The sequence below is a fragment of the Clostridium sp. MT-14 genome, from assembly GCF_042436595.1.
GTDB classification, from domain to species: domain Bacteria; phylum Bacillota; class Clostridia; order Clostridiales; family Clostridiaceae; genus Clostridium_B; species Clostridium_B aromativorans.
The window spans coordinates 1-57671 of sequence record NZ_JBHMIY010000012.1; the positions used below are offsets into that span (position 1 = coordinate 1).

Here is a 57671-nt window from a genome sequence, read left to right on the forward strand (position 1 = left end):
AAGTAAATAGTTGGAAAAGGGGGATATTTAAAATGAATACCTTGATCGTAGCTTGTCAAACTATTGAAGATGAATTGAATAAAGCAATAGGTGAGATTGGGTGTAATTATCCGGTATTATGGATAAAATCTGGTCTTCATCTACAACCTGATTCTCTAAAAGAGTGTCTTCAGTGTGAACTGGATCATATATCCAATGTGGAGCAGGTTATTTTGGCCTTTGGATACTGTGGAAATGCCATAATTGGGCTTAAACCTCCAACATACCGCATGATTTTTCCACGGGTGGACGATTGCATTACACTGCTTCTGGGATCCTGCAAAAGACGTAATGAGCTGTCTGGTGATGGCGGAACCTATTTTTTGACTAAAGGCTGGCTGGAATCTGAGAGGAATATATGGATTGAGTATCAAGAAGCGGTGAAGCGCTATGGAAGGGAAAAGGCAGAAAAAATTTACAGTATAGTTTTCAAGCATTACCAGAAATTAGGGGTTATAAAAACCGGAGCCTATGAACTTGAAAACTACCTGGAAAAAACGAAAAAGATAGCGAGTGAATTGAAATTACAATACGAAGTTTTACCGGGAACAATTGAATACATCAAGAAGCTTCTGACGGGACCATGGGATCCCAGGGAGTTCATAACTATAAATCCAGGTGAAACTGTTACAATGGAACATATTTATGATGTGGATGGGCAGCTTTCAAAGAATGCTCAGTGTACAATTGACAGTAAACTATAAGCAGCTGATAGTAGAAATACTGGCTGCTTAACTGCAGCCAGTAGTGGAACCACAGTCCAGACAAACCATGCAGGTTCCGTTTCTAACCATTCTGGTGCTGGAACAATTAGGACAGGTTGAACCATATATTCTTTCACCGTCTATTTTTTTTGTCTTGATTTCAGTGGTACTGATTTTACCGGAATTTAATTCAGTGGAGGAGCTGCCTAAAATCAAGCTGTCCTTATCATAATTTTCAGGTTTAACCTGGCATCGGGAAAAATCTCCAAGTTCTATATCTATTATTTTACTTATGAGATCTGATATAGAGGATACGTATTTTATATAAGGATGCTTTTGGACAAATCCATAGGGCTCATATTTTTGACCGCGCAGCATTCTGGATATATCCTGGGGTGGAACATGGTATTGGAGCATCACTGATATTGCCTTGGATAGGGAATTTAAAAGCCCCATTATTATAGTACCCTCTCTGTCTGTAGTTATATATATTTCAGATATATCTCCATTTGAGGATCTGTTTACGGTAGTGTATATTTTTACGTCATCTATTTGTGCAGGATGGGTGGTTCCCCTGCGGATTCCTATGAGTTTATCACGCTTTGAATATTTTACTCCTTTTTGTAGACTTTTGGCTCTGATTAAAAGCTGCTTATAAGTTAAATCTTCAAGTTTTATATTGTCTGAAGCAGATAAATTTGTATTCAGAGGCTGGGCTGCTTTAGAAGAATCCCTATATAGGGTAATGCCCTTGATGCCCAGTTTCCAGGAGGATAAAATTACATCCTTAAAATCCTGTATGGAGGCGCTTTTAGGTAAGTTCACAGTTTTCGACACTGAACCGGATATAAGTGGGGTTATAGAAGCCACCATCTTTACGTGTCCCATGGGATCGATATATCTTTCGCCGCTGCCGCATTTATTTGACGTGTCGAATATAGCAAGGTGTTCATCTTTTAAGTGTGGAGCTCCTTCTATTTTTCCATCTAGTATCTTTTCATAAGTGAAATCGTCTTTGGTTATAGTTTCCTTTTCAAGTACATAGGACAATATATCCTCTATCTGTTCTTTGGCATAACCCAGTTTTTTTAATGCTAGAGTTATTACCGGGTTTATAATTGTCATAAATCCGCCGCCGGATAATTTCTTGTAGACAATATGGCTGAAAAATGGCTCTATTGAAGTAGCACCGCAGTCCATGGCAAAGGATATAGTACCTGTAGGAGCTATGACTGTAACCTGGGCATTTCTGTAGCCAAATTTGTCTCCGCTTTTAAGAGCATTTATCCAGCAGTTTTTTAATGTATCCCCTATATATGATAAATTTTCTTTCTTTAAGAGTTCATGCTCTACTTTCAAGGGAGTATAATTTAATCCTTCAAATTCATTCGAAAAGTTGTATCCCATGCTTTTTGAAAGTGACTCCATGTTTATGGAAGCTGCCCGGGCATGATTCCTCATTACTCTCATCATATACGGTTTATTTATTTGAAACTTTTCAAAAGGGCCTATCTCTTTTGCTATTAGAGAGGATACATAATAGGATTGACCTGTAAGTATTCCTACCAGCGAGGCTGCCAATGTTCTAGCCTCATTTGAATCATAAGGATAACCCATGACCATGAATAATGATGCTATATTTGATATACCGAGGCCTGTAGTTCTGAAGAGGTGGGTTTTCCTAGCTATATCTGCGGTGGGAAACTGTCCCCAATGTATAGAGGATTCGAGAATCAGCTGGACTAAACCAATTATATGTAAATATCCTTTCAGGTCAAAGGTATTTTTATTTGCATTGTAAAATCTGTATATATTTATGGATGCCAAATTGCAGGAAGTATCATCCAAAAAGGCATACTCACCACAGGGATTCGTGGAATTAATCATATTATAGGCTGCATTTACCTTTCCGTCTTCTCCTGCAGGACATGTGTGCCAGGCGTTGAAAGTGTCACTGAATTGGGGAGCTGGATCTGCACATTTCCAGGCACAGGTATTAAAGGTGTCCCAGATTTCTTTTACTTTTACTGTTTTTGTAATTTTGGGATCAATTCTACCCGTGAGATTGATTATTTCATCAGGATTTACCTTTAATCTATCGACTTTGGACATAAAGCTGTTTGAAAATCTTACAGAATTATTGCTGTTTTGTCCTGAGACAGTTTCATAAGCCTCACCGTCTAAATCTGTATCATATCCCATTTTGCCGAGGGCTCTCACTTTATCTTCTTCCTTTGATTTCCAGGTTATAAAATCCATGATCTCAGGATGATTTACATCCAAACATACCATTTTGGCAGCTCTTCTTGTAGTACCTCCTGATTTGATAGCTCCTGCATTTCTGTCCAATGCCTTTAAGAAACTCATGAGCCCTGAGGAAGAACCGCCTCCGGATAATTTTTCACCCTTTGCCCTTATAGTAGAAAAATTGGTACCAGTTCCTGAACCGCCCTTAAATAGTTTTGTCTCTGTTACGAATTGATCTGATATGGAATGCGGACCTAAAAGTTTATCTTCGATAGATAGTATAAAACATGCAGAAGCCTGGGTTCTAGTATAGCTGTCTTCACATTCCATTACTTTGCCCAGCGTGTCATCGAAATAGTAACTTCCCTGTTTTACACCGCTTATACCATAGGACAGTTTAAGCCCCGTATTAAACCATTGAGGGGAGTTAGGGGCGTACATTTGATTTAAAAGTGCATATACACATTCATCATAAAAAATAGAACCTTCTTTTTCTGTCTTTATAAGCCCCTCGTCTTTTAAAGATTCACACCAGAAACTTACCATTCTATGGGCGACGGATTTCATACTGTTCTCATAACCTAGTTTTCCTGGAACGCCAGCTTTTCTAAAATATTTAGAAGCTATTATGTCACAGGCATTTTGAGAATACTGTTCTGGAAATTCTAGATTTTTCATGTCTACCAAAACTTTGTGGGTCTTATGATCTTTTAAAAATACATCTGTTTTTTTCCATTTGAATAGATCATATACGGTTTTATTACTGTCATTTTCAAGAGATTTTGTATAATATCTTTTAAACAAGTCCTTTATACTATCCAATTACAACCTACCTCCAATTTAATATATGAGCTCATTGTGTTAAAATTATATATCTTGTGTGTGTATTAAAAAAATAACTACTATATATAGTATTAATTAAGATAAATAAGTACTATATATAGTGCTTATTTATTATATTATATATTTCATAAAAGTTCAATTTATATTATATGTCATTTTCCACTGTGATTTTTAAATAGATTGTATTTTATGAGGTTATTTTAGTTTTATTATTATAAATAAACTTATGGATCATTTTAACGTTTAACTAAAAATAGTTTATAATTAATATCAGAATATAGTTTATACAAGACGAAGGAGATTAAGTCATATGATAAGAAAATTTAAAAATTACATGCCGGAAATAGGAAAAAACTGCTTTATAGCAGACAATGCAGAGATTATAGGAAAAGTTAAAATTTATGAAGATGCAAATATATGGTTTGGAGCTGTGCTAAGAGGTGATGTAAATTATATATATGTGGGAAAGGGAAGCAATGTACAGGATAATTGCACTTTTCATACTAGTGAGGGGATGAATCCTATAGAAATAGGAGAATATGTTACTGTAGGGCATAATGCGATAATACACGGAGGCAAAGTTGGAAAATACTCTTTAATTGGTATGGGTTCCATAATATTAGATAATGCAGAGATAGGTGAATATACTATTATAGGAGCAGGAAGCCTTGTAACTAAGAATAAAAAAATACCTTCTGGAGTGATGTGCATGGGTTCTCCCGCAAAAGTTGTGAGAGAGCTTACAGAAGAGGAGAAAGAATTCCTTAGAAATTCTGCAAAAGGCTATATCATAGAGGCCGAAAACTATAAGCAATATGTTATTAGGGAGTAAATTGCGTAAAATATATATCACTTATTTTATAAATAAAGTATAGAATATAGTGTCAATAATATTTGGAGAGTGTATAATGCCGAACTTCAAATTGGGTTCTAGAGGAAGCCAGGTAATGCAGATACAGGCAACTTTGAAAAAGATAGGCTACGATCCTGGACCTATAGATGGAATATATGGTATACAAACTGAACAGGCTGTCAGAAATTTTCAGAGAAATAATGGACTGATACAGGACGGAATAATAGGGCCGGACACTTATAGGGTACTGCATAGCTTTATATTGGGATATGACAATTATATTATTAAGCCAGGGGATACGTTATACGGCATAAGTAGAAAATATGGAACTCAGGTTTATAAAATAATAACGGCCAATCCACTCATAGAGCCCTTGGGCCTAATTCCGGGGAATACAATTAAAGTGCCCTACAGCACAGATGTGGTGGATACAAACATATATTATACTTATGATGTACTGGAGACAGATCTTATGGGGCTTAAAGGTAGATATCCCTTTATAACTGTAGGTAGTGCTGGTGAAAGTGTTCTTGGAAGGCAGCTGCATTATGTGAGACTTGGGGTAGGGGGTAATCAAGTATCTTATAATGGTTCCCACCATGCTTTGGAGTGGATAACAACACCTCTTTTAATGAAGTTTATAGAAAATTTTGCCAGAGCCTATTCGGAAGGGGAAAATATAAGAGGATATAATATAGGAGATATATGGAGCAGGAGCAGTATATATATAGTTCCTATGGTTAACCCTGATGGAGTAGATCTTGTTTTGAATGGATTAGCTAGAGATAACCCCTATTATTATGAGCTTATAAGGTGGAATAGAGGTAGTGCTGATTTTTCTAGAGATTGGGAAGCAAATAACAGGGGAGTTGATCTCAATCATAATTATAATGCAAACTGGCAGCTCTCAAAGGAATCCGAGCCTTCCTACGGTGTGTACGGTCCAGGACCTACCAGATATTCAGGGCCTTATGCTGAATCAGAGCCAGAAACCAGGACAATGGTCAATTTCACAAATAATCATGATTTTAGGTTGGTACTGGCGTATCACAGTCAGGGACAGGTTATTTACTGGCAATATAATGCTTTGACTCCTCCAGAGTCGAGGAGAATAGCAGAGTTGTTCTCTGAAGTGAGCGGATACAGGCTGGAAGAAACTACTGGTATAGCATCCTATTCGGGATACAAGGATTGGTTTATACAGGATCACGGAAAGCCTGGCTTTACTATAGAAGTGGGTAGAGGGATTAATCCTCTCCCTATAAATCAGTTTGATCAAATATACAATGAAAATGAAGAACTTCTTCTTCTAGCTTCAGTTATATAGCAATTTTATTAAATAGTAAAGAGTTAAGGGCAGTGGATGGTTTTAGATCTTCTGGTATTAATATAAAAAGATTATCTGAAGCTCTGAACTCTGGACTAGTGACTCTATTTATATATGTCTACCAGAAGGCCGCTTATGTCATCTATAGTAGCGGCCACATCCAGATTTGATTTTTGATCGTTTATAAGAGCCTCAGTGAGCTCTTCTAATTTCTTATCTATAGTATCCACTGTTATAAAGTACTGTGTCTGCCAAAAACTTATATCTTTTTTTACATTGTACATATATTTTAAAACGGATTCCAAATATTCTTTTATTATCTTTTTATAAATTTTAACATCTGAATAGCATTTTGTTATAGATAATCTGTTTCCTCTTTTTTTGATTTCATCAAACATATTTTTAAGCTGCTCTTCTGATTTTTTTTCCATCTGAGAGTTGAAGCTTTGGGAAAAATCTTTTTTTACTTTTATATTTTTGTTGTTTGAGGAAGGAGAAGAAGCTCTTCCAATTCTAGAAATTTCCATAAAGCACCTCCATATTTTTTATTTAAAAATTTAAAACTGAATATTGTCTCTCAACTTTATTATATATAATATCTTGGCAAAAATATAGTATAATTTTATCATAACTCACAGCTAAATATATAATTGACTATAGAATTTTTATATAACAGTGATAATGGCTATTTAATATGTATAAGATTACAGTGTTTTCAAAAAATAAAACTTGGGTAGGTGATTTTATGTGGTTTGAGAAAAGTTCAAATGAAATAATAAAAGAATTCAATACGGATAGGATAAATGGACTGAGTTCAAGGGAAGCTTTAATTAGAAAAGATAAATATGGTCCCAATAAATTGGCAGGGAAGAAAAAAAAATCTGTTTTAAGACTTTTGTTTGAACAGATAAATGACGTGTTGATATATATATTGCTGGCAGCGGCCGTAATTTCCGCTTTACTTGGAGAAGTAAGTGATGCAGTTATTATAGTAATTGTAGTTATATTAAATGCCATAATAGGATTGATTCAGGAATCAAGAGCTGAAAGAGCACTTGAATCCTTAAAAAAGCTTTCTTTTCCCAAAGCACTTGTGAAAAGAGATGGGAGTATTCAGGAAATAGCTTCCGAAGAGGTAGTAATAGGAGATATAGTGATTTTGGAGGCTGGCAAGTACGTCCCCTGCGATTTAAGGTTAATTGAAACTGCCAACCTTAAGATAGAGGAATCAGCTCTAACCGGTGAATCAGTACCTTCTGAAAAATATGCAGAGAATGTCTTAGAAGGTGAGAATATATCTCTTGGAGATCAGCAAAATATGGCTTTTATGTCAACTATGGTAACTTATGGAAGAGGTGTAGGTGTTGCTGTAGCCACAGGCATGAATACTGAGATAGGGAAGATAGCAAAAATGCTTGATGAGGATGAAAAAAATCTGACTCCTCTTCAGGTGAAACTTGCACAGCTTGGTAAGGCACTTGGTTTCGCAGTACTTATAATATGTGTTCTCATGTTTGGTGTGGCAGTGATTCAAAAAAGGGATTTATTTGAAATGTTTCTGACAGCCATAAGTCTGGCAGTGGCTGCTGTTCCGGAGGGATTACCTGCCATGGTTACCATAGTTCTTGCAGTGGGAGTCCAGAGAATGATAAAGAAGAATGCCATAGTCAGGAAATTACCTGCCATAGAAACCTTAGGCTCCGTAAATATAATATGTTCCGATAAAACTGGGACTTTAACACAGAATAAAATGACTGTAACGAAATTTTATGCTGATGGCATTTTGAATGATATTTCAGGTCTGGATGTGAAAAACAAAGTTCATTCCGCTCTTGTAAAAGATATGATGCTCTGTAATGATGCTACTTATTCTGCAGATTCCAAAACCGGAGATCCAACTGAAATTGCACTACTTGAATTAGGAGCTAAATTTGATTTATACAAGGAAGATGAAAATAAGTTACATCCCAGGGCAAATGAGATACCCTTTGATTCGGACAGAAAGCTTATGACTACTTTGAATAAATTCGGTGATAAGTACGATATAATTACAAAAGGGGCTGTGGATAATTTAATTAAGCTGTGTAACAGTATATATGTAAATGATAATATAGTTCCACTTACTGAAGAGCTGAAATCAAAAATAATGGATGCTTCTGACAGCATGTCGAAAGATGCCCTTAGGGTACTTGCGGCAGCTTTTAAAAGGGTGGATTCAACTGAAATTGAAATTGATTCTATGGAAAGAGGTTTGACTTTTGTCGGTCTGGTTGGAATGATAGATCCTCCAAGAGAAAATGTTGAAAATTCCATAGAAGAATGTAGAAAATCAGGTATAAGGACGGTTATGATTACTGGAGATCATAAGAATACAGCCTTTGCCATAGCAAAAGAGCTTGGAATAGCAAAGGATTCCTCTCAGGTCATACTGGGATATGAATTTGATAAATTATCTGAAGAGGATGCCGAAGACAAAATTGACCATTTGAGAGTTTTTGCCAGAGTATCACCTGAACACAAAGTGAAAATTGTAAAGACATTGAAGAAAAAGGGAAATATAGTTTCCATGACTGGAGATGGTGTGAATGATGCACCTTCGTTAAAAACTGCAGATATAGGTGTAGCTATGGGAATTACGGGAACTGATGTGGCTAAAGATGCCTCGGATATGATATTGACTGATGACAATTTTTCAACTATTGTGGAAGCGGTAAAAGAGGGAAGAAATATATACAATAATATAAGGAAATCCATAGTATTTCTTCTTTCCTGCAATATAGGAGAGATAATAGCTCTGTTTATTGGCATAGTTCTGGGGTGGCCTTCGATATTAAGACCCATTCACCTTTTATGGGTGAATCTTATAACAGACAGCCTTCCAGCACTGGCCCTGGGAGTGGATCCTGATGATCCGGATATAATGAAAGAAAAACCTCGTAATGCGAAAGAGGGACTATTTTCAGGAAAAAATGGGGCACTTTTAATAGGCAACGGTATTTTGATAGGTATAATCACGCTGAGTGCTTTTTATGTAGGTACCAGAATATATCCAAATTCTCTTATGCATGCCCAGACTATGTCTTTTGTGGTATTGAGTGTGTCTCAGCTTTTTTATACCTTGAGTATAAGGCATAGTGAAAAATCCATGTTCCAGGTTGGAATTTTTACCAATAAGTATTTGATTGGTGCGATAGTACTTGGAATAATACTTCAGAATATAGTGATCACAGTGCCATTTTTGGCATCTGTATTCAAAGTGTTTAGGCTCACCTTGAATGACTGGCTGTTTGTACTTTTGTTATCCATAATACCTCTTATTGTGAATGAAACTGTAAAAATACTCTGGAACAGGATAGTTAAAAGTTAATAGTGGGAAATGAATGTTAAATGGAGATTTTCGGACAAAAACGAAAATCTCCATTTAAATTGAATAAGCAATGGTAACCATCAGATAAAATGTGAGCTATTTTCACTGGGAAATAATTTTTTTAGTTTCCTATAAAGTGTCATTCTTGGAATTCCTAAAGTTTCCGCTGTTTTCGATTTGTTAAAATTATTTTTTATCAATGTATTCATTATCAATTTACTTTCAGTTTCATGGATGGAATTTTTTAGAAGTTTATCTTTATTATTTTCGTTGAGATCATTTTGATGGTTGTCTTCTAATAAAAATTCAGGTAAATCATCCATGGTTATAACTTTATTTTTGGAAGTTACCATTATCCTTCCCAATATATTTGTCAATTCTCTTATATTACCGGGCCAGTCATAGGAGGATAGAACTTTTAATATATTGTCGGGAAAATATTTTTTTATGTTGTATTTTTGGTAGAATCTATTTTGTATAGATTCTACCAAAATGTCTATATCCCCCTTACGCTCCCTGAGAGGAGGAATTTCAAGATTTAAAAAATTAAGCCTGTAAAACAAATCCTTTCTGAAAGTACCCTGAAGTACTTTTTTCTTCAAATCGCAGTTGGTGGCAGCTATTACCCTTACATCTATATTTATTATTTTATTACTGCCTATACGTTCTACTTCGTTTTCCTGTAAAACTCTAAGTAGTTTTGCTTGAAGAACTAATGGTATATCCCCTATTTCATCCAGAAATATAGTTCCGCCATTTGCCAGTTCAAATTTTCCGCATTTACCCTCTTTTGAAGCTCCGGTAAAAGAGCCGCTGTCATATCCAAACAATTCTGATTCTGCAAGATTTTCTGGTATTGCGGCACAATTTACTTTTACGAATGGATTAAGTCGTCTTTTGCTTTTATTATGAATAGCATGGGCAAACATTTCTTTACCAACACCGCTTTCACCGGTTATAAGTACAGTAAAATTAGAAAGAGCAAACTTTTCTGCCATTTTTTTACACTTTTTTCCGCTAGTGGAGTTTACTAAAATATCATTGAAATTATATTTTGCATGAAATGATGCATTTATACTATTGAATTTATTGGCCATATCTGTATTATCAAAGGACTCAGATGTAAATAAGCTCATTCCTCCTATTAATTGATTTCCGTATAAAAGAGGAATACTGTGAATGATAACTTTCGTTTTATCATTAAATTTATATATCTTCTCATTTTCAGGGATTCCTGTCTTAATTACATCTGGAAGTTTGGAATTGGGAATGATATTTTCTACTTGGGAATCCTCCAAATCTTTAAGTGTAATTTGAAAAAATTTTGTAAAAGCAGGATTTACATCTAATATATTGCATTTGGCATCTACAAATATAACTGGAAGTGAAATATTGTAAAATATCATGTGATTTATGTTACTTATATACTGTTTTAATTCTATTCTGGAAATTTTATCGTTCATAATTTAAAATGTCATCACCTTACCTTTTTTGAGTGTACAATAAATTTTGCTGTTGCAATTACAAAATGTATCAATATGTTACCCTAAAATTGTAACATATTGATGCACATGATTTCAATACGAAAGATCATAACACCGTGAAAAAGATCTTTTATACAAATATAATGTCGACTTTAAATGAATATTTAATATCTATATTTTTAAAATGTAAAGTAAAATAAATTATGAATCAGAAAATTAAAATTTTATGTGATGATTTTATCGAGGTTATATGTTTACAAGCAGGAGTTTATATAGTATTTTACTAAATGAAAATATTTAATGGAATGTATATATGAATACTATAGTTTAATATACTATTTATATGAATGATAAATTTCATAATTGCCAATAAGGTTTTTATTGGCATGGTAAATGCTACTAATAAAAATACTGAAATAATTTTCTGTAATTTAAAAAGGGGTGAAGTTAATGCAATTTACATCTGTTGAATGTTTCCTCGTAGTAATGGCATTTTTACTAATAGGGGAAGTTGTATCAGAAAAAACGAAGGCCTATGTTCCTTCAGTATTTATCTCGGCTGTTTTATTTTTAATAGCATTTTGGACATTTGCACCAAAGGATGTAGTTGTACGGGCATCTTTTGGTAAAGAGTTTATACAGATTGCTATGGGACTTCTTCTTGTACATCTAGGTACTCTTATGAGTTTGAGAAAACTGATAAGTCAGTGGAAGGCGGTAGTGGTTGCAGTCTGTGGAGTGTGTGGAATTATGGCTTTGACTATGACTGTAGGACTATTGCTGTTCGATTGGCACACAGTTGTGGCTGCAACACCACCTCTTACTGGGGGAATAGTGGCAGCATTACTTATGTCTGAGGGATTGAAGGCTCAAGGTATTACTGCTCTTGCAGTACTTCCAATAGCTATGTTTATAACCCACAGCTTTTTTGGATATCCTATTACCTCCTGGTGTTTAAAAAAAGAGGGAAAGAGAGTTATAAAGGACTTTAGAGAAAATGGTCCTGATCCAAAAGTTCTAAAAGAAGGAAGTATGTTTCAGGAAGAAAGTGAGAGGAAAAAGCTCATACCTGCACTTCCGAAAGCTTATCAGAGCTCTCCAATGATACTTTTTAAAGTAATACTGGTATCCATGCTTGCGGGATGGCTGTCTAATTTAACTGGCGGGGCAGTGAATCAGTATGTGATATGTCTCATACTTGGAGTTGTTTTTTGTGAACTGGGTTTTCTGGAAGAACAGTCTCTTGTCAAAGCAGGGGTTTTTAACTGGCTTATATTGGGACTTCTGGCCTATGTATTTTCGCAGCTGTCCAGTGTTACACCAGCACAGCTTTTAGGAATAATAGGACCGATAATTGTACTTATAATTTTGGGAATTCTGGGTATGTTTATAATGTCAATGCTCGTGGGTAGACCTCTTGGATTTTCAAAAGAAATGGCTTTTGCCTGTGCACTTACAGCACTTTTCGGCTTTCCGGCGGATTATGTTATAACTACGGAAGTCTGTAAATCTGTGGGCAGTACAGAGGAAGAAAAAAATTATCTGATAGACATATTGCTTCCTAGAATGCTGGTAGGTGGTTTTATGACAGTATCTATTGCATCTGTAGTCATAGCTAGTATATTCCTTAAGCTATTATAAATTATTTATTAAAATTAGGAGGCGCTTATTTATATGGGGAATGACGTGTTGGAGAGGGCAAAAAATATTAAAGATTGGTTGGTGGATTTAAGAAGAGATTTTCACAGACATCCTGAACAGTCGCTTAAAGAGTACAGGACATCCAAAATAATTACTAAAAATTTAATTGACATGGGGATTAAAGTGGATCATATTGGAGAAACAGGAATAGTTGGCATTCTAGAAGGAAGTTCAAAAGGTAAGGTTATTGCACTCAGGGCAGATATAGATGCATTATCTGTAACTGAAAAGACAGGTCTTCCGTTTTCATCGGAAAATATAGGTTATATGCATGCCTGTGGGCATGATTTCCATGCTTCTATGCTTTTAGGAGCAGCAAAACTATTGTCTGAGAAAAAGGATGAATTAAAGGGTACTGTTAAATTTTTATTTCAGCCTGCAGAAGAAATTGCGGAAGGAGCAAAGCAGATGGTGCAGGGGGGAGCCCTTAAAAATCCAGATGTGGACTATATTTTTGGTATGCATGTATGGTCTGATATATCCATAAATAAAGTGTCATTACAGGAAGGGCCAATTATGGCGAGTGCAGATATCTGGAAATTAAAAGTGCTTGGTAAATCTTGTCATGGTTCTTCTCCATGGCAGGGAGTGGATTCCATAACATGCGCTTCTGCAATAATTCAGGGTATACAGACTATAGTGAGCAGGGTGAATGATGTAAGAAGTCCAATAGTAATAAATATAGGAACTATAAGAGGCGGAGAGAGATTTAATGTAACTCCCGGTACCACTGAAATGGAAGGTATGAACAGAACTTTCAATGCTAATGTTAGAAAGGAACTTCCAAAATGGATGGAGAGAATAATTAAAAACACCTGTGAAGCATATGGATGTGATTATGAATTTAATTATACTTTTAAATGTGCTGTGACTGATAATGAACCCAAACACACTAGAGCGGCCATAAATTCCATAAAAAAGTTTATGGGTGAAGATGGAGTCATAAGTATAGACAGAATAATGGGCTCAGAGGATTTTTCTGAATATCTGGAGGAAATTCCGGGTTCATTGATGCTCCTTGGTGGAAGAAACGAGGAGAAGGGATGCAACTACTCTCATCATTCCAATTATTTTAATGTGGATGAAGATGCCCTTCCCATAGGGACAGCAGCTTATACTCAAGTAGCTCTTGATTTTCTTTCCTAGTTTGAAAAGCTGTATGCAATTCTGAAATGAATCGCATACAGCTTTTACTTAATGAGTTTTGTTCCATTTTCATCCTGAAAAATTAAATTTCTCTTCATAAGTCCTCCCAGGGCGTTTTTAAAATAATTTTTACTTTCATGAAATGTGGTTTTTATATCTTCAGGAGAACTTTTGTCATTATAGGGCATAAACCCGCCGTGTGATTTTAGGTAATCCAGTATTGTATCCTCCAGGGATAACCTCTCGTACTTTGGAGTTTTCCTGGGCGTAAGTCCCAGTTTACCATCTTCGTAAATCCTTTTTATTCTCAAATTGAGTTCATCGCCGATATTTAGCTTTGTAAAATATTCATTTCTTAATATAACACCCTTATATTTTTTATCAATTACCACCATGGCACTGTTGTTTGTCTGGAAACCATAGACAATGCCCTTTACCTCTGCACCTATATTGTATTTTTCATTTTCCTCCTCCACTTCTAAAAGATATCTGTCTATGTCTGTAGTTGCAGCTATTCTATTTGTCTTATCCAGATAGAGGTAAAAGGGATAGCATTTTCCCAGAATGAGTTTATACTTTTGTTCTGATATTGGAACCAGCACATCCCTTTCCAGGCCTATGCCTATGAAATAGCCGAAGCTGACTTGCGATACTGTTTTTAGCAGTGCAATTTCTCCTACCTGAGCCAGTGGTGATTTAAGAGTAGCAATTATTTTGTCTTTTGAATCCTTATATATAAAGGCATTTAGCTCATCCCCTATGGAAAGTTCTTTTCCCAGGGTATTTTTATTTGGAAGAAGTATGTCATCCCTGATACTGCCTGTTTTGGCATCCAGATAATATCCGAACTTGGTTTTCCGGGCTATTTTTAAGAGATTGAATTTCCCTAACGATACCATTTTATTTCACTCCTAGCTTTTTCAAAGTACAAAGTGCAAACTTAAACGATGCACAGTTTGCAATTTACAATATTGAACTTTGATATTTGAATATGATTTTTATTGTATTCAAAAATCATTATATACTATTATTCGCAATGATGCCAGAAAACTAACCTCCAAAATTTGTTTTAAGGGAAGAGCCTTCTATTGAAACGTGTACGTCCATTTTGAGCTGGCTTTTTTGAAATATGTTATCTGAATTTTCTCTAGGATATCTTCTTTGAAAGTCTTCCGTTATATGAAATATATCCAAATTTTTATCCTTATATTGTTTAAATATATCGTCACAGGCATAAATTATGTTCCTTTCCGCATTTGCCTCTATTGCTTTTATGGAGGCTTGATTTAAGTTGAGTTTATTTTGTGCTTCGGATATGCTTGCTTTTGTGTTTATTATTTTTTTTACTACTAATTTTTTACCATCGTAATACATTTTTGTTTTTGTGGTATTTTTTAGTATTTCCAGTCCTATATATTTGGAGGAAATATCCGGATTTGTGACTTCCATGGAGCCTCCGTTTATATTATTCAACATAAAATTATAGCCCAGTGCAGTTTCTCTTCTCAATGTGTCCACCATTTTGTAATTGGTGATTATGGCCCCGTCTCCTATTTCTATTCTATTTTCGGGTTGATCCTGTTTTATCTGTACCATGGGAATAACAGATGTCTTGGATTTAGTATGCATTTCATTTAAAAAATCATTTAAGCTGGTCATAACTTCTCTGGAGGATGAGGGTATGTTCTTTATTAGGTCATGAATAAAGACCCCCAGATATTCCTGACCCTTTAATTTCATATTGATAAAATTGTCCGGACACCCCTTTAGAATAGCTATATTTGCCCTTAGTACAAATTCCTGATCCCTTTCAAAAAAATCTATAAAATCTTTCATGCTGCGTTCTGCAGCTTTTTGAGTAAATATAATTCCCATATTCTGAGTGTAATTTAATTTGTAATTGGAAGATAGATTTATATCTCTTATGGTTTCAAACATAGTTTTTCTTGAACCTTTAAAGAGGATCCTCTGGTCGCTGTTAGAAGAACTGGTAACAGTTTTTTGAGGCTTGAAGGCTTCTACATAAATTATGGGATTGTCCTGGCTATCTACATCTATTATACAGGCTGTTGCAAATATGACCTTATCTATATCGTTGTAGTTAAAGCATCCAGTGAGGAAAGATGCACATATTATTAGAAAGCAGCAGAGAAATTTTTTCATATCTTATCATCCTTGTTAAAATTATTATTGGATATATTGGTCAATTTTCCTCTGAGGAAAATATCCCTGTACCTTAAATTCTTTCTGGTAAGTATAGGGGTAATGTATGGGTAGCCGCAGCTGTCCAGAGATGCTACATCCGATATCATTACGAACAATCCCATGAAGAATCCAAGCATACCAATTAGAGAACACAGGAGCAGTATTATAGAACTCCATACAAGTATGGGACCGTATAATTTAGGTGTTAAAAAGGAAGATATGGCAGATATGGCCACTATTATAACCGTACTTTGGGAAGTAAGGCCGGCGCTTACTGCTGTCTGGCCAAGTATGAGTGCTCCTACTATACTCATGGACTGCCCTATGGGCTGGGGAAGCCGTATTCCAGCTTCCCTTAGAAGCTGGAAGAAAAACAACATCAAATAAACTTCTATAACAGTGGGAATGGGCACGTCTGCTCTGGATGAAGAGAGCCTGAATACAAATATAAGAGGTATAAGTGAAAAATGATAGGTTGTAAGTGCTATATACAGTCCTGGCAGAAATACTGAAATCCCAAAAGCTGCAATTCTAATTAGTCTGACTATACTTGTGTAGTAAGTATTCAGATAATAATCATCCGCCATCTGAAAATTTTCTATAAAGAAATAAGGTGCGCTGAGGGCAAAGGGAGTACCGTCTACAAGAATAAGCACCCTGCCCTGTAGTATCTTGGATGCTGCAGTATCGGCTTTTTCAGTATAACCTATGGTATCAAAAATAGTTCCTGAATTTTTTAACTGTTCTTCTATATAATTTGTATCGAGAAGAAAATCTATGTTCATTTTTGAAAATTTATCATTGATGTATTTTATTACCTTTTGTGAAACCAGATCTTGGAGATACAAAAAAACTACAGTTGTATTGGAAATTTTACCTACAATCTTGTATTCTATTTTTAATTGTGGGCTTTTTATTCTTCTCCTTATAAGAGATATATTGTCCATTAAAGCTTCTGTTAAGCCTTCTCTTGGGCCCTTTATCACTGTTTCAGTTAAAGGGGTGTTTATAGTTCTCTTGTTGAATCCTTTGGCTTCACAGTATATGACATTGCCATAAAAATCAGATAATATTATAACGTCACCGGATAAAATGTGCAGTAGTGCATCATCTTTGGAATTTACATCACCTAGGGAGTTGCTGTAGAGAACCTGATCTTTTATCATTTCCACGTCAGTGATGGATTTGCTGTTTTTTATCAGAGGGGCTATTATATATTCGCTTATAAATTTTGAATCACACATGTCGTCTATAAATAACAGATATATGATTCCCCTACTGCATTTTATTTCACGGTGTTTTAAATCAGAGTTATTCTTTAATTTTTCGTTTATATAATTTAAATAATCATTCATATTTTCATCACCAGCTATATTATCTGTATTTTCTTGAATAACATTCATGGTTTAGCAGATAATATTCTTATGTAAAATTTAGTGTGAATGGAGATTATTTATGGGCAAATTCAGCTTTAAACATATATTTTTCATAGTGTCTGCCCTGTCAATATCCAGTTTGAAAACATATCCTCAAATTTTTATGAACATGTCCGGCAGAGACAGCTGGGTGGCTATTATAATAACTTGTATGATAATGTTGATTTATTTTGACTACCTGATAAATATATGTTTGAAAAACAATTGTTATAGTTTGCATGAAATATTTACTACTTCTTTTGGAAATTTATTTGGAAACCTGCTTTTAATCGTATTTGCATCGGCGGTTTTTTTATCTCTTATAGAGAGTGCCTCTGTAGAGGCAAATGTAGTACATACTAATTTTTTTATAGAAAGTCCTGTATGGTACATACTGCTATTTGTAGTAATACCGGGGTTCTATACCGTAAAAAGGGGTAGATATTCCGTAATGGCAGTTATCATGGTGTGTATAGCTATTTCCGTATTCAATGGAATAAACCTGGCTATTTTGACATCCAGATTTAAGGATTATGGTAGATTGTTCCCCATATTTGAACATGGAATAAATGCTGACTTTTTTTTATCCATTGTGAAATCGATAGGTATGTATTCTTCCATTGTTATAGCACTGCCCTATTTGAGTCAGCTGGATATTAAAAAGGGGCTTAGGACATATTCTTTTTTGGGTAATTTATTTGTAGCTCAGATGATAATTGTTGCTGTAGTGGGAGTACTTGCCACTTTCAATGTGGAGAGGGCAAATACCATTGTGTATCCTAAATTGGTCCAGACTCAGCTCATATCGTACTTTGGCTTTATAGCCAGCGGTGAATTCTATGTGATATTTCAGGTAATATCAGGCTGGTTTTCAAAATATGTAACTACATTTTTTGCCCTTGTATTGATATTTAGAGAATTTAAAATAAATAAAGTCGTAAATCCCAATATATTTTTGATTGTATTTACTGTTGTCATTTATGTGGTATCCTATATGACTTCAAAAAATTTACTTACACTTTTTAGTTTTCTGAATTTGTATGTATATGTGTGTGTAGCTGCACTGTTCCTACTGCCCCTAGTTGCTTTTACTGTGTTTAATTTAAAATCTTCGGGAAAATAATTTTCAATTCTATCCGAAAATTTTCATTAATTGTACATTATGAACTGTAAATTGTAAATTAAATGGAGGGTATGATAATGGGTAATATATTTAAAGGTATGGCTTCTTTGATTACATATAAACATAAAAAGGAAGTACAGGAATTTTATATACCTGAAATAAATGAAAACTCAGGAAATAAAGGCTATGATTATAATTCTTTAAATATAAAAAATGGCCTCAAGCAGAATAATGAAGACAAAATTTCATCGAATATTGATTCCAATGTAGAATTTATTCAGCAGGAATTTCACTATCCAGTCAACAAGGATATTATAGTGAGAAGAATTAGGATTGCAGGAAGATATAATGCATTTATAGCTTACTTGAATGGTGCCGTGGATAATAATATTGTAAATAATTTCATATTGAGGCCTCTTCTAAATTATAGAATTGAAAATGAGAGTGGGAATCAGGAAGATAAGGATTCGAATACAGATAAAAAACAAAAAGAGGTAAATTTCATTTTAAATAATGTAATTGAAATCAATTATATGAAAACTGTAAATAAACTTAAAGATGTCATATATCAGATAATTGTAGGTAATACAGTGCTGTATATAGATGGATGTGATTATTATGGCTCCTATGGCACGAAGGGGTTTGAAAAAAGAGAGGTAAATACGCCCCAGACGGAGGGATCTGTAAAGGGTTCTTATGAAGCTTTTACAGAAAATCTATCCACTAATGTAGCTCTTGTAAGAAAACTTATAAGAAATAAGGATCTGATTACAGAAAAGCTCAGGGTGGGGGACAGCAATAACAATGAATGTGCAATTATGTACATAGAGGGTATAGTAAACCCTGCAATAGTACAGGAAGTAAAGAGAAGAATAAGCAGCATAAAGACAGATTTTATATCTGGAACGGGAATGCTCGGAGAATATATTGGAGACAACACCTGGTCTCTGGTTCCCACAGTACTGTCTACGGAGAGAAGTGACAGAACATGCTATTATATTATGGAGGGAAGAGTGGCGCTGATTTCAAATGGCACCCCCTATGTTCTCATTCTGCCGATTACATTTTTCACATTGTTTCATACTTCGGAAGATTATATTTTAAAATGGCAGTATGGCTTTCTGCTGAGAGCTGTTAGAATATTTGGAATACTTGTATCACTGCTGCTTCCAGGGATGTATGTGGCACTGATAAACTATCATCAGGAGATGATCCCCTCTTCTCTTCTCATATCGATTGCCAGAACGAGAGAAGAAGTGCCCTTTCCCACTATTGTAGAAGTTATATTTATGGAGATTTCCTTTGAACTCATAAGAGAAGCCGGTATAAGGATACCGGGAATTTTGGGAAATACCATAGGTATAGTAGGTGCACTTATAATAGGTCAGGCAGCTGTGCAGGCAAGCATAATAAGCCCTATTTTAATCATAGTAATTTCCTTTACAGTACTTGGAAATTATTCCATACCTGATTTCAGCTTGACCTATGCTACCAGGATAATTAGATTGTCCTTTATCTTTTTTGGATATATACTGGGACTTTTGGGTGTATGCCTTGGAATAGTGGCTTATATAGCCATATTAGGCAATATAAAGTCCTTCGGAGTTCCTTTCCTCTCCAATTTTCCGCCTAAGACAAATAAAAGCAAGGATACTATTCTGAATTACCCTATCTGGAAGCAGGAATTCAGGCCCGATGAATTAAATACCATGGACTCAAAAAGACAGCCTGAGAATTCTAAAGGCTGGATGAATCAGGATGCCAATGTTGAAAAGAAGGATAAAAATATTTGAAGTAGGTGGAGATTTATGAATGAAGGTAACATAGGGCTGTTTCAAGCTGTATCCCTTGTAGTCTTGGCTATTATAAATAAAATATTTTATTCCAGTGCTGCTGCAATAGTTCAGAGAGTTGGAACTGCAGCCTGGTATTCAACCCTAGGCTCCTGCATCATAAGTCTGGTGTTTTTCTGTATTATATACATGCTTATGAAGAGATTTCCAGGAATGAATTTAATTCAGATATTTGATGAAGTTGTTGGCAAGTTTTTGGGGAAGATACTGGGAATGATACTCTGCGCATACTGTGTTTTTTATGCAGGATCTAATTTAAGGGAATTTGTTGATATGATAAAGATATACAACCTGCCACAGACTCCTCCCAGCTTTATAATGGGATGTATTCTACTGGTGTCAATGTTAATTACCTACTTTGGATTCAAAGGGCTTGGACAGTTGTGCGGCATTTGCCTTGTGCCCGTTATACTGGGCCTTGTCCTGGTGTTTTCCATGGCCTATCCAATATACAATTTTAATCATTTAAAGCCCTACCTTGGATATGGCATTATCAAAACTTTAAAGTCCGAATTTTTGAGAAGTTCTTCTTACAGCGAATTTATAATTTTATTTGTTGTGACAGACTCCCTCAGAGATTTAAAAGAAATAAAAAAAGCAGGTATTATAAGCATAATATTTTCTGGAATTGTATTCATGTTCTGCTTTATGTTCTACCTTGCCTCTTTCAACTATGCTTTTGGAGAAGAAAATATATCTGGTATTTTTGAACTCTCAAAGACAATTTATTTCAATAGATTTATTCAAAGAGTGGAGACAATATTTCTCATGACCTGGGTTATACCTTCCATGATAACTACAGCTATAGCATTTTATATATGTATAAGTATTTACTGTAAAATATACAATATAAAAGACCATAAACCCCTTTTGCTTCCCTTTGCCTTTCTGGTTTTTGTTGTGGCAATTATCCCCAAAAATATAATGGAGCTGATATCCATAAATTTAGCATTAATCCGTGAATACAGTATGTTTATAAATTATTTTATACCCACTGCTGTGCTTATCATAGCCATTCTATTAAAGAGAAAGGGTGGTAATTCAAATGTACAGAAAAATTAGTTTGCTTTTGATCTTCCTTATGCTTTTTACTGTACTTACAGGTTGCTATGATGCAGTGGAAATTGATGATGAAGTTTACCCTGTGATGCTGGGAGTGGATAAGGGAGCCAACAACAAATTTAGAATTACAATACAGTATTCTGTATATGGTGCAGCAAACAGAAATCAGGAAGGTACTCAACGTACGCAGTCCAATATAGCTGTTATAGAAGCTCCCAGTATTATAGAGTCCATGGAGATGTTTGGACAGGAAATATCCCGCAGAATCACATTGAAACATCTGAAAGTCATTGTATTTTCAGAAAAAATTGCAGTGGAGGGGATAGAAAAATATATTTTAGGAATACAGAGATACAGGGAGATGAGAAATACTGTGGCTATTACTGTGGTAAAAGGTGAAGCCCAAAATTTTGTCAGAGAAAATTTATCTATTATAGGAGAGAGCCTTCCCAAGATGGTTGAACTGTTTTTTTCCCAGCCTCTGCATAATTCCTATTCCGCTGAGGAACAATTTTTTGATTTTTACCAGAGTATTCTTTCATCGTATAAACAGCCTGTTGCATCCTATGGCGGTGTAAATGATTATAGCAATATAGGAGAAGGAGAGAATCAAAAAGATATTCCGCCTATTACAGGTAAAGGGTATCTACCCGGAGAAATTCCAAGAAAGGGATCAGCTAAGAGGGAGCTTTCAGGTACAGCTGTATTTAATGGGGATAAAATGGTAGGTTACCTGGATAGCTATGAAACCAGGTACTATCTTCTTGTAGAAGGTAAGTTTAGGGGTGCCACCATAACTATAAATGACAAGTACAAACCTAGTACTGTTATCGTGGCCTATATTAAATTGGCTAGAAAGCCTAAGGTAAAAGCACATTTCAGCGGTGGGAAGCCTGTAATCGATGTGAATTTGAAAGTGGAGGCAGATATAGTTTCCATTAACAATAAAACCCCCTATGAAAAATTATATATGATACAGGATTTAAATGCTCAGATAAAAGATTTTTTACTTAAGGGCATAAATAAAACCATTGAAAAAACCCAAAAAGAATATGAATCTGATATTTTCGGATTTGGGTACCATGTAGTGGACAATTTTAAAACCATTCAGGAGTGGGAGGATTACAACTGGCTGAGCCACTATAAGGATGCAGAGATCAATGTAAATTTAACTGTAAATGTAAGAAGAATGGGAGCGGGCTTTTATACGTCGGATATATGGGATTCTGGAGGAAGGGTGGAAAAATGAAATATATACTGTGTTTTTTGATATTGTGTTCTGGCTACTATACATTAAGTTATGGGATTTACATATGGGTAAGGGAAAACAATAGACTGGCGGCCTTTGGAGTATGGCTTCTGGCTCTGGTGTCTACTATAGTTCCCATTATAATGCTTATAATCAATGGATAATTTAGCTTATATTATTTATAATGTTATTATAGTATTAAATTGAAAAATTTTTAGCTCGGATATAAAAAGCCAATAGGAGGTAAAATATAATGAATTTCATACGGGTGTCATCGGCCTGCCCGCTGACGAATATAGGGGACATAGAGTTTAATTTGAAAAACATAGAGGATTGTATAGATAAAGCATCGGTGGAAAAATCAAAACTTGTGGTATTTCCTGAACTTTCCATAACTTCGTATACCTGTGCAGATCTCTTTGAGCAGCAGCTCCTTTTGAAAATGACGCTGGAAGCTTTGAAGGAGCTGTGTGATTATTCTAAAGGGAAAGATATTCTAATAGCAGTAGGAGCACCTATTGTATACAATAACTGCCTGTATAACTGTGCATGTATAGTATTTAAGGGAAATATTTTGGGGATTGTTCCTAAAAGCTATATCCCCAATTATGAGGAATTTTATGAAAAAAGATGGTTTACAGAGGGAATAGATGTCATAGACGAAAGCATTGATTTTTATTTTCAAAAGAATATACCCTTTGGTGTGAATTTAATATTTACCTGTGGAGATTTCAGGTTTGGTTTTGAAATATGCGAAGATCTCTGGGCAGTAATACCTCCAAGCAGTTATCTCTGTCTTATGGGGGCAAATATTTTGGGAAATTTATCTGCTTCAAATGAAGTTGTAAGCAAGTCTTCCTACAGGAGGAATCTCATATGTTCCCAAAGTGCCAGGGGTATGTGCTCTTACGTATATTCATCCTCGGGAGTATTTGAATCCTCTACGGATTTGGTTTTCAGCGGTGACTTGTGCATATCAGAAAATGGCGTTCTGCTGAACTCAAATAATAGATTTAAAAGAGAAAATGAGGTTATAACTGCAATCCTGGATGTAGACAAATTAAAAAGTCAGCGCCTGAAAAATGTGAGTTTTAGAGATAATGTAAAAAAATTTTCACACAAACCGGTAAACATAGAGTTTAGATTTGAAAATATGGATTATGGTGAGTTCAACAGAAGAGTTGAAAAACATCCTTTTGTACCTGACAATAAGAATGAAAGGGAGATAAGGTGCAGAGAAATATTCAACATACAGACTGCAGCTCTTGGAAAGAGAATAAGTCATACTAATTTGAAAAAAGCCGTGGTAGGTATATCTGGAGGTCTGGATTCTACACTGGCACTGCTGGTGACAGTCAAAACTTTTGATATCCTTCAAATTCCAAGAAAAAATGTAATAACTGTAACTATGCCGGGATTCGGGACTACTGATAGAACCTACAATAATGCGGTGAGCTTATGTAGAAATTTGGGTACGGAATTAAGGGAAATCAACATAGTAGATGCATGCACCCAGCATTTTAAGGATATTTCCCATGATAGGCGTATACATGATGTAACTTATGAAAATGTTCAGGCACGAGAGAGAACTCAAATTATAATGGATATAGCCAATAAAGAGGGAGGGCTTGTAATTGGCACGGGGGATCTATCAGAATTGGCTCTTGGATGGTGTACATATAACGGAGATCATATGTCCATGTATGGAGTAAACTGTTCTATACCTAAAACACTAGTGAGATACCTGGTAAGATATGTGGCAGACAGGGAAACTTCTCAAAACATATCGGATATTTTAATAGATGTACTAAGTACTCCAGTAAGCCCTGAACTTTTGCCCAAGGATAAAGAGGGACAAATATCCCAGAAGACAGAAGATATAGTAGGGCCTTACGAACTTCACGATTTCTTTTTATACTATTTTGTGAGATTGAATTATTCTCCGCAGAAGATACTGTTTTTAGCTAAACAGGCTTATAAAAATGATTACAGCAGTCAGGTTATTGAAAAATGGTTTGATGTATTTATAAAGAGGTTTTTTACCCAGCAGTTCAAGCGTTCTGCAATTCCCGACGGTCCTAAAGTGGGTACAGTTAGCTTGTCTCCACGAGGAGATTGGAGAATGCCTTCGGATGCAAGCTATAAATTGTGGGTGGACTCCATAATTAAGGACTAGAGAACTTTATACTTTGTTAATTGCATATAATGGTGTATCATTGTATTATAGAATGATAAAAGGAGGATTGTATGTTTAACCTTATTTTATGGATTGTAATTGGAGCAGCAGCATTGACAGTAGATATAGTGACCAGTGCATTTTTGTTTATATGGTTTACGATTGGAGCTATTGGGGCTATTATAGCACAAATATTGAATTATTCATTTTTAGTACAATTTATAGTCTTTGTGGTCGTAAGCACAGTACTTATGATAATATGCTATCCAATAGTGAAAAAAAATATAAAAAAATCTGTAAAACCTACACCGCTCAGAGAGAAAACCTATATTGGCAAAGATATTGTGGTAGATGAAGAAATGGTGAAAAATAATGGAGTAAAAGTTGATGGAGTTTACTGGAATATAAAAAACAGGGAATATGTACTTAAAAAAGGTGACAGAATAAAGATAGTGGGAATGGAAGGAAATAAGTTGATTATAAAAAAATTGTAAGTTTATTGTGGTTTAAAAATAAATATTATATGGATTGGAGATGTAATTATGATAGGTAAAATTCTTATTCTGGTTGTTCTCATAGCTATTTTAGCTGCTGTGATATCTTCTATTAAAATTGTAAATACGGGATATGTGACCATTATAGAAAGGTTTGGACAATTTCATAGAGTTCTGCAGCCTGGCTGGCATTTTATAATTCCATTTGCGGACTTTGTACGAAGGAAGGTTTCCACTAAACAGCAGATACTTGATATTGAGCCGCAGAGTGTCATAACCCAGGACAACGTAAAAATTTCCATAGATAATGTCATATTCTATAGAGTATTGAGTCCTAAAGATGCTATCTACAATATAGAAGATTACAGGGCAGGTATAATTTTTTCAACTATTACCAATATGAGAAATATTGTAGGCAATATGACTTTGGATGAGGTGCTCTCAGGAAGAGATAAGATAAACAGTGAACTTTTAAGGGTAGTGGATGATATTACGGATGCCTACGGAATAAAGATACTGTCTGTGGAGATTAAAAATATCATGCCTCCTGCTGAAATACAGCAGGCCATGGAAAAACAGATGAAGGCTGAAAGAGATAAAAGGGCTGTAATACTTCAGGCAGAAGGGCAAAAGCAAAGTGATATAGCCAGGGCAGAAGGAGAAAAACAGGCTAAGATACTGCAGGCTGAAGCTGAAAAAGAAGCAAATATAAGAAGGGCAGAGGGACTTAGACAATCTCAGATACTGGAAGCGGAAGGTAAGGCAAAGGCCATAGAATCCGTAGCAGCAGCAGATTCAAAAGCCATTGATCTTGTGAACAGGGCCATAATAGATTCAGGTACTGATGAGAGGGTAATAGCTTTGAAACAAGTAGAGGCCTTAAAGGAAATGGCTAAGAATCCAGCAAACAAGCTTATCCTTCCCAACGAAGCGGTGTCTTCTCTGGGAAATATGGCAGCAATAGCAGATATGCTTCAGAGAAAATAATTTAGACAATTCACGATATACAGTCTACAGTTCACAATTGATGAGGATTTTCGGCATATACTGGAAATCCTCTATGACATTTAAACTCAAGCCTTAAACTTTTGGAAAGCGGTGTAGCTTTATGAGCATTAGATTCATATATGGCAGGGCAGGCAGTGGAAAAAGCCACTACTGCTTGAGCAGTATAAAGAATAGGATATACGATGGAAGTGACAGGAAGCTTATAATTATAGTCCCCGAGCAGTTTTCCTTTCAGGCAGAAAAAAAATTAATAGAGGCAATTGGGGAAAGGGGTATGCTGAAAGCCCAGGTACTCAGTTTTAGAAGGATGGCGGAAAGGGTTCTTAGTGAAGTAGGAGGAGGGACTAGAAAAAATATAAATGATGCAGGCAGGAGTATACTTTTATATAAAATAATAGAGGAAAATAGAGACAGATTAAAAGTATTTGGCAAAGCTTCTAAAGAGAAGGGGTTCATAAATTTGATATCTGATTCCATAATTGAATTGAAAAGATACAAAATATCTCCTATGCTTTTAAAAGAAAGTGTAGATAAAGTGGAAAATGTGAATTTAGGAAACAAATTAGATGATATTGCCATAATTTTCTCTGAATTTGAGAATATACTCCATAAAAAATATCTGGATTTGGAAGATACCTTAAACATGCTCAGCGAAAAACTGGATGAATCCAAAATGTTTGACAATGCGGAAATATGGGTGGATGAATTTTTCAGCTTTACTCCCCAGGAATATGAGATCTTGAAAAAAATCATGCATAAGTCATATAGGATCAATATAACTCTATGTATGGAAGGAAGAGAAAAAAATCCTTCTGCCGAAAGCATGGATTTATTTTTGCCCACCAGGATTACAGAGAAAAAACTTTTACAGATTGCTAAAGATAACAATATAACCTATGATAGACCTATTGTTTTAAATTGCAGCCCCTGTCACAGGTTTAGAGAAAATCCTGAACTCCAGCATCTTCAAGATTATTTGTTTTCCTATCCCTATAGGATATACGATAGATCAGTTAAAGATATAGGTATATACAAAGCATTGAACCAATATACTGAAATAGAACATACCGCCAGAGATATTGTAAAGGCATGTAGAGATAAAGGCCTTAGATTTAGAGATATTGCAGTTGTAACTGGAGATTTAGATGGATATGAAAGTTTGATAAAAGCAGTGTTCAATGAATATGACATACCTTATTTTATAGATAAGAAGAGAGAAATTGTAAATAATCCTATTATAATTTTGATAGTTTCTGCTGTGGAAATATTGTCTAAAAACTGGTCCTATGAATCTGTATTTAGATATTTGAAAACAGGAATTTTGAATTTAGAATTTGATGAAATAGATATGCTGGAAAACTATGTCCTTGCAAATGGAATAAGAGGAAAAAGGTGGACTCAATCTGAACCCTGGGATTTTAGAATGAATTATGATGTTTCTGAAAAGGAGATATCTGAAGAGGAGGCAGAGTATTTAAATAGAATAAACTCCATAAGAGACAAGGTGAGAGAGCCCATACTCAAACTTTCAGCTGCTATAAAAGGTAAAAAAAAGGGAGTACAGATATGCCAGGGTCTTTATGATTTTCTCTGTGAATTGAAAATCCCTGAAAAAATAAAGGAACTTATAGAAGATTTTAAAGATAATTCCAAATTGGATAAAGCCAATGAGTACAGCCAGATATGGGATATAGTGGTGGATGTACTGGATCAAATAGTGGATTCCAGGGGAGATGAAGCTTTTGGAATGGAAGCTTTTAATGAGATGTTAATGAATAGCTTTTTACAGTATAGAATAGGAGTGATCCCGCCTTCGCTGGATCAGGTTTTAGTAAGCAGTGTAACCAGACTCAGGAGTCATGATATAAGGGCCCTTTATATTGTAGGGGTGAATGACGGCATTTTTCCCGCTGTTATACCTTCAGATGGAATTTTTACAGATGAAGACAGAGATCTGCTCAGGGAAAGGGGATTGGAATTGAAAGAAAATACCAGAAGCAGAGCTTTGGAGGAGCAGTTTCTAGTATACACTACACTGACTGCAGTGGATAAATATTTAAAATTGAGCTATTCCATGAGCGACGGAGAGGGGAAGACCAAAAGACCTTCTATTGTAATATCCATCATAAAAAAGCTTTTCCCAAAATTACAGGAAGAAAGTAATGTGATGGATGCTGCAGGAGATGAAGAGAGTATAGAAGCTGTAAATACACCTAAAGCTACTTTTAATGAGTTGATTTTGAATATAAGAAAAAATATAGGCCATAGTGATTCTATAAATCCTATTTGGATAGATGTGTACAGGTGGTATAGAAGAGATAATCGGTGGAATGAAAAATTAAAAGGCGTTTTAAATGGATTTTCCTATAATAATAAAGTGGAAATTATAGATACCGGTAAGGTGAGAAAACTTTATGGAGGGCATTTAACAGTGAGTGTTTCAAGGCTGGAAAAATATGCCCAGTGTCCATTTGCATATTTTGTACAATATGGACTCCAAGTTAAGGAAAGGAAAATGTATAATTTTAGTCCACCGGATCTTGGGAGTTTTATGCATGATATACTCCAAAAATTTTCTGTAGATTTAAAGGAGAAAAATCTGACATGGAAAGATATAGACGAAGAATGGTGCGAAGAAAATGTAAATTATATAGTAGATAAGGCCTTAAATGATAAACCCCGTTCTGTATTAAATAGCTCTAGAAGGTACAGACATCTTACGGATAGAATAAAAAGAATTCTTATAAGATCCCTGTGGCTTATAACACAGCATATGAAGAGGGGGGAATTTCAGCCCAAGGCATATGAACTATCCTTTGGATATAAAGGTGATTTTCCGCCTATTTCAATAAAACTTCATTCCGGTGAAGAAGTTAGTCTTGTGGGAAGAGCTGACAGAGTGGATACCATGGAAGAGGACAGCGTGACATATCTTAGAATAATAGATTATAAATCAGGTACTAAAGAGTTTAAGCTTTCCGATATATATTATGGCTTTCAAATGCAGCTTTTAATATATTTAGATGCCATACTTACAGAATTAGATGAAAGAGTTAATGTAGATGCCATTCCTGCAGGCATATTGTATTTTAAACTAGACGATCCTATAATAAGATCATCGAGTGATATATCAGAGGGTGAGATAGAAAAGAGAATAGTTAAGAGTTTGAGGATGAACGGACTGCTTCTGAGTGATCCGGATATTATCAAAAAGATGGATAAGGATATGGAAAGATCTTCAAATATTATACCTGCTTCTGTAAAAAAGGATGGCACTCTTTCAAAATCAAATTCGTCTCTGGCAACTGCTGAGCAATTTCAGCTTCTTAGAAAATATGTGAGGGGTACTATAGAAAAATTATGCGAGAAGATGCTGGAGGGAAATATAGAGATTACTCCATATAGGAACAAAAATAGAAGCGCCTGTAGTTACTGTATTTATTCGGCAATTTGTCAATTTGATATTTCTATAGAGGGTAATAGGTACAAAGTGATAAAGGATAAAAATGACGAAGAGATATGGAAGGACATTGAAAATGAAGTTCATAAATAGGAGGATAAGATATGAGATTATTACTCACTAACGATGATGGAATAGATGCTGAAGGTTTGCATATTCTAGCAAAATGTTTTGAAAAGGATAATGAAGTTATAGTTGCTGCTCCGAACATGCAGAGGAGTGGAAGCGGACATTCGATAACCACTGATAGATCTTTAACTGCAGAGGAAGTAAAAATTCCAGGGATTAACTCAAAAGCATATAGTATAAATGGAACTCCTGCAGATTGTGTGAGGGTGGGATTAAATAAAATAGAGGATAAAAAAATAGACATGGTAATCTCCGGAATAAACAATGGGTTTAATTTGGGTATAGATGTACTGTATTCCGGGACAGTTTCTGCAGCTATTGAGGCAGCTATCTGTAAGGTTCCTTCTATGGCGGTATCTTTGGATACCAAAGGCGGCAATTACGATTATAATATAGCAGCAAAGTATGCCTTGGAGGTATTTTCTACAATTAGGGGCAGATATAAAAAAGATGATGTGGTCTTGAATTTAAACGTTCCCCTCCTGCCAATAGAGAAAATAAAGGGTATAAAGGTCTGTAATATGGGATTTAAATATAAGAGGAAAGGTATGGATTCAAAGGAGTGTAATGAAACTACAGATGTGAAATATATAAATGATGGTTATGTGACTCTGACTCCACTGCATTATGACTTGACAAATTATAATATAGTGAAACAGGTTGCAGAACTGTTTTCTAAAATGTCTTAAAGAAGAGAGGAACTATGGAAAAGTTTAAAACAGCTGTGATACTGGCAGGAGGAAAGAGTTCACGAATGGGATTTGATAAACAATTTATAAAGATAAATGAAAAAAGACTGCTGGAAATCATGGTTGACAGATTGAAAAAAGAATTTGATGATATTATTATAGTTACGAATAAACCAGAACGGTATGCAGGCAGTTCATGCAGGATAGTTTGCGATGAAATAAAACAAAAAGGTCCGTTGAGTGGGATTCATATTGGACTCAAGAAGAGCAGCAGCAGGTATGTGTATTTCGTAGCTTGTGATATGCCGAATATAAACATTGATTATATAAGACATATGAAGGAAAAAATAAGGAACTTAGATGTAGATGCATGTATAACTAAAGTGGGAAATAGGCTGGAACATTTTAATGCTTTTTATTCTAGAAGTGTGATTAAAAATATAGAAAATCTCCTTTTAAAAAATTGCAGAGCTGTAGTTTGTTTAACTAGTAAAGTAAATACTTTCTATATAGAAGAGCAAGAAGCAAGAAGGTACAGCCCAGACTGGAATATGTTTCTAAACATAAATACTAAAAGGGATTTAGATAAATATATTAACTCATTAGATGATTAAAAATGCATTAGTCTATATATAATGGAGGAATAATATGATAGATTCGTATGGAAGAAACATAAATTATTTGAGGATATCTATTACAGATTTATGTAATCTCAGATGTAGGTATTGTATGCCTGAAAAAGGTATAACAAAAATACAACGTGATCAGATATTGAGGCTGGAGGAAATATATGAGCTGGCGAAAATTTTTGTGTCATTGGGAGTAAATAAGGTGAGAATAACAGGAGGAGAGCCCCTGATCAGAAAGGGCATCCTGAATTTAATTGAAAACGTAGGCAAGCTAAATGGAATTAAAGATTTTGCCATGACTACAAATGGAATACTTCTTAAAAAATATGCCGGGAATTTAAGGAGTGCAGGTCTCAACAGGGTAAATGTGAGTCTGGATACTTTAGATGAAAAAAAATACCATGATATAACTAGAGGAGGATGCCTGAAAGATGTTCTTGAGGGAATTGAAGAAGCCAGGAAAGTGGGACTTGCACCGATAAAATTAAACACGGTTTTGATCGGCGGGTTTAATGACAGTGAAATAGAAAGCTTTGTCAATCTAACAAAATATGAGAAAATAGATGTAAGATTTATTGAGCTTATGCCCATCGGACAGACAAAGGACTGGTCACTGAATAAATTTATATCCAATAAAACGGTTTTAGAGAAAGTTAAAGAATTAAAGGAGGTCACAAAGGAGGATGTTTCATCGCCGGCTAATTATTATAAATTACCCGGTGGAGAAGGGAGAGTGGGGCTCATAAGTCCTGTTTCCCATAAGTTCTGTAAAAATTGCAACAGAGTTAGATTGACAGCAGATGGTAAGGTTAAACGTTGTCTTCTTTCAAATGATGAGATAGATCTGAGATCAGCATTGAGAAATGAGGAAGACTTAAGGGAAATAATAGTTAACTTAATTAAGAACAAACCTAAAGAGCATGATCTGGAGAATGGAAAGTATATAAAGAGAAATATGACAGCTATAGGGGGGTAATGATAGAATTTATATGTTTCTGTGACAAATAGCTTTCTAGGATGATAGTTCAATAATTGATAGTGAGGTGAGTTGAGCAGTGACCAGAATGCATAATGTACCCAATATGATTTTGATTGGTTCAACTGCTAGAAATAGCGGGAAAACTACTCTTGCTAGTTTAATAATAAATAGATATAAATTAAATGGATCGGTAGTGGGTTTAAAAGTAACAACTATTCACGATAAAAATAGAAAATGTATACGTGGAGGAGAAGGCTGCGGGGCATGTTCAAGCTTAAAGGGGAATTTTCAAATAACGGAGGAATTGAATGCATCAAATAATAAGGATACATCTTTATTATTAGCTGCAGGAGCGGATAGAGTTTACTGGCTGAAGACACTGGAGGGTAATATATATGAAGGATTTGAGAACTTTATAGACCGTATACCTGAAAATGCCATTATAGTATGTGAATCAAATAGCTTGCGAACTGTTGTTAATCCCGGTGTTTTTATCATGATAAAAAATACTCGGTATTGTCAAATAAAAAAATCAGCAGGTAAAGTTATAGATCAGGCTGACATAATTATAGAAAACAATTTCAATGATGATTTTCAGGAAATAATAGAGAAAATAGGAAACATAATAAAAAATAAACCCAGTAAAGATGCGATGTTCTGATATTTCCTCGAGAATTGACATAATAAATTTATTAGTGTATAATTTATGTTAATAAATAGAATATAGTAAGGATTCTGAGATATACGCAGGCTTTAGTTTTGAACCTACATTAGAGAAACGGAAGTTCAAAATTTAGATGAGTACATGTACCCTAAGCAATTGGCTGTAGGAGGATGGAAACATCTGTGAGGACATCCACCTGTGGAAACATAGGTGTCAAAATAAAGTTAACGGTATTTTGGATGATGTAATCTATGAAATTATAAAGTTTAAGAGAGATGTTAAAATCTCTCTTTTTTATAATTTAAATTTATGAGTTTTGGATAAATTAAGAGTTTAAATGAAAATAAGCTTGACTTCAAATTCTGAATATTTTAAAATGAGAATATATTAAAAATTTGTTTATATAGAAATAAAATTATATAATAAACTTTTAATATATAAAGTTTGGGGGAATGGATATGGATAAAAAAATTTTAACAGTATGCCCCTATTGTGGTGCAGGATGTAACCTTTATTTATATGTAAGAGATAATAAAATAATTAAGGCGGAACCAGCTAATGGTAGGACGAATGATGGTTCACTGTGCCTAAAGGGATATTTTGGTTGGGACTTTTTGAATGATCCCAAGATTTTAACAGCTCGTTTAAATAAACCTATGATAAGAAAAAATAATAAGCTGGAAGAAGTGTCCTGGAAGGAAGCTATTGATTTTACGGCTTCAAAATTGTTGGACATAAAAGAAAAATATGGTCCCGATTCAATAATGGGCACAGGATGTGCCAGAGGTTCGGGAAATGAAGCAAACTATGTTATGCAAAAATTTATGAGAGCAGCAGTGGGAACCAATAATGTAGATCACTGTGCCAGAGTCTGACATGCTCCTTCTGTAGCCGGTCTGGCTCGTGTTTTAGGAAATGGTGCTATGTCAAATGGAATACATGAAATAGATGATACTGATTTACTGCTTATTTTTGGTTACAATGGGGCGTCTTCACATCCTATAGTTGCCAAAAGGATAGTTAATGCAAAGCAGAAGGGTGCAAAAGTTATAGTGGTGGATCCACGTATAACTGAATCAGGAAGAATAGCTGATCTTTGGCTGCCTATAAAGAATGGAACTAATATGGCTCTTGTAAATGGTTTTGCAAATGCACTTATAAATGAAAAATTATATGATGAAGAGTATGTTAAAGATCATACCAGCGGATTTAAAGAATACAGTGCAATAGTGGAAAAGTACACTCCTGAGTATGTAGAAAAAATCACCAATATAAATGCCAGGGATATAGTAAAAGCTATGGAAATGTATTCTAGTGCTAAAAATGCAATGATACTCTATGGAATGGGAGTTTGTCAGTTTGCACAAGCTGTAGATGTGGTCAAGGGATTGGCATCACTGGCACTTTTGACTGGAAATTTTGGAAGGGCTAATGTGGGAATAGGGCCGGTTAGAGGTCAGAACAATGTTCAGGGCGCCTGTGACATGGGAGTACTTCCCAATGTATATCCTGGGTATCAGAGTGTAACTGATGATAAAATCAAGAGTAAATTTGAAAAAGCCTGGAAGGTCAAGCTTTCAAATAAAATAGGGTGTCATTTGACAGAAGTTCCCCGCAGGACTCTTAAAGAAAATAAGTTAAAGGCGTATTATATAATGGGAGAGGATCTGGTTCAAAGTTATCCTGATTCCGAAGAGATGAGAAGGACATTGGAGAAATTGGAATTTGTCATAGTTCAGGATATTTTTATGAATAAAACCTGTCTTTATGCAGATGTGATTTTACCGGCTACTTCCTGGGGAGAGCATGAGGGTGTATTCACCTGTGCGGATAGAGGGTTTCAAAGGTTTAGAAAAGTAGTAGAACCTAAGGGAGATGTTAAGCCTGACTGGCAGATAATTTCCGAAATATCCTCTGCCATGGGGTATCCTATGCACTATGATAATACGGAGGAAATATGGGATGAACTCAGGAATCTATGTCCTAATTTTAAAGGGGTAACCTACGAAAGACTGGATAAACTGGGAGGAATTCAATGGCCATGTCCTTCAGAAGATCATCCAGGTACATCTTATCTATATGAAGGCAATAAATTCAATACGTCAACAGGCAGGGGAAATCTTTTTGCTGCGGAATGGAGGCCTCCTGTAGAATCTGTAGATGAAGAATATCCACTGGTTCTCTCCACTGTAAGGGAAGCAGGGCATTATTCTGTTAGAACCATGACCGGTAATTGTAGGGCACTTCAGCAGCTGGCAGATGAACCTGGATATGTGCAGATTAATTCTGAGGATGCAGATAGATTTAAGATAAAAGATGAACAGATTATGAGAATAAGCTCCAGAAGAGGTTCTGTTTTAGCCAGGGCGCTGGTGACAGAGAGGGTAAACAGAGGTGCAGTTTATATGACGTATCAGTGGTGGATAGGTGCGTGTAACGAGCTTACCTCTAATAATCTTGATCCTGTGTCGAAAACTCCAGAGTTAAAATATTGTGCCGTTAAAATAGAGGCTATAGAAGATCAAATAGAAGCGGAAAGATACGTAAAAGAAGAATATGATAAAATAAAGAGAAAGATGGGAGCAAAAGTACAATAGGGGGAATATATTTTGATAAAATTATGTAAAGCTTTAGATGTAGTATTAGATAATGCATCATTACTTGAAAGTGAAACGATTCCACTGAATGAAGCTTTGAACAGGGTACTGGCGGAAAATATAAATTCAAAAGATAATTTACCTCCATTTAATAAGTCATCTATGGATGGATATGCTTTAAAGAGCACTGATACTGGGGAAGGACAGTCAAAGTTTAAAATTGTTGGATCCATAAAAGCAGGAGATGTTCCTAGAACTGAGATAAAAAAGGGAGAAGCTATAAAGATAATGACAGGAGCTGCCGTACCAAAAGGTGCAGATGCAGTTATTCAGATTGAGAAAGTGAAGACCTGTAAAGATGAACTTGAAGTCTGTGGAAAAGTCTGTGAGGGAAAAAATGTATTGATGGAAGGGGAAGAAATAAAAAAAGGTGACTCTGTTTTTGAAAGGGGAACATTTTTAAGGCCTTCAGAAATAGGGATGCTGGCTTCTCTAGGATATGGCAGGGTTCAATGTTATAGAAAACCTAAAATTATAATTATAACCACTGGTGATGAACTTGTGGGTGTAGATGACAAGATAACTGAGGGAAAGGTTAGAAATTGTAATGAATATGCTCTCGTGGCTTTAAGTAAGAATTTAAATGTAAGTGTAAAATCCTATGGAATAGTTGAGGATCAAAAGGAAAAAATTCTAGGTGCAGTAAAAAATGCACTTGAAGAAGGGGATATAGTCATAACCTCAGGCGGTGTATCCGTAGGGGATTATGATTTTATAGAAGATGTTCTTCATGAAATAGGGGCGGATATAAAGTTTACATCTGTGGAAGTGAAACCTGGCAAGCCGGTTACTTTTGCCACTTTCAAAAATAAACTGTTTTTTGGACTCCCTGGAAATCCTCTATCTGTTATAAATACTTTTGAAATTTTTGCAGCACCAGCTGTAAAGAAAATGATGGGCAGAAAGGATGTAATAAATGATGAGTTTCCTGTGATTTTAGAGGATGATTTTAAGTCAAAAGGTGACAGAGATAATTATATATATGTGAACATAGAAAAAAAAGACGGAAAGTATTATGCACGTAATACTGGAATGCAGAGCTCAAATGCACTTTTTACATTGACCCGTTCAAATGGTGTGATAATTATTAAAAAGGGAATTAAGTCTGTAAGAGCTGGAGATATTTTAAATGGCAAATTCATATTTAAATAGGAAGCCCGTTGTTTCTATAATTTCAGCTGGTTCTAATTCGGGAAAAACTACGTTGATAGAAGGAGTAATAAAGAGTCTTAAAAAACGAGGATATAAAGCAGGTGTTATAAAATATGATGTGCATGAGTTTCAGATAGATCATCCGGGAAAAGACACTTATAGGTTTGCTGAAGCTGGAGCGGACAATGTTGTAATTGCTTCAGACAGTAAGGTGGCCATGATAAAAAAAACCAAAGAAAGGGAGAGCATAGAGAAACTTTTGGAGTTTTTTCGAGATGTGGATATTATAATAGTTGAAGGGTTTAAGAATAATACGTTTCCCAAGATAGAGGTTTATAGAAAGTCTGTAAATTCAACGCTGATCTATGGAAACTGCAGTGGTGATTTTACGAATTTTGCAGCTGTTGCCAGTGATGAAAATATGGAGCTGGATATACCTGTACTGGATTTGAATAACATAGAAGAAATAACGGATTTTATTGAAACAAATTTTATGGAGGGGTAAAGTATGGACAAGACATTTCAAATCAAGGTGAGCAAGTATGATGGGAAACACAGCAAAGTTGTGGATGAATTGGCCATATGTGAATATCCCCTAAATATATTTGTAAATGGAAGGCATCTAACTGTGCTTTTGTGTACACCGGAAAAACTTGAGGAATTGACTGTAGGATTTTTGATTTTTCATGGGATTATAAAATCCTATGACGAAGTTAAATCTGTAAAAATAGATGAGAAAATGGGAAGGGCAGAAGTACTTTTAAATTGTGAAGATATAGATACTTCCAACTACTTAAAACAAGTACTTCCCCATAATTTTAATGAGCAAGACAGCACTGAGTTTTTTTCACATATAATGAATTCTCTTAAAATAGGGAGAATACAAAACGAAAATGTCCATGTAAAGGGAGAAATAATCTATGATTTAATGAAAAAAAGTCTGTCTTACTCTGATGCTTTTAGAAATACCGGTGGAGTTCACTGTGCTGCTCTTTGTGATGGATACAATATAGTATCCATTTGTGAAGACATAGCCAGGCACAATGCTGTGGACAAATTATTGGGGAAAGCTTTTATGGAGGGTATTAATTTAAAGGATAAGATACTATTTGTAAGCAGCAGAGTTTCCTTTGAGATGGTGTTTAAAATTGCCAGATTTGGAGTTCCAATAGTGATATCAAAATCTGCACCTACGTATCTTTCAATAAAATTTGCTGAGGCCTTAAATGTCACCTTAGTAGGGTTTGTAAGGGAGAGGAGAATGAATGTATATACAAATCCCCAGCGAATAATATAACTGGCATAGGGACAATTTAGCGAATATTAAAATATTATTAAAGGAAGGTGAAATTTAAAATGGAGAATGTATTGAAACAAGGTTTAAAAAGCGGTGATCTATCTGCACGGGATGTAATTGAAAAATATCCTAAGGAGCAGCGGTATACCCTTGCAATACTTCAGGATATACAGAAAAAATATAAATATATACCCAGAGAAGCTCTGGAAAACCTGGCTGTATATCTGGAGACTCCTCTTAGTAGGTTATATGGTATGGCTACTTTTTATAAAGCTTTGAGTCTCACTCCAAAGGGAGAAAATATAATAACAGTATGTGATGGAACGGCCTGTCATGTTGCAGGATCCATGATTGTGATGGACGAACTTGAAAAAGCAATAGGAATTAAACCAGGGGAAACTACCAAAGACTTAAAATTTTCTATAAATACAGTCAACTGTATAGGCTGCTGTGCTATAGCACCTGTAATGATGATAAATGAAAAGTATTATGGAAATCTGACTCCAAAGTCGGTCCGTGAAATTCTCAGTGAGTATAGGGGTGGGAAATAATGGGTGATAAAAAGATTGTCAATGTGTGTTGTGGTACAGGTTGTTTAGCTAAGGGAAGTATGGAGGTATATAAAGAGCTTAAATCACAGATAGCCAAATTGAATGAAAATTCAAATATAGATGTTGTGCTTAAGGCTACGGGATGTGATGGATTATGTGAAAAAGGTCCTGTGCTTAAAATATATCCAGACGATATTGCGTATTTTAAAGTTAAAGTTGGGGATGTAGGAAATGTTGTTGAGAAAACTCTTGTCAATGGTGAGATTATAGATAAGCTGCTTTATTTTGAAACTTCCACTAAAAAAAGGCTCAGAAATCACAAGGAAAGTGAGTTTTGCAAAAGACAGAATAAAATTGCTCTTAGAAATGTGGGAGAAATAGATCCTACTAGTATTGAAGATTACGTTGAAAGAGGAGGTTATAGAGCTCTAAAGAAAGCTATCAATACCATGAAACCCGAACAGGTGCTTGAGGAGATATCAAAATCAGGACTTCGAGGAAGAGGAGGAGCGGGATTTCCCACAGGACGTAAATGGAAAACTGCCGCTGATATTGACACTACACCTAAATATGTAGTCTGTAACGGTGATGAAGGGGATCCAGGGGCTTTTATGGACAGAAGCATAATGGAAGGAGATCCAAACAGTGTAATAGAAGGTATGATTCTCTGTGCCTACGCAGTAGGGGGAACCAATGGATTTGCCTATATAAGAGATGAATATGGGCTTGCTGTAGAGAATATGCAGAAGGCCATAGATGCGGCGAGAAGAGAAAATTTGCTTGGTAAAGGTATACTTGGAAGTGATTTTTCCTTTGATATACAGATAGTAAGGGGTGGAGGAGCATTTGTATGCGGTGAGTCGACTGCTCTCATGTCGTCTATAGAGGGAAAAGTGGGTGAGCCCAGGGCCAAATATATACACACCACTGAAAAAGGCCTTTGGGGACAGCCAACTGTCTTAAATAATGTAGAAACCTGGGCAAATGTTCCTATAATAGTTGAAAAAGGTGGAGACTGGTATCATTCTATAGGTACTATGGAAAAGAGCAAGGGAACGAAGGTGTTTTCATTGGTTGGAAAAGTTAAAAATACCGGCCTTGTGGAAGTGCCTATGGGAACTACATTGAGAGAGATAATATTTGATATAGGCGGAGGAGTTTTAAATGACAGGAAGTTTAAAGCTGTCCAAATAGGGGGACCTTCTGGAGGGTGTCTGCCGGAAGAATACCTGGATCTAAAAGTTGACTATGATACTTTGGTGAAGGCAGATTCTATGATGGGTTCGGGTGGAATGATCGTAATGGATGACAGAACTTGTATGGTAGATGTAACCAGGTATTACCTGAGCTTTTTAGCAGAGGAATCCTGCGGGAAATGTGTACCCTGCAGAGAGGGAGTAAAGAGGATGCTGGAGATATTGACAGATATATGCGATGGCAAGGGCAAGGAAGGAGATATAGAGGAACTTCTTGAAATATCTTCTATGACCAGTCAGGCATCATTGTGCAGTCTCGGGAAAAGTGCACCTAACCCTGTAATAGCCTCTATTAGGTATTTCAGAGATGAATTTGAGGAACATATAAGAAATAAGAGATGTAGGGCAGGAGTTTGTAAAAAACTTACCACGTTTGGCATAGATGAAGATAAATGTGTAGGATGCGATGTCTGCAGGAAAAATTGTCCTGCTGAATGTATTACGGGAGAGGTGAAGAAAGTTCATAAAATAGATGCTGATAAATGTCTGAGATGCGGCAACTGTATTAATATGTGCAGATTTGACGCTGTCAAAGTTCTATAAGGAGGAGGCAAATATGAAGATTACGATAGATGGTAAAATATGCGAAGCTGAACCTGGAGAATTTATATTGGAAGTGGCCAGAAGAAATAATATATATATACCTACCTTATGTCACAGTGATGCACTTCCGGGACTTGCCAGTTGTAGGCTTTGTATAGTAGAGGTAATAGACAGAGGGCGTTCTAAAGTTGTAACTTCCTGTATATTTCCTATAAGTAAGGAAGTAGAGGTCGTGACTAATTCGTATAAGATAAGAAGGATGAGAAAAAATATAGTCATGCTGCTTCAGGCGAGGTGTCCTGCCAATAAAGAAGTGGCAGAACTTGCCAGGGCTTTTGAAGTTGAACAGAAAAGAGTGAAGAGGTTTAAACTGGACATGGAGGAAAATTGTATTTTATGCGGACTCTGTGCTAGAGCCTGCAAAGAACTTGGAGCCGGTGCCATATCCACAGTCAATCGAGGAATATATAAAAAAGTATCCACTCCTTATGGAGACCCCTCACCTGATTGTATAGGTTGTGCTTCCTGTGCAAATGTGTGTCCTACAAATGCAATAAAAGTGGTGGACTGGGATGGAGAGAGAAAAATATGGGGCAAGAAGTTTAAAATGGTAAAATGTGATCTGTGTGGAAAATATTTTGCAACAGAAGAACATGTAAAATATGCTTATAGCAGATTAAATATGAATCCGCCTGAAAAACTCTTATGCAGCACCTGTAAAAAGAAAATTGCCGCTAAGGATATAAAGGATATATTTGAAACGGTATAAAGTGTGGATTTGTCCTGCTAATAGCTTGTCTTTTATAATATATTTTAATTGTGAATGGTATTTTACACGTTAAGTTTTAAATGAATGAAAGGTGGGTGAAGTCAAATGAAACCAGATCTTAATTCCTTTGTAATAGTAGATCCTGATAAATGTATAGGATGTAGAGCCTGTGAAATTGCCTGTGCTGCAAAGCATAGAGAGAAAAATAATCAAGGACGTACTATTGGAACTATGAATGGTGTTGTAACTCCGAGAAGATTTCTAGTGCAGAATAAGGGAACGGTTATGCCGATACAGTGTAGGCATTGTGAGGATGCTCCCTGTGCAAATTCCTGTCCAGTAGGGGCTATAGTTGAAAAGAATGGGAGTATAATTGTAAACGGGAAAAAGTGTATAGGATGTAATACCTGTGCGTTGGTGTGCCCGGTGGGGGCGGTAAATTTACTGCCGAGAATTGAAAGCAAAATAGTTACAGGAGGAATTGGAGTTAAAATTAAAGTTGCAGCCTATAAATGTGATTTATGCAAAGAGGAAGGCGGAGAGCCAGCCTGTGTCAGAGAATGTCCTGAAGATGCTCTTAGAGTAGTGGATCCAAGGGAGAGTAAGAAGGACCGCAGTGTAAAGGCTGCATTGGAGCTGCTTGAAGTAAATGGAGATGTTTGATAGGTAGTTATTAAAATTTAGGGAAAGAAGGGAATGTTTTATATGCTCACAGGTATTCCTATTATAAATATAGATAAAGAATTGTGTACAGGTTGCAGAAGGTGTGCAGAGGTGTGTCCGGTGGATGCCATAGAGGGAGAGGAGGGTAAACCACAGTTCATAAACAAAGATAAATGCATAATGTGTGGACAATGCATTCAGATGTGCAAGGGTTATGAGTCCGTATATGATGAAGTTCCTACTCCTATGAGTAAAAGGTTATTTGACAGAGGGCTATTGGAAGATGTCAATGAACCGCTTTTTGCGGCATATAATGTAAGTCAAGTAAAAAGAATTAAGGATATATTGAAAAACAGGGACGTGTTCAAAATTGTAGAATGTGCTCCTTCAGTAAGAGTTGCTCTGGGAGAGGATTTTGGATTGCCTCTTGGATCTTTGACTCCTGGAAAGATGGCAGCCGCACTGAGAAAACTTGGATTTGATAGGGTATATGATACTAATTTTGGAGCAGATCTTACTATAATGGAAGAGGGCAGTGAACTTTTGCAGAGGATAACGGAAAGAGGTGTACTTCCTATGTTTACATCCTGTTGTCCTGCCTGGGTGAAGTATATGGAGCAGACTTATCCTGAACTCCTTCCTCATCTTTCAAGTTGTAAATCACCTCAACAGATGGCAGGAGCTATTTTTAAAACATATGGAGCAAAAGTTGACGATGTTAATCCTGCCAGGATTTATACGGTATCTGTAATGCCGTGCACCTGTAAGGAATTTGAGTGTGAAAGAGATGAGATGCAGGATAGTGGATATAGAGATGTGGATGTAGCAGTAACTACCAGAGAACTGGCATATTTGATAAAAGATGCCCATATTGACTTCAATGAGCTGCAGGAAGAAGAGTTTGATGCACCGCTTGGAGTATATACTGGAGCTGGAACTATATTTGGTTCTACAGGTGGGGTTATGGAGGCAGCACTTAGGACGGGATATGAACTCTACACTAAAAAACCTATACCTAAAATAGATCTGACTATGGTCAGAGGCGGTGAAGGATTCAGGGTAGCCCAGGTGGATTTAGGCGATTTTAAGCTGAAAGTGGCAGTTGTTTCCGGCTTAAAACATGTAAAAGAAGTGATGGAGAGTGTAAAAAATGGAAGATGTCATATCCATTTTATAGAAGTTATGACATGTCCTCAAGGATGTATAAGTGGAGGCGGCCAGCCTAAGGTAATATTTGAATCCGACAGGGAAAATGCTTATAATAAAAGAAAAGAAGGTTTGTATGTGCATGATTCAAAGCTAAAATTTAGAAAATCACATGAAAACCCTGCAATAAAGAAATTATATAAAGATTTTTTAGAGGAGCCTCTGGGTTATAGATCTCATGAATTGCTGCATACAGAATACAAGTCTAGAAAAAGGGAGAATTAAAAAAATGAAGAATTGCTTTGTAATGGCTGATCCAAATAAATGTATAGGATGCAGGACTTGCGAGGCTGCCTGTGCCATTGAACATTCGGGAGAAGATTTTTTTAATGTCAGTATTTCAAAGATAAATTTTAACCCGCGGTTGAATGTAATAAAAAATGCTAAGGTAAGTGTACCGGTACAGTGCAGACAGTGTGAGGACTCTCCGTGTTTAAGGGTATGTCCTGTAAATGCAATTAGTAATGAAGAGGGACTTGTGTTTGTGAATAAAAATATGTGTATAGGATGTAAAAGCTGTCTTATAGCTTGCCCTTACGGAGCTATAGAGTTGGTTACAGAATATGAAGAGGGAGAAAAAACACTAAAAAACAGATTTAGGGTAGTAAGTGAAGACAAAGCCGTACAGGAGGAGAAAGATAAGATAGTGGCAAATAAATGTGATCTGTGTAGGGGAAGAAAAAATGGCCCGGCCTGTATAGAAGTTTGCCCAACACAGGCTCTTCAATTGGTAACTTATGATGACAGTGGAAATATTGTAAAAAAGAAATCCGCAAATGAGTGCAGGGTTGGCTAAAAGTTTAAAGTAAAATGTTAAAGTACAGTTTTGAACTGTACTTTAACATTTTACTTAGAAATAATCTTGAGTTTTTAGGTCTTTAAGTCTAGAACTATTAAAATGTTTTTCAAACGTATATTCATTGATATTATACAGCAATTTTTATGCCAGCTGTAAAATGGCTGCAGATGAGGTAGGTTTTAAGTTTAATATCATAATGATAAAAAGCAGTATCAATATGATATTATAAAAAACATATTTATCATATTGATACTGCTTTTATTTTATTCAATCTTAAAATATGATATACTTTAAATAAATACTACACTTGAAATATTTAAAGGAGAGAATAAGACGGTGGAGAATTTCGATTTTATTCAAGAGGAAAGTAACATGTGCAGAATTGATATGGACAGTATATTAGAATACGATATATCCTCTTTTATACTTCAGGCAATTTTTGATTGCTGCTATGATGGACTCATAATTACAGATGAGAATCTTTTAATAAAAAAAGTTAATGTTACAGCTGTTAAAATATTGGGCATAAAAGAAGAAGCTATATATACAACTTACCTGAATGAAATACTGAGGGATGATGTGTTAAAATCTGTGGTGCTTACGGGAGAAAGCAAATTTTCACAGGATTGTAATTTTTATATAAATGGGAGTAGAATAAGGTGTGTTGTAAATTTGGTTCCTGTGAAATTACGGGGGAGAATAATAGGATTGGTGCTTGCCATTAGGGACACCAGGAAGCTCCATAGAATGGTAAACAATGTAGTGGGATATAAGGCATCTTTTACCTTTGATGATGTAATTACAAGAAGTGAGAATGTCAAAGCCATTATAAAGCTGGCTAAAAGAGCAGCCAAAACGAACTGCAATATACTTATAGAAGGCAAAAGCGGTACGGGAAAAGAGGTATTTGCACAATCCATTCATAACTACAGCAGTAGAAATGGGGGACCCTTTGTGGCTGTAAATTGTGCAGCCATACCCAGAGAACTGGTGGAAAGTGAATTATTTGGATATGAAAAAGGAGCCTTTACTGGAGCATCAAGAGGAGGAAATCCTGGTAAATTTGAACTGGCAGATGGAGGAACTATATTTTTGGATGAAGTGGGTGAACTTCCCCTGGATATTCAATCCAAACTCTTGAGGGTTTTGGACAATCTCAAAATAGTGAGAGTGGGGGGGAATTATGAAAAGCCTATAGATGTAAGAGTAATTGCAGCTACAAACAGAGTACTTAAGGACGAAATAGCAAATAAAAATTTTAGAGGCGATCTGTATTACAGGCTTAATGTGATGAGCATTCACCTCTTACCTCTAAAGGACAGAAAAGAAGATATAGAACTTTTAGCACAGCACTTTGTAAATAGATTGAATATCAAAAACCCCTCTGAGCCCAAGTATATAGATTCTTCCTATGTGGAAAAATTAAATCAGCATGGTTTTGAAGGGAATATAAGGGAACTCAGGAATATAGTAGAGAGATCCTATTATCTTTGTGAAGGCAATATGATAACTTCAAGATATTTTATGGAAAAAAGCACAAAAAGTGACATGAAAGCAGTTGATGATCCATCAAATAAAGTTTTACCTCTGGAAATTGTAGAGGAGAAGTGCATTAGAAATGCCCTTAAGTATTGCAGCGGTAATGCCATGAAGGCATCTGAATTATTGAAGATAGGTAAAGCTACTATATATAGAAAGATAAATAAGTACGGTATAGATTTGAATTCATACAATAAAAAATGATCTTACAAAATAAATTTTCCTGGAGTTCAGGTGAAGAAAACATTCTTTAGGGTAAACTCCACCTGAATTCAGGAATCACTGGATAATTATCTTGCTATTTTTTTCCTGGCTTCTAAGGGAATTTTGTATTCGCAGGGCATTGACAGCTGGCATTTCTGACATAAAAAATTGGTACAGGATATATTTCCCTTATTGTATCTGCCAATAACGTGATGCGGGCAGATTTGGATGCAGCTTCCGCAGGAATTGCAGTAATCGTAAACTCCACTATAAGCCCTTTTGGTGGCTTTATAAGGTATACTTACAATTATACTTCCAAGCCTTCCTGCACAACCGCGTTTAGTTATGAGAGTTTTATTCAAACTGAGAGTTCCCAGTCCGGATATAAATGCTATATGTTTTTCTGACCAATTGCTTTTATAGTTTTTCACTGTAAATCTTGGACTTATTGAGGGAATGACCGAAATTCCTCCCATTTCTCCTATGTTTTTGGATATAAATTTACAGAGCGTATTGACAAAGGACATATTTTCGATTTTTTCATAAGTCCACTTTAGTGAAGAAACAGAGTTTTTGTTTTTAAATAAGTTTCTAATAGCAGATGAAAAAGGCAGAAAATAGGATATAACTGATTTTGCTTCAGGCATCCACTCTTTAGGGGTTAAGTGTCTGGGATCTACCACTGTACTGTCCTTTAATTTTAAAAATAATGGATCCCGGGCTTGAGCGACTCCTATTAATGGCGCATCAAAAATTCTTATATTATTTAATTCTGAAATTCTGTTATAGGGTGAAGTTAAAGTGAATTCATTTATCTGTTTTACCATATTCTCAATTTTGTATACATGTGATGCTTTTTCCTCTACATCATCTAAATTCATATAAGTTGAATTGACGTGTATGCTTTTTTTGAAGGTTCTATATTTATTGGGAGACAGTCCTTCATATTTGGTAAAAACTTTGCTAAAGTATGCCGGATCTATATATCCTACACTAAGAGCTATATTTCTTATACTCTTGTCTGTAGTAGTTAAAAGGCGTTTTGATTCTTTCAGACGGATTTTGGATAGATAATCTATAAAATTTATACCTGTATTGTATTTAAAATATCTGCTAAAATACTGAGGACTTAGATGTACTTCTTCAGCAGCAGATTCCAAACTTATATTTTTATTAAAATTCTTATTTATAAAATCTATGGCAGTATGAATTATATTTTTATCAGAATCAATTTTATTGTTGTTTAGAGTTGTAAAGTTCTTATCTCTTTTTTTAAGTAAAAATAATATTTTATTTATGGAATCCTTTACTTCTGAAGGTTTTGCCGGCTTTAAAATATAATCTTTTACTCCAAGCTTTATGGCATTTTGGGCAAAGTTGAAGTCATCATAAGCAGTCAGTATAATAGTTTTTACGTTTGGAAGAAACTTAGATATTTCCTCTTGGGCTTCAAGTCCATTTTTTTCAGGCATTTTTATGTCCATTATAATTATGTGAGGGTTATATTTTTTGGCAAATAGTATAGCTTCACTTCCAGTCTTAGCATCTTCAACAATATCTAGATTTTTGAAGGATTTTCTTAATACAAGTCTCATAGCTTGACGCTCTAATGTTTCGTCATCCGCAATTAGCAATCTATACATTGATATAATCACCTCCGCTAAATTTTAATGTACTAGTGGAATTTTAATATAAACTGTTGTTCCCACATTAGGTGAGCTTTTAATGTCAATTCCGTATTGTGCTCCAAAATAGTATTTTATTCTATCCTGAACTATTTGGATCCCTATACTGATATTTGAATCATCTCTACTTGAAGAATTCATTTTATCTTTCAGAGATCTTAATTTTGCAGCTTCTATTCCCACCCCATTATCTTGAATTTTGAAAATTACATAGTTTCCCGCTACAGTTTCTGAATCTATATAAACTTTTCCAAATTCTTTTTTGGGTTCTATACCGTGTATGACGGCATTTTCTACTATGGGCTGCAGGGTCATGGCGGGAATTTTACAATTCAACACATTGTCCGAGATATTTATTTTATAACTTAATTTATCTTTAAATCTTACAGATTGGATGTACAGATATTTTTTTATATTGTCTATTTCAATAGATATATTTACCATCTTATCAGAATTTCTTAAACTATATCTCAATATATCAGACAGTGCATATATGAGTTCTACAGTGTTGTTAGAACTTTCTAAGAGTGACATGCTGGCCATGGTATTCAATGTGTTAAATAGAAAGTGAGGGTTGATTTGAGATTGAATGGATTTTATTTGAATATCCCTGGCTAATTGCTGAAACTTCATTTTTTCCTTGGTTTCCTGTAACAGCTTAGAATGAGTGATGTTGGCAACTCCCATTTTGGCAATGAGATTTGCAAACATATACATAAAATCAGCTGAATTTTTTATCTTTTCGTAAGCTACTATATTTATTTCTTTCAGAGCAGTTTCTAACTTATCCAATGGCAGATACAATTCTTTAGAAATCTTTTTTAAGTTAATTGAATTTCTTGTATCATTTTCCTTTATGGATACTTGTCCACAAAGCATTGATCCAATGTGAACATTATTCACAATTATAGGGGAAGAGAAATCTGTAAGTCCCGTATGGCAGCGATAGATAATGGGCTTTTTTAATTTAGAAGATTTTATTCCTCCCATGGCATCGCAATTTATGCATCTCCTGTAGCCTTCCTTTGAGGTTCGGATGAGGTTGCAAAATTTTGAAAAATTACTGGGCTTAATAAGGGGAACGCCATTTCTATTTACAGTTATGGTAGATAGATTTGTCAATTTAGAATACTTGTCTTGTATGTCCTGCAGAGAACCTACATCTATAAGTTTATCCAATGTATAGTGCTCTAAATCATCCATATAAACACCTCATAATGTAAAACAGATTTTTTATAAATAAATTCAATATATAAATTCATATTATCATATCTTTAGACAATTGAAAATATTCAAATCATACAGAAGCTGTATTTATATATAATTATAACCTGAAATATAAATTTATCAAATCCAAATGTAAAAAAAGTACATAAATAGATATAAAAAGTGCAAATTAAATTAGTTAATATATGTATTAAATTAATCAATAATTTGCAAAATAAGTATGCGAAAGTAATGTAAAATTAATTTTAAGAATTAATATTATTTATATGGAGGTGTTCCTATGGGACAGGAAGCATTGGGAATGATAGAAACAAGAGGATTGGTAGGAGCAATAGAAGCTGCCGATTCAATGGTAAAAGCAGCAAACGTAGTTCTTATAGGCTATGAAAAAATTGGTTCAGGGCTTGTAACTGTTATGGTAAGAGGTGATGTAGGCGCAGTGAAAGCAGCTACAGATGCCGGTGCAGCTTCAGCTAAGAGAGTAGGAGAGGTTGTATCAATACATGTTATTCCAAGACCTCATACAGACGTGGAAAAAATATTACCTAAAATTTCAGAATAATTGATTAGGGGTAGATATGATGGATAATGAGTTAATAGAGAAGGTTTTAGATGAAATAAGAAAAAAGGTGGATTTGAAAAATTTTGATCAAGAACAGCTGAATAAAATTATAAAATCCTCATCTGAAAATTTAATGCAAAGGCAAAATAATGATATTCGAAAAGAAAATAAAATAGATAATGAGAGGGAGGTAGATTCAATGAGTGCACCATCACCAATAACTGAGTATGTTGGAACATCAAACTATGGGGATACAGTTGGACTGGTAATTGCAAATGTTGACAGTATGTTACATGAAAAAATGGGTATTGACAAGAAATATCGTTCTATAGGAATCATAAGTGACAGAACAGGGGCAGGTCCACAGATAATGGCTGCAGATGAGGCTGTAAAAGCTACTAATACGGAAGTTGTAAGTATCGAACTTCCAAGGGATACTAAAGGCGGTGCAGGACATGGTGCCTTGATCATATTGGCTTCAGAGGATGTATCGGATTCGAGAAGGGCAGTGGAAGTTGCACTTAGGGATACGAACAGAACCTTTGGAGATGTTTATGGATTTGATGCAGGCCATGTGGAACTTCACTACACTGCCAGGGCAAGCTATGCATTGAACAAGGCCTTTGGTGCTCCAATAGGAAAATCTTTTGGCATAATAGTAGGGGCTCCGGCAGGATTGGGAGTGGTAATGGCAGATAAAGCGCTCAAAACTGCAAACGTTGACCTGGTAAGTTATGCAAGTCCTGGAAATGGAGGGACTTCCTATACAAATGAGGTTATCATAACTATAACTGGAGATTCAGGTGCTGTAAGACAATCGGTAGTTGCCGCTAGAGAAGTGGGGTTATCTATAGCAAGATCAATGGGACAGAATCCTGTGTCTACTACTGGTAAACCTTATATTTAAAAATTTAAAGGGTTTAATATGTTTTAAGGAGGGTTCTAGTTAATGAAAAGATCCAAGAGATTTGAAGTATTAGAGAAAAGACCGATTCATCAAGATGGGTATGTTAAAGAATGGCCGGAAGTTGGGCTTATAGCAATAGGAAGTCCAAGTGATCCAGCTCCAAGTATTAAATTGGAGAATGGAAAAGTAGTCGAAATGGATGGAAAAAAGAGGGAAGAGTTTGATTTTATAGACACTTTTTTAGCAGATCATTCAATAAATCTAGAGAATACCGAAAAAGCCATGGCACTGGATTCAACTGATATTGCAAGAATGCTGGTTGATATAAATGTTTCGAGAGATGAAATAATAAAGATAACAACTTCACTTACTGCGGCAAAATTGGTGGAAGTAGTTGATAAATTAAATGTAGTTGAAATGATGATGGCTCTTCAGAAGATGAGGGCAAGGAAAACACCTGCCAACCAGGCACATGTTACCAATGTGCGGGATAATCCGGTACAGATTGCAGCAGATGCTGCTGAATCAGGTATCAGGGGCTTTGCGGAAATGGAAACTACCGTAGGTATAGTGAGATATGCACCATTCAATGCAATTGGAATTCTGGTGGGAGCACAGACAGGAAGACCTGGAGTGTTGACACAGTGCTCGTTGGAGGAAGCTACAGAGCTTAGATTGGGTATGCTTGGATATACGGCTTATGCAGAAACAATATCCGTATACGGTACGGAAAATGTATTTGTAGATGGTGATGATACTCCATATTCAAAAGCTTTTCTTGCATCGGCTTATGCTTCAAGGGGACTTAAAATGAGGTTTACTTCTGGAACCGGTTCTGAAGTTCAGATGGGTTATGCAGAAGGAAAATCCATGCTCTATCTGGAAGCAAGATGCATAATGATAACAAAGGGTGCCGGAGTTCAAGGCCTTCAGAATGGTTCAGTCAGCTGTATAGGTGTTCCAGCAGCAGTACCAGGAGGAATAAGGGCAGTATTGGGTGAAAATCTTATAACTGAAATGCTGGATCTTGAAGTTGCTTCAAGTAATGACCAGACTTTCACACATTCAGATATTAGAAAAACTGCAAGGACAATGATGCAGTTCTTACCAGGAACTGACTTTATATGTTCCGGTTATAGTTCAACTCCAAACTACGACAACATGTTTGCAGGTTCCAACTGGGATGCGGAGGATTATGATGATTGGATAGTGCTTCAGAGAGACCTTAAAGTTGATGGAGGACTTCAGCCGGTAAAAGAAGAAGATGTAGTGGCAGCTAGGAATAAGGCAGCTAGAGCAATGCAGGCACTGTTTAAAGAGCTTGGGCTCCCTGCTATAACCGATGAGGAAGTTGAAGCTGCAACCTATGCCCATGGAAGCAAGGATATGCCAGCTAGAAATGTAGTGGAAGATCTGAAGGCAGCTCAGGAATTATTGTCCCGAGGAGTAACTGGATTGGATATAGTAAAGGGACTTTATAAGGGCGGTTTTAAAGATGTAGCTGAAAATGTCCTCAATATATTGAGACAGAGGATAGCGGGAGATTATCTGCATGCATCTTCAATATTTGATAATAAATTCAATGTTATAAGTGCTGTCAATGATAAAAATGACTATATGGGACCTGGAACCGGTTATAGAGTAGAGGGAGAAAGATGGAATAAATTGAAAGACATAACATTTGCTCTAGATCCTGAAAAAATGTAAGAAAGAGAGGGATTGGAATATGGTAAATTCAGTATCTAACGAGGAATTAATAGAGTCTATAGTGCAGAAAGTTTTAGAGCAATTGCAATCTGGTGGATCTCATAACAGTACTTCTGCAGGCGGCGATGCTCCAGCCTCCAAAGTGGGAAACATGAAAATAGAGGAAATAGGTCCTGCACAACGGGGTAAGAAGAGTGATGAAGTAGTAGTGGGATTGGCGCCGGCTTTTGGATTATACCAAACTGAAACTATAATAGGAATACCTCACAATGAAGTCCTGAGAGAAATTCTTGCAGGCATAGAAGAAGAGGGGATTTCCTACAGGCTTATAAGGGTTTTAAATACCTCTGATGTGGCTTTTATAGCTCATGCTGCAGCTAAGTTAAGTGGCTCAGGTGTTGGCATAGGAATACAGTCAAAGGGCACCACGGTTATTCATCAAAAAGATTTGGATCCATTAAATAACCTGGAGTTGTTTTCACAGGCACCGTTGATTGACAAGAAGACTTTTAGGGCAATAGGCAAAAATGCAGCCAGATATGCTAAAGGTGAGTCTCCAGATCCAGTACCAGTTGTAAATGATCAGATGGCACGACCGAAATATCAGGCAAAAGCTGCAATACTTCACATAAAGGAAACTGAGCATGTGAATAGAAGTGCTAAACCTGTCGAACTAAAAGTAAGTTTTGAATAGGGGTGAAAATTATGGCTAATAATGATTTGATAGAACAGATAGTTAATGAAGTTTTAAAAAATATAGGTTCTGATGGAGCTGGAAACAAAACGGCTCAAAACAATTCATCTTCTTGTTCTACCGGGAATACTTTAAATGCAGAAAATGATTATCCGTTGAGCAAGAAAAGACCTGATCTTGTAAAGACCAAAACAGGTAAAAACATAAATGATATAAATATAGAGAATGTTTTAAATGGAAAGATAACTCCAGATGATATAAAGATAACTCCAGAAGTGCTTCTGTATCAAGCTCAGATAGCGGAATCAGTTGGAAGAAAACAGTTCGCACAAAATCTTAAAAGAGCAGCTGAACTCACAAAAGTTCCAGATGCCAGGGTTCTTGAAATATATGGAGCAATGAGACCTCATAGATCGACAAAACAGGAACTTTTGGATATAGCTAAGGAACTTGAAAATGACTACGGTGCCAAGATAAATGCTTCACTTGTGAGAGAAGCAGCTGAAGTTTATGAAAAGAGAAATATGTTGAGAGCTTAGGCGGGTGATATGATGAAATTTGTAGCAGGAGTTGATATAGGAAATTCCACTACTGAAGTTGCAATCGCGGATGTGGAAGACAAATTAGAGTTTAAAACAAGTAGTATAGGCAGGACTACAGGAATTAAAGGGACCCTGGATAATGTGGCGGGAATAATGAGAGCTCTGGAAGATGCTTGTCAAAATATACATATAAAGATAGAAAATTTAGATGTCATATGTATAAATGAAGCAACTCCGGTTATTGGAGATGTAGCTATGGAGACTATAACCGAAACGATCATTACAGAGTCTACCATGATAGGGCATAATCCGGATACCCCTGGAGGTATGGGAATAGGAGTTGGAAAAACCATATATTTAGATGAACTGAAAAACATGTCAGCAAATGAGCCTGTAATATGTGTAATTCCTAGAAAAGTTGATTTTGAAACTGCTGCAAATAGATTGAATGAGGCCTTTGACAATAATATTGATATCACTGCTGCCATAGTACAAGGTGATGATGGGGTCATAATAAACAATAGACTGAAAAAGCATATTCCTATTGTAGATGAAGTATCTTATATAGATAAAGTTCCTATGGGAATGTTGGCAGCAGTAGAGGTTGCATCTCTTGGAAGGACTATAAAGGTGTTGTCAAATCCCTATGGACTGGCTACAGTTTTTAAACTTTCGCCAGAGGAAACCAAACATGTTATTCCAATAGCAAGGGCCCTGATTGGAAATAGATCCGCCGTTGTAATAAGGACTCCTGAAGGAGATGTGAAAGAGAGAGTCATACCTGCCGGAAAATTGATACTTATGGGAGAAAAACAAAAAGAGCAGATTCCAATAGAAAATGGTTCAGAAACGATAATGAATGAATTGGAAAAATTATGGCCTATTAAAGATGTAACAGGTGAATCAGGAACCAATGTAGGCGGAATGTTGGAAAGAGTAAGACAGGTAATGAGCGAGCTTACAAGTCAGAGTATAGACAATGTGAAAATTCAGGATATTTTAGCTGTGGATACCTTTATACCTCAAAAAGTTCAAGGGGGAGTGGCCGGTGAATTCTCCCTTGAAAATGCGGTGGCACTGGCAGCCATGGTAAAAACCAGCAGGTTACCTATGGAGAGTATTGCTAAAAAATTGGAAAATGAAACCAAGGTAAAAGTTATAATAGGCGGAGTTGAGGCAAATGTAGCAGTTAGGGGAGCGCTTACTACTCCGGGTACGGATAAACCATTGGTAATACTCGATATAGGAGGAGGTTCTACAGATTCAGCCTATATAAGTGGAGAGGATAATATAAGATCCATTCATCATGCAGGAGCAGGTCAGATGGTTACAATGCTGATAAATTCAGAGTTGGGATTAGATGACGTGAGTTTAGCAGAGGATATAAAGAGATATCCTCTGGCTAAAGTTGAAAGTCTTTTTAATATAAGATATGAAGATGGAAATGTATGTTTTTATCAAAATCAGCTGGATTCTTCTCTATTTGCGAGAAATGTAATTGTAAAAAGTGAAAATGATCTGATCCCAATTCCGACTAAGCATTCTATAGAGAAGATAAGAATGGTCAGGAGAGAATCCAAAGAAAAAGTATTTGTAACAAATATTAAAAGAGCTCTAAAGGATATAGCACCTGATCATAATATAAGATCTGTGGACTTTGTGGTGCTTGTGGGAGGATCTGCACTGGATTTTGAAATACCTGAAATGATATCCGATGAATTGTCCCATTATGGAGTAATATGCGGCAGCGGCAATATACGGGGCCTTATGGGACCTAGAAATGCAGTAGCTACAGGTCTGGTAATTGCCTATTACCAGAGTATACATTCTGATAAATCCAGAGGATAAAAGAGGTAGTTTGATATGATTGATAATGTAAGTGTAAATAGACCTTGTATAAATGTATGCCTGGATAATCCTGCAGAATCTCTTTTAAAAGAGATTCTCGCCGGGTTAGAAGAAGAGGGCATTCCCTATGAATTGAAAAATATGAATTTTACCCAGGATGAAATAATTAAAATTGCTTATGAGGTTTCTGAGGAATCTAGAATGGGAATAGCCATTGCATTGAAAAATGATAGAGTAGTACTCCATTATAGTAAGCTTAAAGAAAATCATCCTCTTATAGATATGAGGCTTGATTATTATGAAAAACGTAAAGCCAGGATAATTGGCTGTAATGCTGCCAGACTTTATAAAGTAATGCCTTTTAAATCCTTTGAAGATACAGATGAAAATCAATTGGGTCAGCAGGTAAAATCAGCGGTTATTTCTGCTTTGAAGGACTTTAATTTGAATATTTCCTAAAATTTTATGTAGTTACTCCATATGTAACAAGGGAGGGATTTTTATGAATGGAGAGGCCCTTGGTATTATTGAAACTATTGGAATGGCTGCGGCAATAGAAGCTGCAGATAGTTGTGTAAAATCAGCAAATGTAACTCTTATAGGTTACGAACTGACCAGAGGGAGAGGCCTTGTAACAATTAAGATAAAGGGAGATGTGGGAGCGGTTAAAGCTGCAATCAACGCAGCAAAGGTAAGTGCAGGTAAGGTCAACGGTGTCTATTCTACTCTTGTTATACCAAGGCCTGCTGAAAATTTAGATAGTATTATAGAATCAAAAGAAACAGTGGGGCTTGAAAAAAAACGTGAAAAAGCTGAGGATGAGGATACAGATTCTCAAGTAAAAATAGGACAGAATGAAAAATTGGAAAATTCTAATTCACAGAAACCTCATTTGAATGAAAAAAATGGAGATATCCAGAAAGAAGCTAATCTGAGTGAAGAAATTGAAGAGGAAGGTTCCACTGACGTAGTTGAGGAAACTGTACCTGAAAGGAAGCAGACTGTTAAAGTTCAAAATGATGATTCCTCCAAGGAAAAGAAAAATGAAGAAGATAATAAGGAAGTATGCAATATATGCCATGATCCTCAATGCCCTAGGAAAAAGGGACAGCCGAGAAATCTGTGTATTCACTATAAAAATCATGGAAAGGCGATAGAGAATGATGGAAACTAATATGTTAAAGCAGGCCAATTCATTTATTATGGAAATGGAGAAATCATTTAAAAGTCCTAATAAGATTCATGTAGATCAAAATTTAAAAGTTGGGGTGGATTTAGGGACTTCTAATATTGTGATAACAGTTCTGGACGAAAATAATAGACCTGTTACTGGGGAGCTGTATTCCGCTAATGTGGTAAGGGACGGTATAGTGGTTGAATATTTGAATGCTGTGAATATACTTAGAAAATTAAAGGGAAAGCTAGAGGTTGTTTTAGATAGAAAGCTGGAATATGCTGCTACAGCTATACCACCGGGAATAAGTTCCGGAAATACGAAGGTTATTGCAAATGTAGTTGAGGCCGCTGATTTTATAGTTACCAATATAATAGATGAACCCACTGCAGCTTCTAATGTTTTGAAGATAAGAGATGGTGCAGTAGTGGATGTAGGAGGAGGAACTACTGGAATATCAGTATTAAAAGATGGCAAAGTGGTACATTCAGCAGATGAACCTACAGGAGGACATCATTTGAGCTTAGTTGTATCCGGAGCACTTCATATGGATTATGAAGAGGCAGAAAAATATAAGATAAACGAGGAAAATTATGATGAGGTATTTGCTCTAGTCAGACCGGTAATTGAAAAAATGGCGGATATAGTATTGAAAAATATTGAAGGATATGATGTGAGCACTATATACCTGGTGGGGGGGACTTGTTGTTTAAAAAATATAGAGAGTATATTTAAAAAATATACTGGTATAGAAACTATTAAGCCATATAATCCTCTTCTTGTAACGCCTATGGGAATAGCTATGAATGATATCAAGAAGTAAGTATAGCTGTCAGCTTATATAAGTGGGGTGAATAAATGGATATAAAAGATTTGCTAAGGCCTATGGTTGCCCAAATTATGAATATGTTAAATAGGAGAATATTGTTGTTTATATCAGGAGGAGCGGTAAATATAAAGGATATATTTGAGATGCTGGCCTCTATGAGTATATTGCAGTACGATATAGTAATGACAGAATCTGCAAAAAGGGTAATACCACAAAAATATGTGGATGCTCTCAATGGAAAACTGATAGAATGTAAAGAAGAACTGACTAATGCAGTGAGAGAAGATGATCTGGTTTTGATACCGGTGATGACTAGAAATACACTGGCAAAATGTGCAGTTGGCATAGAGGATAATTTGGTTACCTTGGGAATAGCCGAAGCTCTTATGATGGATAGGGAAATCATTGCTGTATCAGACAGTTTTGATCCTCAGAATTCTAAGAATGTAGGTTTAGGATTAAGTAGAAATGAAGCATATAATAGATTTATATTGAGCTACAGAGATAATTTGTCCAGCTTGGGAGTTGATTTTATTGAGGGAGATCAGCTTGGTGGAACTTTAAAGAGCAAATTTCTCCTTTTAAATGATTCGTCTGCAGGTAGTCAGGAAAAGAAGACTGCATCCAATACGGAGGTTAAGGATAAAAATATAACTGACCATAATATACCAAAACCCTGTGGAAAAAATAAAATATTATCCGATGTTGTAACTGCGAAAGATATTTTAGCTAATATGGATAATTCAAGGGAAATTTATATAAAGCAAGGGTCATTGATAACTCCTCTGGCGAAAGATTATGTGGACAATAATAATATAGTTATAAAATATTATTGATCACCTGAATTTTAAGAAAGAGGGATGAGCATGTATTTAGCTAAAGTAGTTGGAAATGTTGTTTCTACTCAAAAAAATGAAAAATTGGTTGGAAGTAAACTGCTTATTATAAAAAAAATAGATGAAAATGAAAATATAATAGGAGAACCTGTGGTGGCTATAGATACAGTAGGAGCTG

The 57671-nt window shown here is 35.6% G+C and carries 49 protein-coding genes and 1 other RNA gene (1 of these 50 running past the window's edge); 42 read left to right on the plus strand and 8 right to left on the minus strand.

Annotation, left to right across the window (positions count from 1 at the left end):
- A partial coding sequence (locus ACFHWD_RS10100; protein ID WP_378061717.1) for a DUF1638 domain-containing protein occupies window positions 1–743 on the plus strand: 743 nt, incomplete at its 5' end.
- A gap of 27 nt (window positions 744–770) precedes the next feature.
- Here the strand turns inward: ACFHWD_RS10100 and ACFHWD_RS10105 are convergent.
- Window positions 771–3812: a vitamin B12-dependent ribonucleotide reductase gene (locus ACFHWD_RS10105; RefSeq protein ID WP_179976930.1), complete on the minus strand. Its 3042-nt coding sequence runs from the start codon at window positions 3810–3812 to the stop codon at window positions 771–773.
- Between the two features lie 331 nt (window positions 3813–4143).
- On the opposite strand from ACFHWD_RS10105, the gene ACFHWD_RS10110 reads away from it, so the two are divergent.
- Entirely contained in the window at window positions 4144–4665 is a 522-nt protein-coding gene (locus tag ACFHWD_RS10110) for a gamma carbonic anhydrase family protein (RefSeq protein WP_150355950.1), read from the plus strand.
- A gap of 76 nt (window positions 4666–4741) precedes the next feature.
- Window positions 4742–6013 (plus strand): M14 family metallopeptidase, encoded by a 1272-nt coding sequence (locus tag ACFHWD_RS10115; RefSeq protein ID WP_150355949.1) that lies wholly within the window; start codon window positions 4742–4744, stop codon window positions 6011–6013.
- 104 nt (window positions 6014–6117) lie between these two features.
- Here ACFHWD_RS10115 and ACFHWD_RS10120 read toward each other — a convergent pair whose 3' ends face one another.
- On the minus strand, window positions 6118–6540 hold the full coding sequence (locus ACFHWD_RS10120; protein ID WP_150355948.1) for a YaaR family protein: 423 nt from the start codon (window positions 6538–6540) through the stop codon (window positions 6118–6120).
- Between the two features lie 218 nt (window positions 6541–6758).
- Between ACFHWD_RS10120 and ACFHWD_RS10125 the strand changes: the two genes are divergently transcribed.
- Window positions 6759–9380, plus strand: coding sequence for a calcium-translocating P-type ATPase, PMCA-type (locus ACFHWD_RS10125; protein WP_378061720.1), 2622 nt, complete (start codon window positions 6759–6761; stop codon window positions 9378–9380).
- An 80-nt stretch (window positions 9381–9460) separates the two neighbouring features.
- Here the strand turns inward: ACFHWD_RS10125 and ACFHWD_RS10130 are convergent, their stop codons facing one another.
- A complete protein-coding gene (locus tag ACFHWD_RS10130; protein ID WP_150355946.1) occupies window positions 9461–10843 on the minus strand; it encodes a sigma-54-dependent Fis family transcriptional regulator in 1383 nt (460 codons plus the stop codon).
- Between the two features lie 471 nt (window positions 10844–11314).
- Between ACFHWD_RS10130 and ACFHWD_RS10135 the strand changes: the two genes are divergently transcribed.
- Together ACFHWD_RS10135 and ACFHWD_RS10140 are read left to right on the plus strand one after the other, a co-directional pair.
- Window positions 11315–12505 carry a hypothetical protein gene (locus tag ACFHWD_RS10135; RefSeq protein ID WP_150355945.1) on the plus strand — a complete coding sequence of 397 codons (1191 nt, stop codon included), beginning with the start codon at window positions 11315–11317 and terminating at the stop codon, window positions 12503–12505.
- A gap of 33 nt (window positions 12506–12538) precedes the next feature.
- Complete coding sequence (locus tag ACFHWD_RS10140) at window positions 12539–13711, plus strand: M20 family metallopeptidase (protein ID WP_179976931.1); 1173 nt, start codon at window positions 12539–12541, stop codon at window positions 13709–13711.
- A gap of 44 nt (window positions 13712–13755) precedes the next feature.
- Here ACFHWD_RS10140 and ACFHWD_RS10145 read toward each other — a convergent pair whose 3' ends face one another.
- From ACFHWD_RS10145 to ACFHWD_RS10155, 3 genes are all read right to left on the minus strand, one after another.
- Entirely contained in the window at window positions 13756–14610 is an 855-nt protein-coding gene (locus tag ACFHWD_RS10145) for a S1 RNA-binding domain-containing protein (protein ID WP_150355943.1), read from the minus strand.
- Between the two features lie 151 nt (window positions 14611–14761).
- Entirely contained in the window at window positions 14762–15874 is a 1113-nt protein-coding gene (locus tag ACFHWD_RS10150; protein WP_150355942.1) for a Ger(x)C family spore germination protein, read from the minus strand.
- Window positions 15871–17271, minus strand: coding sequence for a spore germination protein (locus ACFHWD_RS10155; protein ID WP_378061724.1), 1401 nt, complete (start codon window positions 17269–17271; stop codon window positions 15871–15873). The genes ACFHWD_RS10150 and ACFHWD_RS10155 overlap by 4 nt, the downstream gene beginning before the upstream one ends.
- 100 nt (window positions 17272–17371) lie before the next feature.
- Between ACFHWD_RS10155 and ACFHWD_RS10160 the strand changes: the two genes are divergently transcribed.
- The 25 genes from ACFHWD_RS10160 (at window position 17372) to ACFHWD_RS10280 (ending at window position 45482) form a co-directional block, all read left to right on the plus strand.
- Window positions 17372–18454 carry an endospore germination permease gene (locus ACFHWD_RS10160; protein WP_150355940.1) on the plus strand — a complete coding sequence of 361 codons (1083 nt, stop codon included), beginning with the start codon at window positions 17372–17374 and terminating at the stop codon, window positions 18452–18454.
- Between the two features lie 77 nt (window positions 18455–18531).
- Window positions 18532–20247 (plus strand): spore germination protein, encoded by a 1716-nt coding sequence (locus ACFHWD_RS10165; protein ID WP_229980955.1) that lies wholly within the window; start codon window positions 18532–18534, stop codon window positions 20245–20247.
- Between the two features lie 15 nt (window positions 20248–20262).
- Entirely contained in the window at window positions 20263–21369 is a 1107-nt protein-coding gene (locus tag ACFHWD_RS10170; RefSeq protein WP_229980957.1) for an endospore germination permease, read from the plus strand.
- A complete protein-coding gene (locus tag ACFHWD_RS10175; RefSeq protein ID WP_378061727.1) occupies window positions 21353–22618 on the plus strand; it encodes a Ger(x)C family spore germination protein in 1266 nt (421 codons plus the stop codon). Before ACFHWD_RS10170 ends, ACFHWD_RS10175 begins: the two co-directional genes overlap by 17 nt.
- Window positions 22615–22782 carry a hypothetical protein gene (locus ACFHWD_RS10180; RefSeq protein ID WP_229980961.1) on the plus strand — a complete coding sequence of 56 codons (168 nt, stop codon included), beginning with the start codon at window positions 22615–22617 and terminating at the stop codon, window positions 22780–22782. The genes ACFHWD_RS10175 and ACFHWD_RS10180 overlap by 4 nt, the downstream gene beginning before the upstream one ends.
- Window positions 22783–22871: 89 nt before the next feature.
- The gene (locus ACFHWD_RS10185; RefSeq protein ID WP_378061730.1) at window positions 22872–24794 is read left to right on the plus strand and encodes an NAD(+) synthase; all 1923 of its coding nucleotides are present in this window, start codon (window positions 22872–22874) and stop codon (window positions 24792–24794) included.
- A 71-nt stretch (window positions 24795–24865) separates the two neighbouring features.
- The gene (locus tag ACFHWD_RS10190) at window positions 24866–25288 is read left to right on the plus strand and encodes an NfeD family protein (RefSeq protein WP_150355935.1); all 423 of its coding nucleotides are present in this window, start codon (window positions 24866–24868) and stop codon (window positions 25286–25288) included.
- Between the two features lie 48 nt (window positions 25289–25336).
- Window positions 25337–26275 carry an SPFH domain-containing protein gene (locus ACFHWD_RS10195; protein ID WP_150355934.1) on the plus strand — a complete coding sequence of 313 codons (939 nt, stop codon included), beginning with the start codon at window positions 25337–25339 and terminating at the stop codon, window positions 26273–26275.
- A gap of 121 nt (window positions 26276–26396) precedes the next feature.
- The gene (addB, locus tag ACFHWD_RS10200) at window positions 26397–29849 is read left to right on the plus strand and encodes a helicase-exonuclease AddAB subunit AddB (protein ID WP_229980965.1); all 3453 of its coding nucleotides are present in this window, start codon (window positions 26397–26399) and stop codon (window positions 29847–29849) included.
- Between the two features lie 11 nt (window positions 29850–29860).
- Window positions 29861–30574, plus strand: a complete 714-nt coding sequence (gene surE / locus ACFHWD_RS10205) for a 5'/3'-nucleotidase SurE (protein WP_378061733.1) — start codon at window positions 29861–29863, stop codon at window positions 30572–30574.
- A 14-nt stretch (window positions 30575–30588) separates the two neighbouring features.
- Window positions 30589–31188 carry a molybdenum cofactor guanylyltransferase gene (locus ACFHWD_RS10210; protein WP_378061735.1) on the plus strand — a complete coding sequence of 200 codons (600 nt, stop codon included), beginning with the start codon at window positions 30589–30591 and terminating at the stop codon, window positions 31186–31188.
- Between the two features lie 34 nt (window positions 31189–31222).
- Window positions 31223–32179 (plus strand): GTP 3',8-cyclase MoaA, encoded by a 957-nt coding sequence (gene moaA / locus ACFHWD_RS10215; RefSeq protein WP_150355930.1) that lies wholly within the window; start codon window positions 31223–31225, stop codon window positions 32177–32179.
- An 88-nt stretch (window positions 32180–32267) separates the two neighbouring features.
- Window positions 32268–32843, plus strand: coding sequence for a hypothetical protein (locus ACFHWD_RS10220; RefSeq protein WP_378061780.1), 576 nt, complete (start codon window positions 32268–32270; stop codon window positions 32841–32843).
- A 68-nt stretch (window positions 32844–32911) separates the two neighbouring features.
- Window positions 32912–33092: non-coding RNA, 6S RNA (gene ssrS / locus ACFHWD_RS10225), on the plus strand.
- A 212-nt stretch (window positions 33093–33304) separates the two neighbouring features.
- Window positions 33305–35443 (plus strand): formate dehydrogenase subunit alpha, encoded by a 2139-nt coding sequence (fdhF, locus tag ACFHWD_RS10230; protein ID WP_378061737.1) that lies wholly within the window; start codon window positions 33305–33307, stop codon window positions 35441–35443.
- A 12-nt stretch (window positions 35444–35455) separates the two neighbouring features.
- Window positions 35456–36655 carry a gephyrin-like molybdotransferase Glp gene (gene glp / locus ACFHWD_RS10235; RefSeq protein ID WP_378061739.1) on the plus strand — a complete coding sequence of 400 codons (1200 nt, stop codon included), beginning with the start codon at window positions 35456–35458 and terminating at the stop codon, window positions 36653–36655.
- A complete protein-coding gene (gene mobB, locus ACFHWD_RS10240) occupies window positions 36633–37160 on the plus strand; it encodes a molybdopterin-guanine dinucleotide biosynthesis protein B (RefSeq protein ID WP_378061741.1) in 528 nt (175 codons plus the stop codon). The genes glp and mobB overlap by 23 nt, the downstream gene beginning before the upstream one ends.
- 3 nt (window positions 37161–37163) lie before the next feature.
- On the plus strand, window positions 37164–37952 hold the full coding sequence (gene fdhD, locus ACFHWD_RS10245; protein WP_150355926.1) for a formate dehydrogenase accessory sulfurtransferase FdhD: 789 nt from the start codon (window positions 37164–37166) through the stop codon (window positions 37950–37952).
- 59 nt (window positions 37953–38011) lie between these two features.
- Window positions 38012–38503 (plus strand): NADH-quinone oxidoreductase subunit NuoE, encoded by a 492-nt coding sequence (gene nuoE / locus ACFHWD_RS10250; RefSeq protein ID WP_150355925.1) that lies wholly within the window; start codon window positions 38012–38014, stop codon window positions 38501–38503.
- The gene (locus ACFHWD_RS10255; protein ID WP_150355924.1) at window positions 38503–40302 is read left to right on the plus strand and encodes an NADH-quinone oxidoreductase subunit NuoF; all 1800 of its coding nucleotides are present in this window, start codon (window positions 38503–38505) and stop codon (window positions 40300–40302) included. The genes nuoE and ACFHWD_RS10255 overlap by 1 nt, the downstream gene beginning before the upstream one ends.
- 13 nt (window positions 40303–40315) lie before the next feature.
- On the plus strand, window positions 40316–41071 hold the full coding sequence (locus ACFHWD_RS10260; protein ID WP_378061743.1) for a 4Fe-4S dicluster domain-containing protein: 756 nt from the start codon (window positions 40316–40318) through the stop codon (window positions 41069–41071).
- Window positions 41072–41176: 105 nt separating this feature from the next.
- Entirely contained in the window at window positions 41177–41734 is a 558-nt protein-coding gene (locus ACFHWD_RS10265; protein WP_150355922.1) for a 4Fe-4S dicluster domain-containing protein, read from the plus strand.
- 33 nt (window positions 41735–41767) lie between these two features.
- Entirely contained in the window at window positions 41768–43165 is a 1398-nt protein-coding gene (locus ACFHWD_RS10270; protein WP_236035098.1) for a [FeFe] hydrogenase, group A, read from the plus strand.
- Between the two features lie 4 nt (window positions 43166–43169).
- Complete coding sequence (locus ACFHWD_RS10275; RefSeq protein WP_150355921.1) at window positions 43170–43736, plus strand: 4Fe-4S dicluster domain-containing protein; 567 nt, start codon at window positions 43170–43172, stop codon at window positions 43734–43736.
- Window positions 43737–44075: 339 nt separating this feature from the next.
- Window positions 44076–45482, plus strand: coding sequence for a sigma-54-dependent Fis family transcriptional regulator (locus ACFHWD_RS10280; RefSeq protein ID WP_150355920.1), 1407 nt, complete (start codon window positions 44076–44078; stop codon window positions 45480–45482).
- A gap of 86 nt (window positions 45483–45568) precedes the next feature.
- Here the strand turns inward: ACFHWD_RS10280 and ACFHWD_RS10285 are convergent, their stop codons facing one another.
- Entirely contained in the window at window positions 45569–47125 is a 1557-nt protein-coding gene (locus ACFHWD_RS10285) for a response regulator (protein ID WP_150355919.1), read from the minus strand.
- 24 nt (window positions 47126–47149) lie between these two features.
- Window positions 47150–48370, minus strand: a complete 1221-nt coding sequence (locus ACFHWD_RS10290; protein ID WP_378061746.1) for a PocR ligand-binding domain-containing protein — start codon at window positions 48368–48370, stop codon at window positions 47150–47152.
- A gap of 304 nt (window positions 48371–48674) precedes the next feature.
- On the opposite strand from ACFHWD_RS10290, the gene eutM reads away from it, so the two are divergent.
- The 11 genes in view from eutM to ACFHWD_RS10345 are tightly spaced (at most 43 nt apart) and all read left to right on the plus strand, a layout consistent with a single transcriptional unit that may run on beyond the window.
- Window positions 48675–48956 carry an ethanolamine utilization microcompartment protein EutM gene (gene eutM / locus ACFHWD_RS10295; protein ID WP_150355917.1) on the plus strand — a complete coding sequence of 94 codons (282 nt, stop codon included), beginning with the start codon at window positions 48675–48677 and terminating at the stop codon, window positions 48954–48956.
- 19 nt (window positions 48957–48975) lie between these two features.
- The gene (pduB, locus tag ACFHWD_RS10300) at window positions 48976–49863 is read left to right on the plus strand and encodes a propanediol utilization microcompartment protein PduB (RefSeq protein WP_150355916.1); all 888 of its coding nucleotides are present in this window, start codon (window positions 48976–48978) and stop codon (window positions 49861–49863) included.
- 42 nt (window positions 49864–49905) lie between these two features.
- Window positions 49906–51570 carry a propanediol/glycerol family dehydratase large subunit gene (locus ACFHWD_RS10305; RefSeq protein ID WP_150355915.1) on the plus strand — a complete coding sequence of 555 codons (1665 nt, stop codon included), beginning with the start codon at window positions 49906–49908 and terminating at the stop codon, window positions 51568–51570.
- 19 nt (window positions 51571–51589) lie between these two features.
- The gene (locus tag ACFHWD_RS10310; protein ID WP_150355914.1) at window positions 51590–52264 is read left to right on the plus strand and encodes a propanediol/glycerol family dehydratase medium subunit; all 675 of its coding nucleotides are present in this window, start codon (window positions 51590–51592) and stop codon (window positions 52262–52264) included.
- A gap of 11 nt (window positions 52265–52275) precedes the next feature.
- The gene (locus ACFHWD_RS10315; protein WP_150355913.1) at window positions 52276–52803 is read left to right on the plus strand and encodes a diol dehydratase small subunit; all 528 of its coding nucleotides are present in this window, start codon (window positions 52276–52278) and stop codon (window positions 52801–52803) included.
- A gap of 12 nt (window positions 52804–52815) precedes the next feature.
- Window positions 52816–54654, plus strand: a complete 1839-nt coding sequence (locus tag ACFHWD_RS10320) for a diol dehydratase reactivase subunit alpha (protein ID WP_150355954.1) — start codon at window positions 52816–52818, stop codon at window positions 54652–54654.
- Window positions 54655–54669: 15 nt separating this feature from the next.
- Window positions 54670–55113: a glycerol dehydratase reactivase beta/small subunit family protein gene (locus ACFHWD_RS10325; protein WP_150355912.1), complete on the plus strand. Its 444-nt coding sequence runs from the start codon at window positions 54670–54672 to the stop codon at window positions 55111–55113.
- A gap of 43 nt (window positions 55114–55156) precedes the next feature.
- Complete coding sequence (locus tag ACFHWD_RS10330; protein ID WP_378061750.1) at window positions 55157–55828, plus strand: BMC domain-containing protein; 672 nt, start codon at window positions 55157–55159, stop codon at window positions 55826–55828.
- Window positions 55815–56651 carry an ethanolamine utilization protein EutJ gene (gene eutJ / locus ACFHWD_RS10335; protein ID WP_229980992.1) on the plus strand — a complete coding sequence of 279 codons (837 nt, stop codon included), beginning with the start codon at window positions 55815–55817 and terminating at the stop codon, window positions 56649–56651. The genes ACFHWD_RS10330 and eutJ overlap by 14 nt, the downstream gene beginning before the upstream one ends.
- 35 nt (window positions 56652–56686) lie before the next feature.
- The gene (locus tag ACFHWD_RS10340) at window positions 56687–57493 is read left to right on the plus strand and encodes a flavoprotein (RefSeq protein WP_150355910.1); all 807 of its coding nucleotides are present in this window, start codon (window positions 56687–56689) and stop codon (window positions 57491–57493) included.
- Window positions 57494–57523: 30 nt separating this feature from the next.
- Window positions 57524–57671, plus strand: partial view of a EutN/CcmL family microcompartment protein gene (locus ACFHWD_RS10345; protein WP_150355909.1) — the 5' portion only. It continues 128 nt past the right edge of the window; 148 of the gene's 276 nt are visible here — the first part of the coding sequence; it begins with the start codon at window positions 57524–57526; its stop codon lies off the right edge, out of view.

Excerpts from the sequence above, each read along its gene's own strand:
- ACFHWD_RS10180 (WP_229980961.1), top strand. The coding sequence starts at position 22,615 with ATGAAATATATACTGTGTTTTTTGATATTGTGTTCTGGCTACTATACA.
- ACFHWD_RS10195 (WP_150355934.1), top strand. The coding sequence starts at position 25,337 with ATGATAGGTAAAATTCTTATTCTGGTTGTTCTCATAGCTATTTTAGCT.
- fdhD (WP_150355926.1), top strand. The coding sequence starts at position 37,164 with ATGGACAAGACATTTCAAATCAAGGTGAGCAAGTATGATGGGAAACAC.
- ACFHWD_RS10130 (WP_150355946.1), bottom strand. The coding sequence starts at position 10,843 with ATGAACGATAAAATTTCCAGAATAGAATTAAAACAGTATATAAGTAAC.
- ACFHWD_RS10220 (WP_378061780.1), top strand. The coding sequence starts at position 32,268 with ATGCATAATGTACCCAATATGATTTTGATTGGTTCAACTGCTAGAAAT.
- ACFHWD_RS10120 (WP_150355948.1), bottom strand. The coding sequence starts at position 6,540 with ATGGAAATTTCTAGAATTGGAAGAGCTTCTTCTCCTTCCTCAAACAAC.
- eutM (WP_150355917.1), top strand. The coding sequence starts at position 48,675 with ATGGGACAGGAAGCATTGGGAATGATAGAAACAAGAGGATTGGTAGGA.
- ACFHWD_RS10315 (WP_150355913.1), top strand. The coding sequence starts at position 52,276 with ATGGCTAATAATGATTTGATAGAACAGATAGTTAATGAAGTTTTAAAA.
- ACFHWD_RS10140 (WP_179976931.1), top strand. The coding sequence starts at position 12,539 with ATGGGGAATGACGTGTTGGAGAGGGCAAAAAATATTAAAGATTGGTTG.
- ACFHWD_RS10340 (WP_150355910.1), top strand. The coding sequence starts at position 56,687 with ATGGATATAAAAGATTTGCTAAGGCCTATGGTTGCCCAAATTATGAAT.
- mobB (WP_378061741.1), top strand. The coding sequence starts at position 36,633 with ATGGCAAATTCATATTTAAATAGGAAGCCCGTTGTTTCTATAATTTCA.
- ACFHWD_RS10285 (WP_150355919.1), bottom strand. The coding sequence starts at position 47,125 with ATGTATAGATTGCTAATTGCGGATGACGAAACATTAGAGCGTCAAGCT.
- ACFHWD_RS10155 (WP_378061724.1), bottom strand. The coding sequence starts at position 17,271 with ATGAATGATTATTTAAATTATATAAACGAAAAATTAAAGAATAACTCT.
- ACFHWD_RS10255 (WP_150355924.1), top strand. The coding sequence starts at position 38,503 with ATGGGTGATAAAAAGATTGTCAATGTGTGTTGTGGTACAGGTTGTTTA.
- surE (WP_378061733.1), top strand. The coding sequence starts at position 29,861 with ATGAGATTATTACTCACTAACGATGATGGAATAGATGCTGAAGGTTTG.
- ACFHWD_RS10125 (WP_378061720.1), top strand. The coding sequence starts at position 6,759 with ATGTGGTTTGAGAAAAGTTCAAATGAAATAATAAAAGAATTCAATACG.
- ACFHWD_RS10325 (WP_150355912.1), top strand. The coding sequence starts at position 54,670 with ATGATTGATAATGTAAGTGTAAATAGACCTTGTATAAATGTATGCCTG.
- ACFHWD_RS10170 (WP_229980957.1), top strand. The coding sequence starts at position 20,263 with ATGAATGAAGGTAACATAGGGCTGTTTCAAGCTGTATCCCTTGTAGTC.
- nuoE (WP_150355925.1), top strand. The coding sequence starts at position 38,012 with ATGGAGAATGTATTGAAACAAGGTTTAAAAAGCGGTGATCTATCTGCA.
- ACFHWD_RS10110 (WP_150355950.1), top strand. The coding sequence starts at position 4,144 with ATGATAAGAAAATTTAAAAATTACATGCCGGAAATAGGAAAAAACTGC.
- addB (WP_229980965.1), top strand. The coding sequence starts at position 26,397 with ATGAGCATTAGATTCATATATGGCAGGGCAGGCAGTGGAAAAAGCCAC.
- ACFHWD_RS10330 (WP_378061750.1), top strand. The coding sequence starts at position 55,157 with ATGAATGGAGAGGCCCTTGGTATTATTGAAACTATTGGAATGGCTGCG.
- ACFHWD_RS10270 (WP_236035098.1), top strand. The coding sequence starts at position 41,768 with ATGTTTTATATGCTCACAGGTATTCCTATTATAAATATAGATAAAGAA.
- ACFHWD_RS10260 (WP_378061743.1), top strand. The coding sequence starts at position 40,316 with ATGAAGATTACGATAGATGGTAAAATATGCGAAGCTGAACCTGGAGAA.
- ACFHWD_RS10275 (WP_150355921.1), top strand. The coding sequence starts at position 43,170 with ATGAAGAATTGCTTTGTAATGGCTGATCCAAATAAATGTATAGGATGC.
- moaA (WP_150355930.1), top strand. The coding sequence starts at position 31,223 with ATGATAGATTCGTATGGAAGAAACATAAATTATTTGAGGATATCTATT.
- ACFHWD_RS10160 (WP_150355940.1), top strand. The coding sequence starts at position 17,372 with ATGGGCAAATTCAGCTTTAAACATATATTTTTCATAGTGTCTGCCCTG.
- ACFHWD_RS10150 (WP_150355942.1), bottom strand. The coding sequence starts at position 15,874 with ATGAAAAAATTTCTCTGCTGCTTTCTAATAATATGTGCATCTTTCCTC.
- ACFHWD_RS10265 (WP_150355922.1), top strand. The coding sequence starts at position 41,177 with ATGAAACCAGATCTTAATTCCTTTGTAATAGTAGATCCTGATAAATGT.
- ACFHWD_RS10310 (WP_150355914.1), top strand. The coding sequence starts at position 51,590 with ATGGTAAATTCAGTATCTAACGAGGAATTAATAGAGTCTATAGTGCAG.
- ACFHWD_RS10210 (WP_378061735.1), top strand. The coding sequence starts at position 30,589 with ATGGAAAAGTTTAAAACAGCTGTGATACTGGCAGGAGGAAAGAGTTCA.
- ACFHWD_RS10190 (WP_150355935.1), top strand. The coding sequence starts at position 24,866 with ATGTTTAACCTTATTTTATGGATTGTAATTGGAGCAGCAGCATTGACA.
- ACFHWD_RS10115 (WP_150355949.1), top strand. The coding sequence starts at position 4,742 with ATGCCGAACTTCAAATTGGGTTCTAGAGGAAGCCAGGTAATGCAGATA.
- pduB (WP_150355916.1), top strand. The coding sequence starts at position 48,976 with ATGGATAATGAGTTAATAGAGAAGGTTTTAGATGAAATAAGAAAAAAG.
- ACFHWD_RS10175 (WP_378061727.1), top strand. The coding sequence starts at position 21,353 with ATGTACAGAAAAATTAGTTTGCTTTTGATCTTCCTTATGCTTTTTACT.
- ACFHWD_RS10185 (WP_378061730.1), top strand. The coding sequence starts at position 22,872 with ATGAATTTCATACGGGTGTCATCGGCCTGCCCGCTGACGAATATAGGG.
- ACFHWD_RS10305 (WP_150355915.1), top strand. The coding sequence starts at position 49,906 with ATGAAAAGATCCAAGAGATTTGAAGTATTAGAGAAAAGACCGATTCAT.
- ACFHWD_RS10145 (WP_150355943.1), bottom strand. The coding sequence starts at position 14,610 with ATGGTATCGTTAGGGAAATTCAATCTCTTAAAAATAGCCCGGAAAACC.
- eutJ (WP_229980992.1), top strand. The coding sequence starts at position 55,815 with ATGATGGAAACTAATATGTTAAAGCAGGCCAATTCATTTATTATGGAA.
- ACFHWD_RS10320 (WP_150355954.1), top strand. The coding sequence starts at position 52,816 with ATGAAATTTGTAGCAGGAGTTGATATAGGAAATTCCACTACTGAAGTT.
- ACFHWD_RS10165 (WP_229980955.1), top strand. The coding sequence starts at position 18,532 with ATGGGTAATATATTTAAAGGTATGGCTTCTTTGATTACATATAAACAT.
- ACFHWD_RS10290 (WP_378061746.1), bottom strand. The coding sequence starts at position 48,370 with ATGGATGATTTAGAGCACTATACATTGGATAAACTTATAGATGTAGGT.
- ACFHWD_RS10135 (WP_150355945.1), top strand. The coding sequence starts at position 11,315 with ATGCAATTTACATCTGTTGAATGTTTCCTCGTAGTAATGGCATTTTTA.